This is a genomic window from Paenibacillus sp. NPDC058177 (assembly GCF_042883835.1).
Classification (GTDB): domain Bacteria; phylum Bacillota; class Bacilli; order Paenibacillales; family Paenibacillaceae; genus Paenibacillus_AQ; species Paenibacillus_AQ agri.
Map to the genome: position 1 here is coordinate 98,975 of NZ_JBHVVB010000004.1, position 57,671 is coordinate 156,645.

Consider the following 57,671-nt stretch of genomic DNA (forward strand, 5'->3'; position numbering starts at 1 on the left):
ATGCATCGTTTGAAGTCTATGATGCAGATGGAACAACCGTAGCGACGGCTTTGGCAACCGGCAAGAAGGTTATTGTTACTGCGCAGGATGGAACTACAAAGGTGACGTATACCTTAACGGTGATTTCGGCGTATACAGTGACGTATAACGGTAACGGCGCTATATCTGGTAACGCGCCGACCGACAGTGACTCCTACTCGCAAGGAGCTACCGTATCGGTTTATGGGAACACCGGAAATTTGGTGAAGACGGGCTATACATTCGCAGGCTGGAATACGGCAGTGGACGGGAACGAAACGAGCTACGCCGAAGGGTCTTCTTTCATCATAGGCACATCCAACGTGACGTTATACGCAAAGTGGACGATTAACACTTATACTGTCAGCTTCAACAGCAACGGCGGTCCGGAAGTGGGCAGCCAGCCTGTGAACTATAACAGTATGGCCACAAAACCAACGGATCCGACGAGAAGCGGGTACACGTTCGGCGGGTGGTACAGCGACGGAGGGTTGACAGTCCTGTTCAATTTCATCACTCCGATCACGGCAGATACGACCCTGTATGCAAAGTGGACGGCCAACAACACGGGCGGCTCTTCCAGCAATGGAGGCACTCCGTCCTCAACGTTCCCAAACCCTACAGTGATCTCGACAGACGGAAAGCTAACGCTTTCCATCGGCAAATCCGGTGAGGTTAGTCTGGGAGATGATGTAAAAATTATTATTCCCGCTGATGCTTCGGACAAAGAGTTGAAAATAACGATAGAAAAAGTGGCAGACACACAAAAGCTGCTTACAAGTAAGGGTGTTCTGGTCAGCTCGGTATTCGAAATTCTAAAAAACTTTCCGGAAAATTTCAGCAAGGAGATCACGCTGATCTTTACCTTCGATCCGAAAAAACTAAAGGGTGATCAAAAACCGGTTGTATCTTTCTACGACGAAATAAACAAGGCATGGGTGGAAATCGGCGGCGAGGTCAAAGGAAATACCATATCCGTCAAAGTTAATCACTTCACGAAGTATGCGGTATTCGCAGCAAGTCAAGGCGAAGACGCAGCACCAGGCACGAAGCAGCCGATTAACTTCAGCGATATTTCCGGACACTGGGCTGAGGCGAGCATCAAGCAAGCGGTAAGTTTCGGAATCGTCAATGGTTATCCAGACGGTACATTCAATCCGAACCGTACCGTAACGCGTGCGGAATTTGCGGTTATGCTGATGAATACTCTCAAGCCGCAAGGGGATGGAACCGAGCTGGCGTTTACCGATAAAGGAAAGATCGGAACATGGGCACAGAAATCGGTCGCGCAAGCGGTACAATCAGGCATCATTACAGGTTATGAAGACGGCACTTTCCGACCGGATTCCGAAATTACACGTCTGGAGATGGCGGTGTTGATCGCAAAAGCGCTGGGACAGTCCGTTAAGGCGACAACGGCAACAGGCTTCGAGGATGACAAAGACATTCCGGACTGGGCGAAGGGCGCAGTTGGGGCCATGAAAAAGCTGAGCATTATCGAAGGCAAAGGTGCAAATGCATTTGCTCCGGGCGATAAAGCGACAAGGGCAGAGTCGGTAACGGTGCTACTGAGAATGTTGGCGCAAAAGAACAAGTAAAGGGAAATCAAACAAGGCTGCTTTGAATTCAATTTCAAAGCAGTCTTGTTTTTGTGCTGTGCGCCCGGGACGGCCGAGCTTGCACATCAAAGCAAAGTCCAATACTGCTCGAATCCCAGGATGTAAATGTGACAGATAGATAACGCTAGGGAGTGGGGTGAGACTACATGAAGGTTGTTGTTATATTTCTGACAGCGATAGAATCCCCGATTAACGCCTGACTAAAGGGCTTTTTTCAAAGAGCGAATGACCTTGCACGGATTGCCTACAGCCAAACTATCTGGCGGAATGTCCTTCGTAACGACACTGCCGGCCCCAATCACGCTGTTCGCTCCGATCGTCACTCCTGGCAGGACTATAGCGCCTGCACAGATCCATACATTATCACCAATATTGACTGGGTGTGTGTATTCCAATCCCGCTAACCGTTGCTCTACATCCATGGCATGTTCTTCCGTTATAAGACAGACGTTGGGCGCAATAAATACGTTGTTACCAATTGTAATTTTCCCGCTGTCCATGAGCTTGCAATTAACATTGAGAAAAAAATTGTCTCCTACCGTGGTGTTGTACCCATAAGTGCAGAAAAGCGGCTGCTCCACAACGCAATTATCTCCCGTCTTTCCCAGCAGTCCGCGAATGGCAGTCCGTCGTGCTTCTTGGTCTAGCGGGTGTATATTGTTATATTCATATAACTTTTTCACGGTATCCGCACGGTCTGCGACAAGCTCAGGATCGCCAGGTTGGTATAACAGACCAGCATGCGATTTTTCTTTCTCGTTCATAACATCCACTCCTCTATTCAAAGTATTCTATTATAAGGGATGATATGGTTCAACTATAAGATTACGCCATTGGCATTATCGAGATTGTGAGACAGAGATGGCAGGGGGTAAATCAATTAAGCAAAAAAGGCACCCTAATCGGGTGCCTTTCGATTGTGCACTTTTGCCGAGACTCGCGGCGTGGATGAATGCCTTCATTGTTTTGACTGGCTTGGTGACTCTCTTAATGGAGTAGCTGTATAACTGAAATCACACTACCAGCTCGCCTTTAATCGCAATTTTATTAGTACCGTTGGTTTTGGCGAGATACATCGATTGATCCGCCTCGCGAATGAGATCAAGCTCCGTCATGCCCTCCACCCATAGCGTACAGCCGACACTAGTGGTCATAGGTAGTTGAAGCTCCTTAATCAGCATCGGTGATTCTAGTTGCCCGATCAAACGCTTAGCAACCTGCACCAATCCGTCGTAGTCGTTTTGCAGCCATGCTGCCACCAGGAATTCATCGCCGCCAACGCGTGCTAATAGATCGGTCTCCCGAACGGCTTGCTTAATTCGCTTCGCGAACTCTACAAGTACAAGATCACCGACTTCATGTCCGTAAGTATCGTTGCATTGCTTGAATTTATTCAAATCGAGGTAGAACACCCCAAATAAGCCTTCTTGGCAACTAGCCCGATTAATCCAGCCTTGGATGCGAGTGCTAAATCCTCTGCGATTCAACAAGCCCGTCAAAATGTCACGCTCTGTCAATTGAATAAGCTCGATCTCTAGTTCTTTACGTTTTTCGATCTCGGCTCTTAATTGAATCAATAATTGCTCATAATCGTTAAGAATACGAATTTTGTCGTCGTAGTTGATTTGTTTACCTAACTCTGAGCCTAGGGCGAGCGATAATAATTGTAGCGTTTCAATATCGCGGTCAGAGAAAGCATCGGAGCGACCGGAGATGACCTTCAACACGCCGACGGCAGTGCTGGAGTCAAACAGGGGTACGCAGACCATGCTCCGTGCGCCGACTTTCATAGTAGCTGCCTTGTCGACACGATCGTCCTGCTGTGTATCCGGCGAATACAAAATTTCTTTCTCAGTCACGCACAAACCCGACAAGCTGCCGTTCTTTTTTATTCGAATTCCAAGATGAGGCTGCAGGGTACCGCTGACAGCGGCATAAACCATTTCATCGTCCGCCAGCATTTCTATGGTAGAACCGTCGGCATCGGTTAATAGGCACATCCGATCGCAGATTGTTTGCATAAACAACTTCAAATCAAAGTTAGATAACAGCATCTGCTGTTGGACTTCCATTAAAACTTTTAGGCGATGGTTTTCAAGCATCTTCTTCCCAATTCCTCCATACTAAGCGTAGTAATTATTCGTCATGATTAGATAATATGCTAGCACGTTTAATACAGTTTGTCAGCCAAGCCTAAGCTTGACGGTAAGCTGGGATCGCTGCATCTTTCCGCGATGTTTAGTGAAGAAATCATGTGTTGAGGTCTTATCCCGCTCGTTACTGCGGATAACTCCGTTCATTTTGTGTCATATGACATTATGACACTGGCGGATTTGACATCAAGATCCTTAAAATACATCTACTACTTGGAAAGGATGTGGGCTCTTTGATGGCCAGAACCGTCGTTAGCTTTATTCAAAACGGCTATTTCCTGCTGCTTACTTTCGTCACAGGAATGTTTTACTTCAGCTTTTATCTGGTCGCTCTAACCTTGGGCTTGAGTCTTTCGTTTACTGTCGCGGGCGTTCCTCTCCTGACACACGTTTTGCGGACGACGACCGCCTTCCTGCAATTTGAACGAGTACAGACCAAGATCTATACGGACATTACCACCGAGCCTTGCGTTAAATCCGCGAGCCCGGATGTGTCGGGCTGGCTTCAAGCGAAAAAGGAGCTGCTGAACGTACGCAACTGGATCGCAATTGGCTGGCTGCTGTTGAAATTCCCGATAGGGATTTTAAGTCTGATCAGTGCGGTCTTGCTGTACGCAGCGCCACTTGTATTGATTGCGGCCCCATTCCTCTATCGGTTTATCAACCTTTCCTTTATGGGGGTAGATAGTATTACCAAAGCCGTGATGGTGTCGGCCATAGGAGTCGTATTGATGATGGTGAGCTACAGGCTTGCGGGCCGCTTGGCGTACTTGATAGGCGGCTACACGCGTCTGATGATCAAGCATGTGAACAGGTAGACGCTACGCCCGGATTTGCCTCGTAGGTCGCCGGGTGGTAGTTTACTCTATAGCGGTTTACTCAATACTAATTACGTAATGTCATACTGAAGGTCGTTAGGGGTTGATGGTTTTGTTCGATATGGTCAAGCGATGGTACTGGTACGACTGGCTCATGTTCATAATCCGTCTGATATGCAGCATTTCTCTCGTATTTACGACTATAGAGCTGAAAGAATATTTTACGCTGCCGATAGTGGCCCTTATGCTGTGGCAGCTGATTGCTTTTTCCGTCCCATGGCTTTGCTTGCAGCTCGATTATAAATACTACCTGTTTACCGAAATCGTGATCTCGGGCGGGTTGTGTTTGTATCTGGCTGCATTTTTTCCGCAAGCCTACTTCTCATTCCTGCTGTATGCCTTTTTAATTGCTGCCCACAGCGCGCAAAGGACTTATCTCTGGTCAGGGCCTGTCTCCATATTGCTCCTGCCCGCCATAATCAAGCTGTTTGCAGAGCAGAGTGAATACTGGGTCATGGCCGTTCACATCGGGATGGCATATGTCTTCGGATTCTCCTTCCATTTACTTGTGCTCAATTTTCGTCAAGGCGAAACTATCCGCGACCAAAATGCGGTGCTGGAGCAGTATCTGTCCCAAATCGAGCGCATCACGCTTGCCGAAGAGCGGAACAGGCTCTCCAAAGAGCTTCACGATACCGTCGGCCATGCCTACACTTCGCTCATTATGGGATTGGAAACGTTGCGTCCTGAGCTGACAACGGAGACAGGGACGGAAAGGCTCGAATCCCTATTGAACCTGGGCCGCCAAAATATGGAGGAAGTCAGAAATTACGTGCATCAAATTGAATCGCCGCATGAGGCGCTCCCGCTGCTTCAGTCTTTAAGGAAGCTGGCAGAGGAGTTTCAGGAGCATGCTAAGGTAACGGTTCGTTTTCATGCCTACGGGGAGGAATATCCCGTAACGAAGCAAGCGAAGACAGCACTCTATCGCTGCCTGCAAGAGTCGTTGACGAATGCTGTGCGTCATGGAAACTCGACAGAGATTAAGGTATCCGTGCAATTTGAACCCCAGCAGACGAGACTTGAAATTCAAGATAACGGCCGCGGGATGGAGCAGGGGAGGGAGGGCTTCGGCCTCAGTGCCATGAAGGAGCGGGCGATGAATTTACAAGGCCATGTGGCCGTCTATACGGAGCCGGGAGAAGGCACTCTGGTTACCTGTACGCTGCCCAGACAAACGGAGCTTAAGGATGAAGTCATTCGCCTGTTGGTTGTCGATGATCAGCCCTTTATCCGTGAAAGCCTGCGGACTCTGCTGGAGGAACAGCAGGATTTGCAGGTTGTTGGAACGGCAGAGGATGGGGAGCAAGCGATCGAGCTGTGCAGGCAGGTTCAGCCGCAGCTGGTGCTTATGGATCTGGAAATGCCGAATATGGATGGAATCGCCGCATCTCGTACGATAAAAGAATTGTGGCCCGACATCCGCATTCTGATTCTCACCACGTTCGAGGATACCAGACAGGCTCTCGAGGCGATGCGAAGTGGGGTGGACGGATACTTGTTGAAGTCCATGCAGCCGTTAGAGCTGGCCGAAACGATACGCACCGTCTACCGCAGGGGTACGCTGATCGATCAGGGCATGTCGCACAAATTGTTTGCCCAGCTGGAGGCGGACAATAGCGGGGATGATCCTTCGTTTGTCAAAGGAGCGTCATCGGCCTATGAATTAACGCCGCGGGAGCTTGAAATTTTACAGTTCGTCTCCAAAGGGCTGCGATATAAAAGCATTGCTTCCAAGTTGTATTTATCCGATGGTACGGTTCGAAACTATGCATCATCGGCTTATATGAAGCTGGGGGTCCGCAACCGGGAGGAAGCGGTGCAAAAAGCCAGGGAGGCCGGGCTTCTGGAATAACCCAAGTTATGTATTATGGTGGCGGATGCCGGCATACGGAGTGATTGTGCTTCGTATGTCGGCATCCGCCATTTAGATTTTGAACGCCGTTTTTTATTTATTCAGCATTAGGGTTTACGTTCATTACCGTTTGGCAATTGGCAATGTGTAGTAATCAAATGCCAGATCCAATAAGGCGCTCGCTTCCTGCCGCTTCAGTGGCTGCTTGGAACGGAAGTTGATGGAGCCGTCCTTATTGATCTGGGTATCCGGGTCCATGATGCCTTGGGATACAAGGGTTGTGATGGCTTTAACTGCCCAGGCATCCGTTTCGCCACGCAATGTAACCTTCTTGGTTCCAGGCTCAGCTTGTCTCAGGTTTTGGATCATAACTGCCGCCATCTCTCTAGTGATAGGAGAATTAGGTTTATAATTAGGCACTCCGGACAACATCTGCTTCTTGTTGGGTTCAATCGTATCAGGCATGCTTTCCCAGCCATGGGCGTGTAGCAGCAACGCTGAGAACTCACTCTGAGTTAACTTTCCATTCGGATCGAAGCGGGTAGCTGTCTTTCCGTTCATGATTTTTAAGGCACGGAGATTTTGAATATAAGACGCATACTTGCTGCCAGCAGGTACATCAGTGAATGGCAAATCTCTATTTAATTTTTGTGCATAACCCACGTAGTGCGGAAGTGCCATGTAATAGAAATAGGTGATTTTGCCGGCCCCATTTTTTTGAAAGGCTACTTTATTGCCGGCTTCATCTTCAAAGAGTAACGGGTGGATCATTTTCAGCGTACTCTTGCCCAGATCTCCTGTCTCCGTAAACAATTTTCCGTTTGAATAGGAAACGAGGGTCCGCATGGATCCAAGACGCGTGTTTTGGTACAATCCCACGTAGTCCTTGGCCTGCTGCTCACTGATTGCCGAATAGGATGGCTTTGGAGCCGCTTCTTTTTTCGGATAGTAATGATTCATAAATTCCTCATACACGTCGAGACTCATCATAGAGTCGTTATTGTAGGACATGTAGAATGCTGTGTTTTTCTCTGGAAGAAGAACAATCAAGGAAGAATGACCGGTCACATTTCCCCCTTTGATAACCACATGTTGACCATTCATCTTCTCTTTGAAGTAGCCTTCAAATCCGATGGTTGTGACAGGGTAGTCTTTATCAGGGAACACCTGGTAGGTGTGCATTTGCTCAATGCTCTTGGCACTTAAGATTTGTTTGCCTTCATACGTTCCTTTGTTCAGATGCATCATAAGGTACTTCACCATGTCATCTGCGTTGGATACCATGCCGCCGCTAGGACGATCGGTTGGTATGAATCCCTCCAAGGGGATTAGCTTGCCTTTAGGATCATAATGGGCAGCCATTCTGCTGAGCAGTTCGGGTTTAAACCGCACATTCGTCGAGTTCATGCCCAGCGGCTTGAAAATATTGTCCTCCATATACTGGGCGTATGACGTGCCCGCTACTTGCCCTACCGCATACCCCGCCAGTGTGAACCCAAAATTATCATAGGTGTACGCTTCCCCCGGAGGTCTGACAATCGTCGGCATATTCGCTTCAAGAGCCTCCTTCATCGGGTAGAATTGCTTCACATATTCCGGCTTCGATCCCGAGAGGATATCCGGTTTGTCAAAGCCGCTGGTATACGTAAGCAGATCGTACATTGTCAGTTTTTTGCCTGTTTTATTCGGTACCTTCATCCCTCCCAGGTATTCCTGGATATCGTGATGCAAATCAATTTTCCCCTTATCGACCAGCTGCATAGCTGCCAATGCCGTGAACTGCTTCGTCACAGAACCAATTTGGAAAACGGTGCTGCTGTCTACCGGAATTTTATTTTCCCTGTCGGCATAACCGTAACCCTTGCTTAACAGCACTTTACCATTCGAAACAACCGCGAAATTAGAACCAACCGTATTATACTTTTTCATCGCTTCCTTAAAAACGCCATCTGCAAAGGTCTCCAGTTCCTTGGAATCCCGCGGTCCCTCCAGTTGCTTGGCATCCTGCGGCGCCTTCAGGCTGGTAACCTCAGATGTAACTGGCGGGGGAGTCTGCCGGCTATTAGCTGCGTTCCCTACTTCCGTACAAGCGTTAATGACTGTACCCGTTAACACCAGAACAGTTAATAGTAGAACTGCGCGATTCTTGCGAACCCATTTCTTCGTGTTCTTCATATTCTTCGTATTCTTCATAAATGATATCTCCTTAACTATTAAATTTGCCTCTTAACCATCGGCTGAGCCCAGTATCGCAAAGGAGTTGTCACACCAACAAGTTGCATTTCGTCATCTATGACATCCTGCTACCTTGAAAGCGTCATGTGACAATTCGGCACTAGGTTCATTGACAAGGGAGGCATTAGGATACCTGAAAGGGCGATGAATCATCCAGGAGACGAGGACAGTCTTCCTTGCCCAAAGCCATTAGAACTGGAGTGTGGACATCATCGCTTTCTTACAAGATATCGTTATCCAGTACGGTTACATTGCCATCTTTCTATGCCTTGCGCTTGGTATTATTGGTTTGCCTGTGCCTGATGAAGTTCTCATGACGATTGTTGGCTATCTTTCTTCCATTGGGCTGCTTTATTTTCCGATATCCCTTGTGGTCAGCGTCCTTGGGGCTATGAGTGGCATGTTGTGCAGTTACGCCCTTGGGCGGAAGTTCGGCAAGCCGTTGCTGTGGAAGTATGGAAAATGGGTCAGGCTCACGACCAAAAGGTTAGAGAAAACAGAGAGCTGGTTTCAGCGCTACGGCCCCTGGGCGATATGCATCGGCTACTATATTCCAGGTTTCCGCTATCTGACTTGTTATTTGGCAGGGGTGAGCGCCATGAACCCGCGGAAATATATACTCTACTCGGGCCTCGGAGCCCTATGCTGGTGTGCGATTTTTATTTCAATTGGGTATTTTCTGGGGGGGACTTTTGATTTCTCGAAAGCTCATGGTTCTTTTTTGGGGTTGTTTTACTCCAGGCAATAGAGGGCACTCAAAAGAGCTAAATTCTTGGCAGAAAAAGATGTAGAAGATGTAGTCAGCTTTCCTTAAGAAAGGAAGGGCCATACGCTTGAATAAGCTGGATTTTCAGGACAAAATCGAACTGTTGCGCGGCGAGTTACACGATTTGGCGGATAGATCAGGAATTACTTCAGGAGTAGTTCTGTTGAAGTCTCAAGAGTTGGACAAGCTGCTGAATGAGTACTGCCTGATGTTAGGGAAGGAAGAGTAGGTGGGTAGTTTATGTGGACCTAACATATAGATACCCTATGAACAGGGCACTCTAATTCGAAGAGCGCTCTGTTCATAGGGTTTTAGCCCAATATACTATATTGCATAATAATGATTAACCTAGTTGTTGCACACCTCTGTACCATACGGCCCGGATAGACAAGGTATTCGAGATATTGGTTGTCGGATCGCCATCTACCAATACAAGGTCAGCGAGCGCACCTACGGCAATTCGGCCGCGATCGTTAAGATCGAAGCAACGGGCCGGTATTGAGGTAGCGGACCGGAGTGCTTCTATCGGAGTTAACCCGGCCATAACCAGCAATTGCATTTCATGATGAACGCTGGCGCCGTGAGCAAGCCCTCCGAGATTTGGAACGGGAACCGGTGAGACATCCGTACCGACCAAAATATCCACTCCGGCACGGTGAAGATCCATCACGTTTTTAAAGCTATTCTCCATATGGCCTTGCGGGAAAGTGTTGAAGCTAGAGTTCAAAATATCGATCCATTCCGGACTTAATTTGGAATTAACACGCGGATCATTCGCCAATTCCGATGCCGGATTCCCAAGAATGGAAGAGTTCAATACCAGACATGGTGTCACGAACGCGCCTGAATCGGCTATGGATTTCACCAATTTGGCTGTGTATTCGGGCCTGTCGATAAACAAGTGACCCAATCCGTCCACCCCCATATCAATAGCGCTCTGTGAGGAATCAGCAGTCAGGACGTGAGCTATGACGATTTTATCGAACTTATGGGCTTCTTCCACAGCTGCTTTGAGAATCTCATCGCTCAAAACAGGCAGGCCAGGAGCAGCCATAACCGTCCCTTCCTCGATCATAATTTTGATATAATCGGCTCCATTCTCCACTTGGGTATGCACATGTTTGATCGCTTCCTCCACACTCGTTACTTGGGGCACTTCTTCATGATCATGAGCGTAAGCGGCTAGCATAGCTTCCCTGTCTTCTTTCGATAACTTCTCCAGTTCCTTTAATATGAAATCAGGGATTTCATCCCCATCTGGAAGCAGTTCATCAGGATGACCGCCTGGAGCGGTGATTGCTGTACCGGCAGAACGGACATCGGCGACGTCATTTACATTTTTTAACTGGATTACTCGCCCTCTTTCCGTAAAATCGCCGTTCATTTCGAGTTCTGTCGTAACGCCGAATTTTAAGGCATCCCTTAGTCCTCCAATGGAAGTGTGAACATGCGCATCAATTAAGCCTGGCAATAATGTCGCGTTTTTCGCATCAATGATAGTTGCGTTTGCCGGAAGATCTCCACCCACCGTAATAATGGTTTCCCCTTTGATGACAACAGTTCCTGAATCGATAATTTTTTCCCCATCGAATATACGTGCATTTGTAATCGCCGTAATTTTTTCAGGAGAGCTTTGGGTTGCATTCTTCATTTCTTTATTCCTCCCTGGAGTTGTTCGGTAATCACTTCGTAATATAACTGTTAGATATCTAACTGTCAACAAACTAATATTCATTTGACATGTACGCTGGATATTTGTATAGTTTATTTACTTACAGTTAGATTACTAACTATTTGAGGGGGAACGATCATGAAGCCTCGCAAGGGTACGCCTTATCTGGATTTGTTTCAGATTATTGGCCTTAAGTTAAAGAAAAAAGCGAACGAGAGCATAAAAGAGTTGGGGTTAAACGCTCATCAAGGAAAAATCATTGGCTATATCTACGAGAACCAAGAAACTCAATTAATTCAGAGGGATCTTGCCGATCGGTTCCATCTGCGGGGGGCTAGTATTACGAGCATGCTTCAAGGTCTTGAACAAAGAGGATTCATCGAACGAAAAATTCCTGCCAATAATGAACGGCAAAAAAATATTTATGTTTTACCAAAGGCTGTTGAATTGATTGAAGACTTTAATGAATCTTTCCAAAGGGTGGAGGATGAAATCGTTCAAGTCCTTTCTGAAGAGGAGAACCAAATCTTAAAGGAATTATTGATAAAAATAAATGAACGCTTATAATGACAGCCAGGAAGGGGGCAGGCGCATGAACAAAACGGATCGTCTGTTAGCTATAGTGCTTGAGTTACAGCGCAACAAAGTGTTACGAGCCGAGGATTTAGCGGCTACATTTGAAACAAGCGTAAGAACCATCTATAGGGATATTCAGGCTTTGAGTGAAGCTGGCGTATCCGTGATCGGGGCGCCTGGGCAGGGGTATTCCTTAATGGACGGGTATTTTCTGCCTCCGGTCAGCTTCACGGTCGAGGAAGCTGTGACGTTACTCATCGGGACGGATTTTATTGAGCGTTGGTTTGATGCCCACTATGGCAATAAGTCACGAACTTCTAGGAAGAAAATCGAAGCTATCTTGCCGGAACCGATACTCAGTGAGGCAACACGGATTCGCAAGAGCTTCCGTCTACTTGCAACTGCTGAAGATGCAGCGCGAATACAAGAGAGGACATATATAGAGGTGATTCGCCGAGCAATATTGGAGGAAAGAAAAATAAGCTTCCACTATTCCAAAAGAATCGCCGAGGCCGATGGGAACCGTCAAAGTATTCGTACGGTTGCTCCTTATGGGCTTGTGCTTCTTCACGGGTCATGGGTACTTATCGCATGGTGTGAACTGCGTCAAGACATCCGTAATTTCCGTTTGTCCCGGATGTCGGAGCTTATGGGCCTGGAATCCAGATTTAAGCTGCCAGTGAATTTTGATTTAGATGCATACAAGCCTCCAGATGATCGCATCGTACTTGTACGGATCTTAGTCCAAGCTGATATTGCCGATAAGATAAGGGAATCCAATACCTTTTATTTCGAAAGTACAGAGGAGCATACGGATGGGGTACTGATGACCTTTCGTGTTCGACAGCCTGAGGAATTGCTGCACCTCGTGCTCGGCTGGGGAAGCGGAGTGGTTGTACTGGAGCCAGAATCCTTCCAATACCAGGTTAAAAACGAACTAAAAAAAGCATTTGAACGCTACTGACATAATGGTGTCAGTAGCGTTTTTGTATACTTGGACATATAGAAGAATGAAGGAGCGGGATATGATGACCACAACAAAGGAAGTATTACAACAATTTGAGGAGACGGCGACGCATTATATTCACGAACTGGATCAATTCAGTCTGGATCAGCTGAAGCATAAGGCAATTAACAACGAGTGGTCAATCGGACAGATGTTTCAACATCTCGTTAACTCGGCACTTTATATGCAGCTTCGTAATGTGGAGCAATGTCTGGTGCCAGGCCCAGACCTCCAGGTAACTTCAGAGGAAAAAACTGAGGCTGGTGCAGCTGTCTTTGCTCAAGGCAGTTTCCCTCCCATTCGTATACAGGTTCCGCCTTCTCCGCTGTATACGCCGGAGCAGCCGGAAAGTAAGGAGCAGCTAATTCAAGGATTACACACAATCATCCAGAGAATGAAGGAGGTTGAGCCTGCTCTTGAGAGGGCGTCCAAACAAAATACAGTGTCTCATCCCTCGTTCGGCGGACTGTGTGCGGAGGAGTGGTTTCGGCTTATTGAAATGCACTACCGTCACCATCTTCTACAGTTGGACCGCTTGAAACAATATACGTAATGAAAAGGAAAGGGAATTTAAGAGATGATTTTAAATGAAATAAGCCAACAAAGCCGTTTCTGGATTGGTGTCGTGTCTTTAAACCATGTGAAGCGTGCAGAGTTGGGGGGATTTGCTCAGCTTTGTCACGGTAAGTCAGCACCTTTACTTAAGATGCGGCAGGGTGATTGGTTGATTTACTATTCCCCGCGTACACAAATCAAGAAGGGCGCTCCACTTCAAGCATTTACCGCTATCGGGGAAGTAGCTGATGATCAAGTCTATGAATATCAGATGTCCCCATCATTTGTGCCATTACGCAGAAATATCAGCTATATTTCTTGCCGCGAAGTAAAGATTAGGGATTTATTAGAACAGCTTACCTTCACGCGTATGAACCGAAATTGGGGATACTCCTTCCGCTATGGTCATTTTGAGATCAGCCGTGAGGACTTTCTGAGGATTGCCGGTACAATGCTGAGCAATGAGCAACTGGAATGATGCAGACTTCTTAAATGGACAGTTGAAAAAGAGCAATATCTAGCCGCTCTTCCAGCGAGAAGCCCGGCACAGCTGAAACAACAAAACAGGCGAGGGGAAGCTAACACTCCCCCTCGCCTATATTCACACAGTTCTCCTAGTGTCCCGTCACTTCTAGCTGCCTAAGTAGCAACATGCCACTATTAAGGTCAAACCAATTTACTCCGGAGTCCCCTGCGTCACCCCATGAATATAAGTCAACGTCGGGCTATCCACCGCTCCTTGCCCAGGATTATAGGTGAAGAAGTACTCGACGGTATCCCCCTGTTGCAGGTTATTTACAGGGTAGGTATAGTTACCGTTCCCTGTCGCCGTCATGGCTACGTTCTGCTGCCCACCGTTATTGATCGTATAATGTAAGTCGGCAAAGGTTGCGCCATTCACATAGAAGGTCAGATCATTACCTGTTTTCTTCAGTCCTTTTACCGCATCACCAACGATGATTGTACCGGATGATGATGACGGCACAACAGTGATGGTGGAGGTAGCTGTTTTATTGCCATCCGCTGTTGTAGCTGTCACGGTTGTCGTGCCTGGAGCGAGGCCGGTCACGGTACCGTTTTGGCTCACGGAAGCGATGCTATTGCCTGATACGCTCCAAGTAACCTGTTTATTGGTTGCGTTGGACGGAGCTACACTGGCGTTCAGCTGTACATTCTTTCCGACCTCCACCTGTGCGGTGGTCTGGGTTAGCGTTACACCCGTAACAGGTACGTTGTTACCCGGATTCTCACTGTTTCCTTCTTTATACACACGTACATAATCGACCTGCATCGTTGCAGGGATGTCAGACGGATCTGGGGTATTTAAATTATCAAAGTATCCACCGATCGCCAGATTCATAATGAGGTAGAATGGCTTATCGAATGGGGCGTTTGGATTGTTCGGCGCAGCCGTGGAATACCATTGATCCCGGCTGACTTTGAAGAAGAAATTGCCGTCTACATACCACTTCATGTTATCTTCTTCCCAGACCATAGAGTACACATGATAGTCATTGGCGAAGGTCTGGCCTTCAGGGAAGTGATATTCGCCGGCAATATATCTGTTAACCGGCCATTGTCCGCCAAAGTGTATGGCACCGCTAGTAGTACCTGGCAAACGTCCCTTGGCTTCCATAATATCGATTTCACCGGATGCAGCCCAAGCACCATATACGGAATCTTCCGGGAGCATCCAGAGTGCTGGCCAGACACCATTCCCTGTAGGCAGCTTGGCACGAATATCTACTCTGCCGTACTGGAAGGACAGATGATCCTTGGTGTTGATTTTACCAGAGGAGTACTGTGCGAACCGGTTAGGGTCCTGTGGAAAGGATTTGGAGTCGTGTAAGACTCTGATGTTCAGCTTTCCATCTTCTACAAAAATATTTTGTGGACTGTCTGTGTAGTGCTGCAGCTCTGCATTTCCCCAACCCCAGCTATGAGGATCATTACTGATGTAATAGCCTTGTTCATAATTCCATTTGTTCATATCGAGCGATGTTCCGTTGAATTCATCCTGCCAAATAAGATTCATGCCAGCGATCGTCGGATCGGTAGGTGTTCCGATAACAATATCATCATGATCGGATACATCCGGACGTGGGGCATTTGGATTGCCAATAAAGGTATAGTAGACGAAATTATTGCCGACACTGCCACCCGCCTGGCCATTCAACGGATAACCGATACGGATCTGCATATCCTCCTGGATAGGTTGGAACCACAGACCGTAGATATAGTCAGCCCAGTATCCCCACTGATTGGCATCGGACATGTGGTTGTAGCCATTCGCGGCGTATACAAATCCGCTTTGACTGGAGTCACTCATAGCCACCCATTGTCCGTTGATGTTAATCTGGTAGACGTATTTTCCAAGCTCGGTGCCAATTGGCGCACCCCCATCAATCTTGGGAAGCGGTACACCTATGGTACCGTTCACATCCGCTGTATAGGTAGTTCCATCATAGGGAGTGAGCACATACGAATTTCTTACGGGTTCATTAAAAGTGATCGTATACACGACGCTAGCCGAGGAAGTTCTCGACTCTAATCTGACGTTCATAGACTCTGTTACGGTAAACCAGTAGCCACCGCCGCCTTCAGTGAATTGTCCGAAGTTGTTATCATAGATCCAGCCGCTGGCCGCATTATTTTCAATATCAATCCATGTACTGCTGTTTACAGGTTTTACGAACACCCTCAAATCATCAGCCACAGCTTGATAGGTTATGGATGGATCATTGTTGAAGGTAGGATAAGTAAAGCCTGCACTGCCTGTGAAACCTGCTGTAATCTGCGGCCCTTGTGTAGGTGCCATGGCAGTGATGGTTGTTTTGTTTATGTTTTGAAAAACAAGGGTGTAATCAAGGGTAACCCCAGTTGCCTTGGAGAACAGCTGAATCTCAGTTGTTGCGGAGAGAGTGAACCAATAGCCGTTCAAGCCCCCATCGCTCCAGTGCCCCCAGTTTTGGTTATAAGTGTAGCCACCGGCGCTATCAATATCAACCCAGTTTCCAGCTACTTTCACATTTACGCCTACGTCATCTGAAACAGTATTCCAGGTCGCAGAGCCTCCATTGAATATAGGCATGACAAAACCGAAGCTAGCTTGCCCAACCCCTGATTGGGAGATGACAGGTCCGTCTGCTGCTGAAAAGTAATCCATAGAGGTAACGGTCGTTCCTGCTGCCTGAACCTTCGAAGTTGGCAATAGGCCAACACCGGCCAGCAGCACTACTACTAAGAACAAACTCAATATCTTGTGCGTCCACCTGTGTTCCGTTTTGTAAATTCGTGTCATACGTATCCTCCTGTAATAAAATATTAGAATTCGAAACCGCTTTCATCCTCTGACATCTTTATTCTATCGAATGTAATAATGGGCTTAAAGGTACAATAATTTTTGTTATAACCCATTTTTTTGGCTTTTGATGATATTTGCTCGTTCAAGCAGGATACCGCCCGATTTATAGAGCTGTGTCCTGGTATTCTCCTTCGCTATCATATTTTCGACGCATCAGTTGCCGGTATTCTGTGGGTTGCATGTCCATGACTTCCCGAAAAGCCCGTGTAAAGCTCTTGTAGCTTTCATACCCGACCATGGTGGCTATCTCGACGATTTTATGATCGGTTTCGGCCAGTAGCCTCCGGGCTTTATCGAGGCGCACATCGCGCAGGTATTCTGCAAAGCCTTTACCGATATTCTTCTTGAACAGGTTTGAAAAATAGGCATAATTAAGCGACACGTGGTTGGATACCATCGCGAGGTCTAGCGGTTTATGATAGCTTTCGTGTATAAAACGTATGGCTTCATTCAAATCCTGCGTGTTGCGATAGCTACACTTGTACTCATAATAGAACTGGTTCAGCCGAAGCAGTTGTTGTTGCATGGCCTGAATATAATCACGAATGCCTGGGTAATCAAATAGATTACGCAAGCATTCGATGTCCAGCGTTTCTTCTCCCATATACGGGCGGATCACTCGCACATATTCCTCCAGCATCTGTACAATGGCGCGGGATAACTGCTGCGTGTAGCGGATGTGATAGCGTTGCAGCGTATCTTTGTGAAACACCTTGGAAATGCCTTGGGTGATTGTACCGCTGTTCTTGGTGCCGATTAGCTGGAAAAGGGCATACAGCTCCTCATAAGGAAGTTCCCATTGCTGCTCTAGCCGCTCAATATGAGTTGGCAGAATGCAGTTCCGATCTGGAAAAAGGTAACTGTGGTGATATAGCTCTAACGCTTGTGTATAGCTATTCGGCAGCTCTTTTAATCCTTGCTGCGGGCCGGTCATGGCAGTGATGGCATCCTTCTGCTCCGCCTTGAGGGCAGCAGGAAAGACTCCCGGATCTACGGCTGCATCCACCGCAAGGATCAGGTACGGACGGTGTTGCAGGCATACACATCCCTCTCTGCCATATACGCGGTAGGCAATGGATTCTATGCTGTGGCTGCTGTCGGCCCCTGGTTGATTAATCCATAGCTCCTCTCGCAGCAGACACAGGCGGTAATTCTGCCACAGCTCTGGATTCTGCCCCTGGGTCTGGAGCACCCATGCCTCATCGCTTACCGCGCCCTGCATATACATACTTAGCTCTTTGCGGTCTGTTTCTTGGGCACGGCGGGAGATATGCTCCATATTGCGCGAGAGCGCCTGTCGTGTTCTGATCTCCTGCTCTACATGCTCCACTGCGGTCTGCAGATCTTCGCGTTTCACAGGCTTGAGCAGGTAGCCCTTGGCTCCAAGCCCGATGGCCCTTTGCGCATAGGCAAAATCGCTATAGCCGCTAATAATCAGGTAATCGACCTCGATGTGCTCCTCTTTGGTCTGCGCCATCAGTGTCAGCCCATCCATATCGGGCATTCGGATATCAGTAATCACCAGCTGGATGACGTGCTGACGCAATATTTCCAGTGCCTCAATCCCGTTTACGGCACAGTAAATGTTATCAAGCTGCAGAGGAAATTGGCGCAGCATGGCCTGTAGCCCATCGCGAATGTGTTTTTGATCGTCCACAATCAGAATATTGATCATGCTCTACCATCCTCCAAGATTCACATTTTCCCATGGCAATCGTATGGTTACACAGGTATAGTCACCCTGCACGCTGTCAATCCAAAGTCCACAGCCCTGGCCGTAATGAAGCTGTAAACGCTTATGCACATTCTCCAGGCCCAGTCCGTTTTTGCTGGTAACGATTGGTTTATCTGATTCGCCCCGTAATACAGCCTGTAAGCTGGCTAGCATCTCAGGGTCAACACCTGCGCCGTCATCTCGTATTTTGATTAGCAGCAGGCTGTTATTTTCTACAGATACGGTAATTTGGATGTCTACACTGCCGCCCGAAGGCGCCGCGTGATGAACGGCATTTTCGACGATGGGCTGCATGCACATTTTAGGAATCGTATAGCGCAGTACCTCCTGAGGGAGATTCGCCGTCAATACGATGTTGCCGCCTTCCATAAAGTTTATGAAGCGGACATAGCTGTGTATGTTGGACAGCTCTTCGCTAAGGGCAACTGTATCGCTGCGCCACTGCATGCTGTATCGTAGTTGCGAGCCTAATGACACCAACGCGTCGGCGATTGCTGGTTGCCGCTGAACCTCTGCTAGCATACGGATGGATTCCAGCGCGTTATACAAAAAGTGAGAGTTGATCTGCGAATGCAGCGAGTGCAGCTGTGCGTTTTTGGCAATTAGCTGCTTATCTACCACCTGCGTCATCAGCTGTTTGATCTCGTCTAACATGCTATTGTAGCTGACGGCTACCTCGTCGATTTCATCGCCAGGTTCATTTTCACCGAGGCCAGTATTAATTTTTGCATCCAGTTGGCCTTGTCGCACCTTACGCATGGAAATCAACACCCTGTCTAACCGGCGGAAAATGCGCCGGGTGGTATGCGAAACGAGCAGCAGCAACAACAGCAGCACACATAATGTGATCGCTACTACGAGTAGATACCAGTTTCGCGGACCCTTCATCAGGTCTTGATGGGAGGCGATATCCACCACATAGGCGTTGAGTGGAGCGATGTAGCGATAGAGTGCGTAGTAAGTATGATCCCCTACACTGACCTTAATAGGGCTATTCTGCTGCAGTACATCCAGCCGCTGATGGATGCTGCCAAGAATCTCGTTTAGCTCGTTCCCAGCCGTTTGGGGAAACACATGCCGGGGATTATATACATTTCGAGCCGGATTACTTCCGTCCATCACCACAGAGAAGAAATCTCCACCGTTCTCCTCGAACAGGTCGCTGAAAAACACGCTATGCGGGGTGCGAACTTCCATAATGGTGGGGAGTTTCTGCTGTTGCCCCTGAAGGCGTACCAGCCGGTAATAGGACAGCGTATGCTCGCCATTTTTAAAAGCAAATAAGCGGTGTGCCGCGCCACCTTCTTCCCGAAGTGTCACCCAATAATTCTGCGGCCAGAACTTGTCATAATGATAGATTTCGGGCCAAATCTCAAACAGGTTTGGATTATCGACATAAAAGCTGAGCTCACTGATCATCTCATGGCTTTGAATAATATTATGCATTTGCTCAAATTGGTTTTGTCTGAATTTCACCAGACGCAGGCCGTCCCCGCGCATATTGGAGTGAATAAAATCTACAAAGGCCTTTTGATTCAGTGCAGTGGAGGAAGCGCTCTCAATAATGCCCAGTCTACTGCGCAGCTGTTCGTTAAGCCGTGAGACATGACTGCTGCCGGTGGCCATTGCATCCTTGTATAACTGGTTCTCCTGTGTGCGGATAAATAAAAGGGATACCAAAATCCCAGGGATTACAATCATCATGCTAAAGGCTAAAAATAATTTCTTAGATATGCGCGAATTGCGGTAAAGCTTCTTCACTTTAGTCAGCAGATACGTCATTCAAATAGCCTCCCTACTCTTGTAATATACCATATATTACAAACCGTCCGGTAGGTAAATAGGCTGTTGTGCCAAGTGATTAGAACCCCAGAAGAAGGGAATACCGGCCACCATCTCGGTGACCGGTAGTAATCTTAATACAAGCATGTTACTCTGCCATTTTGGCCTTTCGTGCATCCAGTTCCGTCTGACGGTGTTCCATCACCTTGTCAAAGCCATAACTGCTACGGCGGTCAAGGAAATTATCGAAAACTTTATCAAACTCAGCCTCATTCTTGGCCGTAATCAGCTCAGGCATCACTTCCTCCCAATTCTGAGCAATACGGGCCCAGGACACCGCTACATCAGAATCGCCTTGTGGATCCAGACCTTTGTAGATGCCGCTATCAATATCAGCCCGCTCATTGGCGAAGTCTTCCATTTGCTTAAGGACAGGGGCTTTCGCCGGTCTCCACTGATTAATGATTACAGGGTTACGCATCATCCAATAAGTATCCAGAATGCCATACTGCTTCTCCATTTTCTCAATATCGTTTTCCTGCAAATCAACCATTTCAGGCTTCAACTGCGGCTTGTCACCGACCATCTCCCATGTTTCGCCTTCTTTACCCAGGAATAAATCGCGCTGGCCTTCTTCGCTGGCCAGATAGGTCAAGAAGCGGATGGCCCGCTCAGGGTTTTTGGTAGATTTGCTAATCATCGTTACCATCCAGCCGTCCATGTTGCCGGGGAATAGCTTTGGAGCGTCACCCTTGCTGTTCTTAGGTCCATCGACAGCGATGTAGTAGGAGTCTGGATTGGCGCTTGCAGCCAGCATTGGATTGACCGCTGCCATTCCGTTCCACTCGCGGACCATCATGAAATAACGGGCGTTATTCGTTTTTTCCTCTACCTGAGTATCGGAATCCACCAGGAAATCTACATTAATCAGCCCGCGCTCGTAAGCTGTGCGGAAGGTTTTCAACCAAGCGATATAATCAGGGTCGGTCACGCGGTCATATACTTTCCCGTCCTGCTCATGCGGCACGGCCAACAGGTTCTGCAGAAATTCAGTCATCCCGTAAGGGACATTCCCTTGTGCGAAGAAGGGGCTGATAGGCTGGCCTTTATACTCCGGATATTTATCCTTCAGCAATTGCAGCGCGTTCAAAAAACCTTCCGGGGTACTCAGGTCCGGGCTGCCCATCTCCTCATATAGATCCTTCCGAACCAGGAAGGTCTGGTTAGCGGCTGTCATGCCGGTCTCATGCATCAGAGTGGGGCTGTAGGAATCATTCGGCACGCCATAAGTGTTGCCATTTTCTTGCCGGTACCACTTCAGTGATCCTTCACCAGCTACCTTAAAGAAGTAGGGATCATACTGATCAGCCAATTCATTCAGGGCATACACATGATCGCCCTCCCACAGCTTTTTGACAGCGTTTTCCCAAGAACCCATAGAGATTAAGTCTGGCAGCTTGCCGGAGGTCATCATTAAGGTAACATGCTCATTGGCTTCGCCGGAGGGGACTTCCAGCTTGATGTTGACGCCTGTCTTTTCCGTAACATATTTGGAGGCTAAGCTATCGCCCCAGGTTTGGCCGTACCAGTTAGCACCTACGAACCAGGTTAAATCTACGGGGCTGGTATCCAGCTTCCAGGCAGGCTCTTCGGGATTGAGCTTGACTTCGCTCGGCGGCTGCGTACTATCTGTGGGTTGTGGGGTCGGGCTACTTTCGCTCGATGAATTGCTACACGCGGCCATACCTAGCGCCAAGGATGTAGCCAGAACAAGGGTCAAGCCTGGCTTGAGAAGATTGCGTTTCATGACAGGATCATCCTTTCTTTGCTTCTGAATTTTTGTATTACACCTACCCTTTGATAGCTCCAATCATCACGCCTTTGACCAGATAACGTTGGATGAAAGGATAAACTACCAGAATAGGCAGTGTGGCCACCATCATGGATGCAAATTTGATAGAGTTGCCGGGCAGTCTAGCGCCGAATTGCGCCATCGCTTGCTGCTGCATGAAGGACATGGAGTTCTCTGCAATGATTTTGTACAGCATGGTCTGTAGCGGCAGTAGGTTCTGCGAGCGGATGTAAATGACACCCTGGTAATAATCGTTCCAATGATAGACGGCCGAAAATAGCGATATGGTCGCAATAACAGCCATGCTGTTGGGCAATACGATTCTGAATAGGACGCCATAGTCTGAAGCCCCGTCTACTTTCGCAGATTCCTCCAGGCTATCGGGAATGGTACGGAAGAAACTCATGAAAATGACCATATTAAAAAAAGTGTACATAGAAGGAATGATAAATACCCAGAAATTATCGTATAAGCCCAGCTTCGTCATGAGAATAAACGAGGGGATCAGCCCGCCTGAGAACAGCATCGTAATCAAGGCGATTTTCATATACGCCTTACGGCCAATCAAATTGGACTTGCTCAATCCGTAAGCGACAATGGCGGTGAACAGCACATGCGTCGCTGTACCGACCACCGTGCGCAGAGTAGTGATGTAAAAACCATTCATCATCGTCTTATCATTGAACACAACACTATAGCTGGCCAGCGATAATTCTTTGGGAAACCAATTGACGGTACCCAGCGATGCCTGCTGCGGCGAGTTGAGCGAGTTAACGAATACAAACCACATCGGGTACAGTGTTAAAAAGCAAACCGCCAGCATCAGCAGGGTATTGCAGACCTCAAATAATCCAATATGCCGAAACCTTCTGCGTCTTTCCATACCTCTGTCCTCCCCCTTTTAAAAAATGCTATCGCCGGTAAGTTTTTTAGCTGTGGAATTAGCCAAAAATAGCAAACCTAGCGCTACAATAGAGCGGGCGAACAGGACGGCTGTTGAGAAGGAATGACGCCCGGATACCAACCCCATGTTGTAGATGTACAAGTCCAGGCTTTCCGCCATTCGCATGTTCATGTTGTTCTTCAACATAAAGATCTGCTCAAAGTTACTACCGAGGATCCCGCTGACAGCGAGGATGAACAGAATAGCGATGGTGGGGCGTATGCTCTGAATGGTAATATGCCACATCCGCTGCCACCGATTTGCGCCATCCAGCTCGGCCGCTTCGTACAGCCCCGGATCAATACCGGATATTGCTGCTATGTAGATAATGGCGCTCCAGCCTGTTTCTTTCAGCGTATCGGTGAAAAAGGTAATCCACCAAAAGTACTTAGGCTCGCTGTTAAACAGGATTTCGCGTTCCTGGACTCCGATCGCCATCATCAGCTGATTGATCACACCACCCTCGCCCAGCCAGTTGAGCGCAATCCCGCCAAAGATCGTCCAGGCAATAAAGTGCGGCAGGTACGAAATGGTTTGAACCGTACGCTTAAATCGGAGACTCCGTATTTCATTAAGCAGTAAGGCAAACAAGATAGGAATGGGAAAGCCCAAGATCAGCTTGATGCTGCTCATCCCCAAGGTATTACGGATCGAACGCCAGAAGCGCTCATCCGACAAAAAATCCTGAAAGTGCTTCAGACCGACAAACGGTGAATCAAATAAGGGCTTGGCGATACTGTAATCCATAAATGCAATAATGAGCCAAAACATGGGGATATAACAAAAGATAAACATCCAGATGATTCCTGGAATGACCATGCTTTGCAATTGCCACTGCTTAAGAAGCGCTTTCATTTGTCCCGTTCTGTATTGGAACATGTTCCGTCCCCCTTTCTATTTCATCGTATGAAAATGCGCATAGGAAAAAAAGCCCATGATTATGGACCCTATCCCATTTTTTTAGATTTGGTTGATCAGGCACAGAAATTAAGTATGCTGTGATTAAATGAAGGGAGTGTGCAAAAGATGAACAAGCTTGTATGGGAGCAGAATTTCTTAAAGCAAAGTGCTGATTTGAAAGAGTGGAATATACGCATCGGGAATGACTTGCTTGATGACAATGGCAATCCTATAGATACGGGTTGGGGCAACAACGAGCAGCAGTTTTATAGTGATCATTCCAGCAATCTGTATTTCGATGAATATGGTTTGAACCTGTGCGCGCGCAGTGAAAGCATAGAACTAGCGGGACGGAAGTTTGCATATACCTCGGCCCGTTTGGATACAAAGGACCATTTTTCTTTCTGCTACGGTAAGCTAGTCGTACGTGCAAAGCTGCCTGTAGGGCAGGGGATATGGCCTGCCATCTGGCTGCTGCCCCAAGACCAGGCTTACGGACCTTGGCCCGCCTCCGGGGAGATTGATATTCTGGAAGCGAAAGGCCGCTTGCCCCAGCAAATCTTTGGCACGCTGCACTACGGTAAGGACTGGGAACATAAAGTCATTGAGGAGTTCTCCTACCAATTAGAAGACGGAACGATTAATCAATTTCGTGATTATGCGCTGGAATGGGACGCTGACAAGATGCGATGGCTGGTAGACGGGCATTGCTATGCCGAGCATCGTCTGGAGCCAGGCGTAACGCCTTTTGACGAGCCTTTTTATCTGCTACTTAACCTTGCGGTGGGTGGGTGGTATGACAATGTAGCCGTGGATGAATCTTCGCTGCCGGCGGTTATGACCGTTTCGGGGATCTGGCTGTACCAATAAGCTAGACCTTGATGATTGATTAGATTGAAAAGGCCAGGGCATACCCATGTTGGGGATGCCCTGTTTTTGCATAATGTTAATACAGTGAGCGGTAGCGATCATCCTCTCGATTTTATGTTGAAAGAATGACCACCTAATATTTACAATTAAGCTACGGCTGAGCAACCTTTTGCATTAGCCAAAAAGGAATTAGAGATCGGGGGATTCATTGTGATCAATGTTCAATGGAGTGAGCAAGAGCCATCTTTCGCTGAGTGGCTAAATCAAGGAATGGATATTACTTTCCGTGAAATAACAACTGGATTTGAAGCCGATATATTGTTATTGCAGAAGAAGGATGAACCTAAGTATGTGTTAAAGGTATGGAAACAACTTTTTAATTCACAAGCACATCAACAATATAAGTTCTTATTTAATGCACAAATTGCAGGATTACCTGTCCCAACGCCTGTTGGTTGGGGAAAAATAGATACGGGGACAGAAGTTCTAGCCACTGATTTTTCAGGCTATCCAGTCGATAAACCATCAAAGCGTCAAATTGAACAATTTGCAAGGGTTCTATATCAGATTCACCATACCCCAACCCATCATCTTGGATTGGATAGTGATACCGGGGGTGAAATCATTGATATAATTATAAATCAGTATTTTCCCGATATTGAACAGCATCAAGATATTATGATTATACTGGAAAGCTTGAGAGGAACCTATCCAGATCGAGAACGCAGGCTAATTCATGGTGATTTTAACTTAGGGAATATTCTTCTTAAAGATCATGAGATCACTATAATCGATTGGACTAATGTTCAAGTGGGAGATATCCGTTACGATGTAGCGTGGTCCGCTGTTCTGCTGTTAATATCTTTAGGTGAGAATGAATATAACTGGTTCAAGTCGGCCTATTTATCTCAGCAACCCTTTGAAGATATTGAACTGAATGTATTTGAAAGCATCGCCGCTTTAAGGTGGCTGCTGCTAAACAGGATCGTTTCATTTCCGAATGGAGAGGAAAAGAGCAAAGAGCTGCAATGTTTTTTGGAGAAACGACTTCCAATAAACTTTAAACTTCGTTAAAGGGCACCAGATCAGAAAATGCTTAATGGAGCTAATACTTGCTTCTAAGCCTGTTCTATCATTTGAAGTAAGCTTGACAATGCACTGGAGAAAACCGAATCCCGGCGATGCACAAACCATACCTGTAAATTTCGATACCCTTCAGGCAAACGGTGGGAAGCGATGGCTCCCGCCTCTTCCGCCTTGGTAATCGACGATTGGGGTAGCAAAGACACGCCGAGTCCGGCGGCAACCCCACTTAGAATTACTTCTAATGTTCCAAACTCCATAATCTGATAAGAACTTATCCCGCTCTCACTTAGGAAGCGTTCAGCTTTTGCCCGGTGTGTACATCCAACGTCGAAGAATAACATCGGCTTCGTAAGTAGTTCGTGCAAGTCGCTTTTATCCGGTTGTGAGATCAGCACCAACTCCTCGTCGAAAGCCGCAATATAATCTATATCAGGCTGGTCAATTGGCCCATACACAAAGGCTCCATCTAGCTCATAATCAAGCACCTTTTGTAAGAGACCATGTGTTTCGCCCGTTACTAGTGATAGATTGACATCGGGATATCGTAAATGATACTCGGTCAGAAGAGGGGTCAGGTGAATAACCGCTGTCGCTTCGATAGAACCCAAGCGGAGAAGGCCCGCAGGATGTTCCGAGTATTGTGTGGATTTTACAGCTTCGTCCATCAGCGTAAGTATTTTATCCGTATACTCCAGCAAGTTCTTACCTGCCGCTGTTAGTGTCATCCCCCGATTAGATCGACGAAAGAGAGGGAGCTTCAGCTCAGCCTCAAGGTGTTGTATTCGGCTCGTCACATTGGACTGGACGTAGTTCAAGGCTTGCGCAGCCTTGGTTATGGTACCCTCGCGTGCAACGGCTTGAAATATTCTCAAATCTCCACTTTCCATTTCCACGCCACCTGCCTGGTATGATTCTTTATGATAGTCGCCTTCATTTTTGATCATTTTACTGGATTGTGTCCTCTATGTACAATTCACTATATACGATGAACTTAAGATCCGAACGTAAAGCTCGGTCGTCACTACGGTGAATGTTTGGACTTCCGGTCGCTGTTGTCTCCAGATTTCTTCGATTAAACCGCTTCTAGCGGTTGAAATCAGCAGACAAAGGCGAACGCTACGCTCCTACAGTTCCAATCATTCCCCTCCATTCCTCCTCACTTTCTGTTAATCTCTTCTGTTCATCTTATATATATTCATTAACAACGATTAAAGGAGTAATCATAATGAAAGCAATTGTACATGCCGGAAAAAGTGGCCTGAAGGGCTTGGAATATAAAGATATGATAGACAAACAGCCGGGGGCTGGAGAAGTGAAAGTAAGGATAAAGGCGGCAGGGCTAAATCATAGGGACTTGTTCATCATGGCCGGTCGGACAGAACAGGATGACCCTCTGATTATGGGTTCTGATGGCGCGGGCAAGATTGAAGCAGTAGGTGAAGGTGTATCCAACCATACAGTGGGTGCCGATGTCATCATTAACCCGTGTCTCGGATGGGAATCTGTCGACAATGTTCCGCACATTCCAGCCATTGTGGGTGGCCCTTCAGAAGGTACATTCGCCGAGTCGATCATCATTCCTGCACAGAATGCCATCAGCAAGCCTGCGTACCTGTCTTGGGAAGAAGCGGGTGTGCTACCCCTGTCTGCCTTGACCGCCTATCGGGCTCTGTTCACGAGGGGCCGCTTACAGCAAGGGGAGCATGTTCTTATTCCTGGCATCGGCGGTGGTGTTGCGACCTATGCCATGATGATGGCGTTAGCGGCGGGAGCACGTGTTAGTGTAACGTCACGCAGTGAGGCGAAAAGACAAGCTGCCCTCGCATATGGGGCTAATTATGCATTTGACAGTAATGATGATTGGAAGGAAAGTATGAACGGGAACAGCGTGGATCTCATTCTCGACAGCATCGGACCTGCGACGTTCCCGCATTATTTTGACATTATTAGACCCAATGGCCGTATTGTCACGTTTGGCGCAAGCTCGGGAGATCGAATAGAGATCCCCGTTCGGTCTATATTTTTCCCGCAAATCAGTATCATCGGTACCTCTATGGGAAGCAGCGAAGAGTTTGCTGATATGCTTGAGTTCATGGAACGCCACGGTCTTCGTCCGATCATTGATCGGGTATATCCTATACAAGAAACAGTGGAGGCATTTCACAGAATGCAGCAGGGAGAGCAGTTCGGTAATATTGGAATAAGAATAGATTAAGCGGACACTCTTGCACATTTGGAGATTGATTTTTGAAGCATACGTTAGTTAAATTGTAATTTCATAATAATACTCCAGTTATTTTGTAATCTTGAGTATCAAGAGATGCATTGTTGGAACATTGGAGTTCAATGGTTTTATTTTTAGTAGAAATATTGTATTTGATCACATAGGGCGTTTCAACGTAAAACAAAGTGAGCACCAAGGTATCTTCGCCACACCAATATGCGTGAGTAGCTACTTCTTGATCGTGGAGCGCCAAATCTTTCGTGAATAAGCCTTGTCCATGAAAAAGAGTGCCGAACTCAAACAAATAGCCCTTATTTACTTTGTTGTCGTACATCATTTGGAACTCTAGCTGATTGTTTTGGAAAGAGAAACGGACTTCCTCTATACATTGAGGATTTTTGTGGATAGTATATCGGGCATCCTTGAAAACTAACTCTTTGTCTATTAAATCTTTAGATACTGGGATGGGGTAGGCTATGTTAGAAAGGTATTTTTGTAATGCAAGTTCATCTTTTAAATTAGAAGAAGTCTCATAATTAATTTGCCCAAGGATATATTCATATATCAGATCCAAAAGCGATTGTAGATGCTTCATACTAGGTAGGCATGAGGTTGCTGCGATCACTATCCTCTCCTTAGGAGCTACAAAGCAAAGCTGTCCGTATCTACCATTACCCATGAAACAATCGTTACGACATAGAAATAATTGATAACCGTAACCTTTTGAAAAATCAATTCTATCCTCGTCTCGCATCGTATCAGCATTTTTTGATGTGGCAAGGTTAATGTATTTCTCCGATACAATTCGTTTATTATTGAACATACCTTTCTCTAACAGCATTTGGCCAAATCTTGCAATGCCTTCGGTTGAAATACTTAACCCCATACCCCCCGCTGTAATCCCCTTTGGACAAGTCTCCCACGACGGTCTGGGAATCTCTAGAGGTTCGAACAATCGAGGCATCAAGAAATCGACTAAATTTTGACCGGTCACTTTTTCAACAATAGCAGATAGCATGTAAGTAGAGTGCGTACTATATCGATAGTAACTTCCTGGCACATGATGTACCTCTTGGGAGAGGAATGATGCTATCCAGTCAGTATGCTTTACCACTTCGCCATAAATATTATCTTGGTGACCAGCAGTCATTGATAAGAGATGATGTATTGTCATCTGTGACAAATTAGGCGATATATGATCAGGAAGTTTGTCTGGGAAGAACGAGATCACCTTATCGTGTAAGTCGAAGTATCCTTCATCCCAAGCTATTCCCACCGCAATAGATGTAAAGCTTTTACTAAGAGAGAATAATAATTGTGGTGTATCCTTTCGATAAGGCTTCCGATAGAATTGAGAAATAGCCTGCCCGTCTTTCATTAAAATAAAACTATTTATATCTAAATTAGACTCTTGGACTTTTTTAAAGAACGATAATAAATGTTTTGAAGTTAAACCGTGGTTGTCTGGAAGATCTTGAATAGTGGCTTTAATCAATATCGTGCCCCCTTAAGATTAGTTGTTATATTCACTATAGATTTATAATCCATATTAATCCAATTATATAATACATAGCATCACTGACAGCAGATGTCAGTGATGCTTTTTTATAATGGTGATAATCATTGATCACCGACGGATGGTTGGTATCAATGGATGAATTGTAAAATAAGGAGAGCTTGAGAATGAATCATACGGTATACCTCTATGTATTTGACACAATGGCAGACTGGGAAATAGGTTACTTAACGGCGGAATTGAATTCGGGAAGATATTATAAGAAAGGGCTCTCTCCATCAAAAATAGTTACCGTGGGTAATGAAAAAACACCAGTAACAACCATGGGCGGATTGAAAATACTGCCTGACATCAAGTTAGATGAGTGCAGCATTGAGGGCACAGATATCTTGATTTTACCCGGTGGAGAGACATGGACAGAAGCCATTCATGAACCAATCTTAGACATTGCCAAGAAGTGTTTGCTGGGAGATATTTTAGTTGCTGCGATTTGTGGGGCTACGATGGGCCTTGCCCAGGCAGGGCTACTGAATTCACGTGGGCATACAAGTAACGATCTGGATTTTCTTAAAATGATCTGCCCCACTTATACGGGCGAAGAGAATTACCAAATGGAGTCTGCTGTAACGGATGGAAACCTGATCACTGCATCTGGAACGGCCCCGTTGGAGTTTTCTGTTCATGTCTTGAAAGCTCTGGATGTGTTTTCTTCAAAAACATTAGCAGCCTGGTACAGTCTTAATAAGACTCATGAAGCTAAGTATTTCTATGAGTTGATGGAGTCATTAATAGAGTGAAAAAGTCGATTCATGTAGTTTTATTACCATTTTCAGAAGCTCACTGATATAATTAATATATTAGAAATTAAATTATGTGGTGAATTCATGAAAGAATTGTACAGTGCGGTGAATCGAAAAACATATTATATTGTAATGTTGATGATCATCGTCCTTATGGTTGCTGGATTAATACTTTCTACAACCGAGCTCGATAGGATTACTTTTGGGTACATTTTGCATGTTTTTTGTGTAATCTTTGTATCTGTTTCTTTGTTGATCTACCCTAAGCATGAAACGCATCTTCTCAGAAAGATCATCATTTTATTAGCATTTGCTTATTTCTATCTTCTTTTCTTTTTATATCCTCAGACTTGGTCCACCTATATTTTTATTTGCCTCATTCCTGCTCTTTCTATTCTATTTTATGATTTAAAGTTGTTTTATTTTTCTTTTATTGTAAATGGAATATTGATAGCCCTTACTTTTAGTTATATCTTCTTGATTGATATGAATAGAGGTAATTTATATGCATATTTACATCAAGATAGTATAGGTAATCTTATTAATATAATAGCTACTCAAGCCTTATTATTTCTTATTTTTTATCTTTCTTTTAGAAGAATGAGAAGTCAGCAACTTTATTATGAACAATTACAGCAGTCTGAACGGTTAAAGATGGTCGCACATTTAACAGCTGCTGTGGCACATGAAATCAGAAATCCGGTAACAGTGGTTAGAGGTTTTTTGCAGTTTTACAAAGAAGATGCTTCATTTAGTGATCCTATCAAAAACAAGTTCAAATTAATGATAGATGAATTGAACACAGTAGAACAAATTATCTCGCAATTTCTCACACTGTCCAAACCGAATGGAGACCAAACAACAGAGAAAGTCGATGTGAAGGAAGTTCTGGAGAGTGTGTCAGGTCTGCTCAATTCGTATGCAATGCTATCTGATAATGAGATTCATATAAATGTAGAGGAAGATTGCATTATTTCCATAAATAAAATTGAGTTTAAGCAGTTGCTCATTAATTTAATAAAAAATGCTTTAGAAGCTTCGGATGTTGGTAAATCCGTATCGATTACAGCAAAGAGAAATAATAATTTTGTCGAGATAAAAATCATCGATGAAGGCAGTGGAATGTCAGAAGCTGAGGTGAAGTTGTTAGGCACTCCTTTTTATTCAATAAAGAGTAATGGAACTGGTTTAGGGTTAATGATCTGTTTTAATATCGTAGCAAAATATGATGGAGAGATTCTTTATAAAAGCTCTAAAGGTAACGGAACAACAGTTAATATTCGCTTTTTAGCTAAGAACGACCAGTAATATTAGACTTCCGCACAATGAAAAAGGGGATTACCTCAGGCCTTGCAGCCGGATAGGTAATCCCTTTTTTGCAGATAAGTATGAATTTATTAAATTGTGACAAGGGTTATTTCAGAGGGATTTTGATTTCCAGCTGCTTGTTGTAGTTTTTAACTACCTCTCCCTTAGCATCCAATTTATATACCCCGGAGTTGCCGTTTTCGAACACTGCTTCATAAGGTCTGATGGTCAGGTATTGTGCGTCCGGGCGAATTTTCTCGAACAATAGATCTTCAGAAGTAGTATCCTTGGTAACTTTAGCAGATTCCCTCGCAATAAATTCTACTTTATTCCCCAGATTATCATAGATGTCATATGCCATAGCCTGTGCTTGCTCCGGTACTCCTGTAACCGTCAATCCAATGCGCACAGAAGCTTCTCCCACAGCGACTACATTTGTTTGGATTTTAAATTGTTTGTCTGCCTTTGGAGCAGGCGCTTGAATGTTACGCACCAGTCCTCCTTGTTTGAGCGAAAACTTCAATGTATAGGGGTCTTGGACTCCGTTCAGTTTCAAATTAACACTCAATTCAGAGGAAGCCAGGCTTGCCTTTTGTTTCTCATCTAACCATCCTGTTTGCAATACAACAACCGCCTTGTTGGCATCACCGTCACTGATCCAGCGTGGTGACTTTAACGGGGTCCCTTCAGACTTAGATATTGTTGCGTCAACCCCAATGAGTGTTCCTTCTGCCAGATAAGGCTCGCCTTTAGCATTTAAGGTTATTCCTGCGAGGTTTCCTGAATATAAGGTTCCCTCACGGCTCAAATTGATCTTGATGTAGTTACCGTCGAACTGTGCAACGCCTGTTAAAGTAAGCTTATCGTGTGAATCGGAGGCTTTCGCTGTATTAAGCACCGTGTTAGCGGCTGGTTGAACAGCGGCTGCATGGATTGCGGCCGGTATCCCCAGTCCTCCCAGACCTACGGTAGCAGCAAATAGAAATGCAGATAATTTCATTGTTTTTGTTCTCATAATGTTCATCTCCTAAGTTTATTATTGGACTGGCACGCTTAACTCCAGACCTTCGATATAATGCTTCACTGTGTTGCCGGAACTGTCTATTTTGAATGCTCCAGTCTTACTGTTCGGGTCCTCGAACTCATTAAGATAGGCACGAATGGTGAGTCTATTAGGGTACTTGTCGAACGGTTCAGTAAGCAAATCGACATGAAATGGCCCATTGGCAGACGGAAGGTTTTTTTGTGATATAAAATTCAGAACCTCTCCCTGATCATCTTTTACTTCGAAGGATATTCCATCCAGAGAAGATGGATCTCCATCAGGCCCATGCTCAAACATGAGCGATAGACGAGTTGTTAATGGACTGTATTCTAACTTTTGCAGCAGCATAGTCCACCCTTCTGCCTGTGCGCTTAGATCAGGTGTGGAAATTGTATTCGTTGTAACCTTCCGAGCAGGGATTTTAAGAATGAACGGCTCATCAATGTCTTGTAAGCCAATTGTTACAGTCAGTACAAATTGGTCCGGGAACGGTTTGGCGGAAAGACCCAAATTCGAAGAATCCACCAGCCGGAAAATAGCGGTATTGTCCTCCTTACCTCCCATCCAGGTTAGTACCGGCATAGCTTCCAAACGACCGTCTGAGTAATCCTCCAGGGGAGCCTCGTTGATCAATATTTCTGCCGAGATGATTATGCCTTTCTCTAGAAAAGGCTTCCCATCCGCCCCTACCGTCACTCCAGTTAGCTTGACGTCCGGTCCTTCACTCTCACCCTTCACGGCAAATGCTAAACGGTTACCGTCAAATACCGCCTCTTCGGCAGACAAGGTGATTCCATCATGCGTATCACTGCTGTTCGGGCGGGAGATCAGACCCAAACGCTGGGCGGCTTGCAACCCCAGATCATCTGCCCGTTCAAAAATGCCGCCTACCCATGGAAGTTGCTTCAGCGCATTGGCCAATGCTGGCGGATAGATTGCCGTTAGCATAACACTGAGCAATACAGCAGCAGCCACAGCTGCGATTTTAGGATATACCTTTCTTTTCTTTTTCCTCTCCGGAGGATCTTGGACAATGGTGGCCAGAGATGCATAAATTGAATCCTGCCGCGACCGTAGTATAGGAGGAAGTTCCGTTGTATTAGCTCTCCCTAGCTCCCTAAGCTGCTTTTCTAAATTATTATTATTCATTTGCAAGTCCCTCCTCCCGCACAGGATGTATCTGTTGGGATAACAATCGCCGTGCGCGGTGAAGTCGTGCCTTGACCGCTCCTTCGGAGATATCAAGCACATCCGCAATCTGCTTAATGGATAAATCCTCATAGTAGAAAAGCACGATAGCAAGCCGCAGGGATTCGTCCAGCTCGTTAATGAAGCTTTGCAGGTCCACAGTCCCTGAATTTTCAAAATGGGCGTAGGAAACGACCGTTTCTTCGGGAATCTCCGCTACAACCACCGTTCGCTCGCGTATGCGAAGTAACTGATTGCATTCGTTAATCAGGATGCGTATGACCCAGGTTTTAAAAAACTTGGGCTGTTTAAGGTTGGCCAACCCTTTGTATACCTTCAATGTCGTTTCCTGAAGCGCGTCCGCGCAATCTTCATCTTTCATCAGAATGGTCTTAGCTAATCTGTACAACTGTGATTCCAGTTGCCTAAAAAGACGGATAAACGCCTCATGGTCGCCTCTCTGCGCCTTTTTGATATCCAGTTCGTTTTCCAGCAAATCATTCTTCCTCCTTGAGGGCCCTCTATATGATTAGATGGAGAAGTCATACAAAAAGTTATTTTCATGGAAAAAAATCTGAAAATTGTTCAGTATCCATTTGGAAAGCGGAACTTTGGTCATACGAGACTGTAACATTGCTGATTCAATAGTACTAAAGGTATTTACAATAATTACCGATAAATATTGTAAATACTCCAATTAGTATTGTAAAATCAATAGGTTGTCTTAATTGGGTTATAAACCCTATATTGGGGTTTACAGAGACTGACGACGTTCAGTGAAATTCTTAGATTAGAAGGGGAGAAGATAATGTTATTACATGCAGTGCGCCGTAAAGTCAGTTTGATGATGGTGTTTGCCCTGCTGTTAAGCACGCTTATGCCATTCACAGCGTTTGGTGAGGCAACGCAGCTTAAAGACATCGCTGGTTCTTATGCGAAAAAGGAGATTCAATCATTAGTAGAAGCAGGAATAATTTCAGGATATGGAGATAACACCTTTCAGCCGAATAAGGCCATGACGCGCGCCGAATTGGCGAAAATTATCGTTTTATCTCTCGGTCTGAAAGAAAATGGAGATAAAGCGGCACCGTTCAAAGACGTTAACCGGAACAGTTGGTACCGGGGTTATGTAGGGGCATTGGTAGATAGCGGGATCACAGAAGGAACATCTGCTACTACTTTTAGTCCTAACTCCAAGGTCACCCGTGAAGAGTTGGTCGTATTCTTCATTCGAGCTTTCCAATTAGAAGATGCGGCGAAGAAACTCCCGGTTGATGCCAAGCTGTCCGATCTATCGAAGGTATCCGAATGGGCAAAAGCGCATGTATCTTTGGCCTTCAAGAATGGCTTCATCAACGGGATTCAAGGCAGTGACGGGACACTGAATTTCAAACCGAAAGACCAAGCTGAGCGGCAGGCTCTGGCTCGTCTAGCTTATGAATTCAAAACCAATAAGTCGGTATATGTTGAGAGATCGAAGGAGTTCCTTGCTGAAGAGGTTAACAAGGGTGAAGCCCCTGTGGCAACCCCAACTACAACCCCGGCTGCGACTTCGGTGATAACCGACCGCGGGAACTCTTCGTCAGTTCCAGCACCTGAATCGACCCCGCCAGCACCGACGGCACCTGTACCATCGGCACCTGCACCGGCGACACCTGCACCAACAGAGCCACCAGCAACTCCTGCACCGACCCCTCCAACTTCTGCACCAACAAACGGGCTCCAAGTTGTGGTGAAAGGGGAGGGCACCGACTCCATTTATGCCGATGAGCCAACAGAAGTCATATTCCGTGTATCGCTCAATGAGGAAGAAACGGTAACTGCGAGTGTGTATAAGGTAGATGCAAGCGGTAATGTGATTTCCAAAATCACATCGCTCTATGATGATGGTCTGGCAAATCATGGAGACAGTCTCAAAGCAGACGGGATCTACAGTGGAAAAGTTACACTGACTGAAAGTACGGAAGGTTACATAAATTTGCAGGCTTATACGGGGGATGCCCCAAGCAGTTCAGTTTTTAAATTATCTGTAGTAAAGCATCTTACAGAAGAGCAGCTAGCACAAACGGAAATGATTCAAAACAATACGCAGGACAAACTTGATCAGTTAGTCGCTCAATACGGCGATTTGCAAAAAGCGAAGGAAGAAACCGTGGCATGGCTGCAAACGCAAGACGAAGTACAGTATGCAGGTATCTCCGGTAATGGCGGCAGTATATGGTACGCGCTGGACACAGGGATTCTCGGGGGGATTTCAGCAGCTCCAGAGAATACGAAGGGGTTAAGCGGTACAGATGAAGATGCTACTTCCAGTGATGTATTCACAGCGAATACGCTAACGCAAAGTGTGGAGCAAACTGCTGCATCAATAGGCAGCAAGCGGGTTGCTGTAATTTCTCCATTCTCTACCAAGCTGACGTCTTCGACTGTTTATGACGCTGTGTATGATGAGTTTGTTCAGTCCAATTCGTTCCTTGTGGACAGAGTAAAAGATAGCGCAGCTGATGTTAACTTCTTTAAAGGACTAACTAACTATGGAGTCGTGGTTTTAGATACACACGGTGATACGTTCTATGATGATAATGTACTCCAGATGCTCCATAAAAAGTATGGCATTGATTTCAAATATGCTGGTCCGCAGGTCATGTTCTTGACAGGGGAAAAGGCAACGGCAGAGAGTAAAAAAGCATATGAGTTAGACTTGAAAAAAGGAAGACTGGCTATTATCTCCGGTTATTATGCTATAACACCTTCTTTTGTTACACGTTATAACGATATGCTGCCTAATACAATCGTATTTAATGGCAGCTGCCGGAGCATGTACAATCATTCTATGGCAGATGCGTTCATTAACAATGGTGCTGGCACTTATTATGGATACACAGATTATGTAAAGCTTGCGTATGATCAAGCGATTGTCCAATCGGTGTTCAAAGCTTTGATCGATGGGAACCAGACGACCGAAGAAGCATTCAAGGCAGCAGTGGATGCAAATGGCGCAAGCGACGGTTTGGCGGCTTTCGCGATGAAGGGAAGCAACATTGGTACCAAGACAGAAGGGCTTATCAACGGAACATTTGAGACCGGTAATTGGATCGGCTGGAATGGAAATGGGGATGTTCGGGTGATCTCCAAGCTGGGACCACTCAAACCGACAGAGGGCAACTACATGGCTATTATCAGCACCGGCCTTGGATATGAAAACAACGATTTTGGAGGCGTCGATTACAATTCGGATAGTTACATCGAGCAGAGTTTTAGGATTCCGGCTGGAGTAACGACGCTTTCTTTCGACTATAACTTCATTTCTGAGGAGCCAACGGAATTCGTTGGATCGGTATATAACGATACTTTTAAAGCAACGGTAACTTCCAGTGTATATATCAATGCAGCTAATGTCGTTACTTCTCATCTGTATGGGGGAGATACTGTAACAACGAGTGTCTTCGGTAACGAGTCCGTCACCATTGGAACCGAATCAATTAATGAGTCCACGGCGTACTGGATTGATGAGAACAAAGTGGCGATTGATTTCTACGGTGGGGATGAAACGACATACATGACCAATTGGAAGCACGTGCAGTACGACGTTAGCCAATTTGCCGGCAAGGCTTCAATTGTCCTTCGCTTCCACGTTTGGGATCAAGGAGACAGTATTTATGACTCTGCCGTGCTGATTGATAATATTGTATTAAAATAAAAAAGTGGTTCGGATAAGGCACTTACCCGAAAGGGACTAAAGAAAAAAACGATTGGATCAGGGGTACCTAATCCAATCGTTTTTTATATATCAAAAGCATTATCTAAGATCAAGTATGTAATGGTACAATTTGGGTGTTACATAAAAACTTATATTTATGGACAATGACATGAAACGAGAGTGTAATTATGAAAATTGAAAAAATTAAGAATAGAAATGTTATGTTTACAACTCGAACTACTTCAGGGTGGGATCTGAACGTTCAACTGATTTTGGGGGATAAGTACAACTATATTATTGATACAGGGCTTGGCTCTCTAACCGTTGCAGCGATTAAAGAATACATAGGGCATGACACCAAACCAATAATTGTTATAAATACACATTATCATTGGGATCATATTTGGGGAAATAGTTCACTTCACGATTGTATGATCATATCTCATAAGCTATGTAGAGAAATGATAGAGCAGAATTGGGAGACTACGTTTCAGAAGTATAACAAGTATCTGGAGGGTGAAGCGGAAATGCATCTGCCAAATCTCACATTTGAACAAGAACTGTATTTTCCTGAAGATAAAATAAGGCTCATATACACCCCTGGTCATACCGTGGATTCTATAAGTATAATTGATGAAGTAGAAAAGGTAATCAATGTAGGTGATAATATCGGCGACTCCGTGGATGAAATTGTTCCAAGCCTCTATGGTGAAAAAGAAGATTATATCAGCACACTATTAAAGTATCGAGAGATGGACTTTGACACTTGTATATCCGGCCATAATATAGTTTTGGACAAGCCAGTCATTGATAGAATACTAAGCATCGTTTCTTGAGGAAGAGTTGCAAAAAGGAAGCCCCACGAAAATTCCCAGCTTTTAAATAACAAATCCCTGTCATATAATAGTAACTAACTTAATCTATAAAATTAAAAGTGATATACTAGGTGCAGGTTATAATTGAGAAGATAATACTAACGTGTAAGGGCGGTAAACATGAGCAGCAGACAAACCGAAACAGACGTTATTTTAATTGGTGCCGGAATCATGAGTGCGACGTTGGGGACATTGTTGAAAGAATTAGTACCGGATTGGAAAATTACAGTGTTTGAAAAGCTGGCTAGCGCAGGAGAGGAAAGCTCCAACGAATGGAATAATGCGGGAACGGGGCATGCTGCACTGTGCGAGCTTAACTACACTACGGAAAAACCGGACGGAACTATAGATATCAGCAAAGCTGTTATCGTGAATGAACACTTTCAAGATTCGATGCAGTTTTGGTCTTATCTTGTGAACCGTGATCTGATTCGTAATCCGCAAGACTTTATCATGCCATTGCCACACATGAGTATGGTGCTCGGAGAGAAGAATGTAGCGTTCCTGAAGCAACGTTTTAAAGCGCTCTCAAACCACCCGTTATTTCAAGGTATGGAATTCTCCGAAGATCCGAAACAATTGCAGCAATGGATACCGCTTATTATGAAGGACCGGCCATTGAATGAGCCGATCGCAGCCACTAAAATCGACACTGGTACGGATGTTAACTTTGGCGCTTTAACGCGCATGCTGTTCAAACATTTAAAGAGTAAGAATGTCGATATTCACTACAAGCATGGTGTCGAAGATATTAGACGAACCAGCGAAGGCTTGTGGGAACTGAAGGTACGGAATGATAGGGGTCAAGTTGAACGCCGTACGGCAAAATTTGTCTTTATCGGCGGCGGGGGAGGCAGTCTTCCTTTGCTGCAAAAATCCGGTATCCCTGAAAGCAAGCATATCGGGGGATTCCCGATCAGCGGGCTGTTCATGGTGTGTAATAATCCAGAAGTTGTAGCCCAGCATCATGCCAAAGTATACGGTAAAGCGAAGGTCGGTGCACCGCCAATGTCTGTTCCGCATCTAGACACCAGATTTATCGATAATAAAAAATCGTTACTTTTCGGACCGTTTGCCGGTTTCTCACCCAAGTTCTTGAAGACTGGTTCGATGTTTGATTTGCTCGGTTCTGTAAAACCCAATAATGTGCTAACGATGTTAGCGGCAGGTGCCAAAAATCTGTCCCTGACGAAATACCTAATCCAGCAAGTGATGCTTTCGAAAGAACAACGCATGGAAGAGCTGCGGGAGTTTATCCCTAATGCTAAAAACGAGGACTGGGATCTATTAGTGTCAGGTCAGCGTGTGCAGGTCATCAAAGATACCGCGGCCGGTAAAGGAACACTCCAATTTGGCACGGAAGTGGTGTGTGCCGGTGATGGATCGATTGCTGCATTGCTTGGCGCTTCTCCGGGTGCTTCTACTGCCGTTTCCGTCATGCTTGAGGTGATCGAGAAATGCTTCCCGCAACATCTAAAAGACTGGGAACCAAAAATAAAAGAAATGATTCCTTCTTATGGTGTGCCACTAGTGGACAATCCTGATCTCATCCAGAAAATTCATACTTCTACAGCTAAGACGCTGGGTTTAAGCAGTGAGCGGCAACCCGTCAGGTAGACTGTGTAAAAAAATAAGCAGAATAGCCCTCGTTCCTGGATTTCATGGAATGAGGGCTATTTGTTTTTCTGAAAATTACCCGGTGACCGAGTAGAAAGGGACTTGTATCAGATTTTCTGAATGAAAACTAGAAAAACTCTATTGGACGCGGGGAGGTAAGGATGCTACAGTCTTTATAATTCATACTAAAACAACCGGATTATAATGTTTTAGTGAAATCATATGAAGGAGGGATAGCACATGAAATTCGCTCTATTTAGTCTGATGCTTAATCTTCCGAATGCTCTTACGGGTGAGACCTTCACCACACAACAAAAATTTCAGAACGTGCTAAAGCAGGCAGAGCTTGCTGAGAAGCTAGGCTTTGATGCTTACGGCGTAGGCGAACGACACGGAGCGCCGTTCTTATCCTCGTCTCCACCGGTTGTTCTAACTGCAATTGCGGCCAGAACGAGTCGCATTCGATTGCTTACGACGGTGACCGTGCTGAGCGTACTGGATCCTGTGCGGGTGGCTGAGGATTATGCTACGCTCGATCATTTGTCTGGCGGACGGCTTGAACTAATCATCGGCAAAGGCAATGATCCACGCCATTATCCGCTGTTCGGAATTAAGGAAGAGGAGCAGTGGGAATCCCTTGCCGAGCGTTATGACCTGCTCAAGCGGCTGTGGAACGAAGAAAATGTCACCTGGCAGGGACAGTACCGGACGCCGCTGGATAAGGTGACGACACAACCCCGGCCGTACCAGAAATCGATTCCGGTGTGGCATGGCAGTGCCTCTAGCCCGTTATCTACTGAGCTTGCGGCGAAGTACGGGGAGCCGATCTTCTCGTCAAATGGCTTTCATCCGATGGCCAAGTACAAGGCACTGATCGACCATTATCGTGAACGCTGGGAGTACTACGGACACGATCCGAAGGATGCAATCGTCGGAGCGGGTGGTGGCAGTCTATATTTGGCTGATACGAAGGAGGAAGCAATCCGTAGATATAAGCCTTATTATGAGGCATTTAGCTCCACGGATTCGGCGAAGCATAATCAATCGCCATTTAAGAGCCTTGAAGATACGGTAGAGAACGGTCCTACACTGGTTGGCAGTCCGGAGAGTGTAATCGAAAAGGTGCTGACTTACCACCGTGCATATGGGCATCAGGTGCTTAGCATCGGTGCGGACGGCTTGAGCGAATCTGAGCAGCTGGAGCAAATAGAGCGGTTCGCTAAGGACGTTATGCCCGTTCTACGGCGAGAAATTCCCAGCACGGTGTGGGACGGAAAGGAACTGACTTTGCAGCAGGTGTGAGTGTAGCGCATAGTCTACTAAAACGTTTAAGAGAAAAGGGGAGCTGAGTATGAAGAGACAACGGTTTATCAAATGGGCGACTTATGTATCGTTAACAACGGCATTGACACTGGTCTTGGCTGGCTGCGCGGCCAAAGGCGGAGAAGCGACAAGCTCTACCGATTCTTCTGCAGCGGCTCCAGCGGTTGCCAAGCCAGTGGAGGGTGGGGAGCTGACTTACGCGCTGGCGACATCTCCTGACACGCTCGACCCAGGAGCAAGCGGCTTTGCAGTATCTCACCGGGTGTTCCGAAATATCACGGATAGTCTCGTCGTTCAGCTTCAGGATGGAAGCTTCCAGCCTTGGCTGGCAACGGAGTGGACGAAATCAGAAGACGGCAAGACGTATACGTTCAAGCTACGTCAAGATGTCAAGTTTCAAGATGGAACGCCATTTAATGCTGCTGCTGTCAAAGCGAATTTTGACCATATTACGACGTCGGCTAGAGGTCAGGCCAAATCCCTGATTGGTCCTTTTGAATCGGCGGAGGTGGTGGATGATTATACCATCAAGTTTATCCTATCCCAGCCGTTCGAGCCGTTTCTTAGCGGGCTGAGCTCAGCGTTCCTCGGCATCTCTTCACCACAGGCCATACAGCAGTATGGTGATCAATATGGCAAGCATCCTGTAGGCACAGGGCCGTTCAAATTTGTCAGCTGGACGGAGAACGACGAAATCGCTCTGGAAAAGAACCCGGATTACAACTGGGGGCCACCAACTGCGGATAACAGAGGACCTTCGCATCTGGATAAGCTGACGTTCAAGATTGTACCGGAAGAGGCGACACGGATCGGTAGTGTACAAAGCGGGCAGCTGCTGGCTGCAGAAGCGGTTCCACCACAGAATATTGCCGCACTTAAAAATGATCCTCAGTTCCAGGTGGATCAGGCGATCACGAACGGAACAGCCTTCTCTCTCTATTTCAATTTGAAGAGTGACATTTGGAGTGATATCAAGGCGCGCCAAGCGGTGCAGCTTGCGGTCGACGTCGATACCATTGTCAAAACTCTATACCTCGGAACCTACGACCGGGCTTGGTCGTCCATTACACCAGGGCTACTCGGATATGATGCATCGCTTGAGAACAAGATCAAACCCGATCTTGATAAGGCAAACCAGCTGCTGGATGAAGCAGGCTGGAAGAAAGGTGCGGACGGCATCCGTGAGAAGGATGGCAAGAAGCTGATTCTCCGTTATCTTGATGGTTCGCCGAACCGTGAGAAGCGTAACGACATTGCGGCGATCGTTCAGCAGCAATTGAAAGCGATCGGCGTCAATGTGACACTCAACATTACAAAGGATACTAGTACACCACTGAAAGAAGGCAACTTCGATCTGTTTGGCAATTCCCAGGTGAAAGCTGATCCTGACGTGATGCGGAGCATTTTCCAGTCCGGCAAGGAATACGCCAACGGCGGCACGAACTGGTCGAATCTGTCCGATCCTGAAATCGATAAGCTGCTTGATCTCGGCTCAGAGGAGTCTGATCTGGAGAAACGCAAAGAAGCCTACACCCAAATCCAGCAATATCTGATTGATCATGCTGTTATCCTCCCAATCTATGTATTCCCATATACGGTAGCCCATCCCAAGACGGTCGAAGGTCTGAAATTTGATTTGCTCGGGTACCCGCAATTTTACGATGTAAGTATCCACAAATAACCGGGGAGGAGGCTAATGAAATGGCCGGAACCATTGTAACGCGATTACTCACTTCCCTGCTCGTCGTGGCCGGTTCATCGATGCTGGTCTTCCTCATCATGTATGTACTGCCTGGTGATCCGGTGCTGCAGATGCTGGATGGCAATGCGACATCGCCTGAGGCAATTGCCGATTTACGCCATCAACTCGGATTGGATCAGCCGTTCTATGAGCAATTTTCCCGCTATTTCATCCATTTGCTGCAAGGGGATTTCGGCCATTCGCGGATTACACAAGATCCGGTTCTGCCTAAAATCCTCGAGCAAGTTCCGGCTACGCTTGCGCTTACTTTCGTCAGCGCCGCTGTCTCCATCGTGGTTGGTATCCTTCTCGGCGTCTTGTCTGCGATCCACCGGAACGGCATTATCGACGTGCTGGCACGATTTGTTGGCCTATTCGGCATATCGATGCCGTCGTTCTGGACGGGGATTTTGCTGCTGCTGCTGTTCTCCATTAAGCTGGGCTGGTTTCCGGCGATGGGCTCTGGAAGCTGGAAAACACTCGTGCTGCCCGGTATTGCGCTTGGGCTCGTAGGTGCAGGCTTTATCGTCCGGATGGTCCGCAATACGATGCTTGAGATCTTGAGTGAGCCGTTCATCCTGACCCTACGCGCTAAAGGGCTTGCGGAACGAGCGGTCATGTACCGTCACGCGCTGCGCAATTCTTTGATTCCTGCGCTGACGATGATTGGGGTCATGATCGGCGAGCTGCTAAGCGGAACGGTCGTGATCGAGACGGTGTTCGCGCGGCAAGGGATCGGCCGGATTCTCGCTGACGCAATCATGGCAAAGGATATACCGGTGGTGCAGGGCGTTGTTTTTTTTACCGCAATCATCTATGTATCCGTGAACGTGCTGGTAGACATTTCGTATTCGTTAGTTGATCCGCGCATCCGGCGGTCGACCTAAGAAGTCGCATAGAAGGAGGGAGAAACCAGAATGAAAGATGCAACTGCGCTTAAGCCACTGTGGAAAAGCGAACGAAAACGACCTGCAAAGTCATGGCATCTCGGCGCATCTGATTTGTTTCTATACGCGGCAGAATTGGTTGTGCTGTTTCTGATCGTTTGTGCGATTGTGCCGGGGTGGGTCGCGCCCTATTCCCCCACGATGATGGATGCGGCTCAGTTGCTGCAACCGCCCAGCGTTAAGCACTTACTTGGAACCGATTATTTCGGAAGAGATGTGTTCAGTCTGATCGTCTACGGCAGCCGGGATTCACTGCTCATCGGTCTGGCTTCCGTCATTGTGGGTGGCTTGACCGGTGGTATTCTCGGGGCCTTCTCCGGCTATGTCGGAGGATGGGTCGATCAGGTAATCATGCGTATTATCGAGGTTCTGATGACGATACCGGGGATTCTGCTGGCGTTGGCGATTGCCGCAGCCATCGGTCCCAGCCTAATCAACGTCGTACTGGCGATAGCCGCAGGTACGATTCCGCGCTATGCAAGGGTGATGCGGAGCCAGGTGCTTAGCGTCAAGAACCGGGCGTTCGTCACAGCCTCCCGTTCTATCGGCAGTACGGGGTTTCGCATTTTCCGCAAGCATGTGCTGCCCAACTCGCTGGCACCGTTTCTTGTTATGGCGACAATAGGCATTGGCACCTCCATTCTGACTGGATCCGGGCTTAGCTTTCTGGGGCTTGGGGTCATCAAGGAAATTCCGGACTGGGGCACTGTGCTGGCACAGGGACGCGGGTATTTGACGGTAGCCTGGTGGATTTGTACGTTCCCGGGTCTTGCTATCGCGCTATTTGTACTGGCTATCAACATCATTGGAGACCGGCTGCGGGATAAGCTGGATCCGAGAAAAAGCGGCGCCTGACTGGCGGAAGGAGGCAGTATATGACCCGACCCTTGCTGGAAATCGAAAGCTTGAAGGTTGAATTCCAGGCATCCGGCGGCACGCTTGTGCCGATCGCGGATGTCTCCTTTGATATCGGCCGAGGTGAGACGGTATGTCTGGTCGGTGAATCCGGCAGCGGCAAGACGATTACGTCCAAAGCCATCATGCGCTTGACCGATTTCGACCGGGGGCGCATCGCGGCGGGCAGTGTGAAGCTGGACGGTCAAGAGTTAACGACGCTCCCCCAGAACTTGCTGCGGGCTATTCGCGGCAAAAAAATCGCGATGATCTTCCAGGAGCCGATGGCGGCGTTCGATCCCGTCTTTACGATTGGTGCCCAGCTTGTGGAGACGATTCGTCGTCACGACAAACGCAGCGTGAAGGAAGCCCGGGCGCATGCGGAGGAGTTGCTTCGCCGCGTCGGATTCCCGGAGCCGAAGCTGCGCCTCGGTCAATACCCAAATGAGCTGTCTGGAGGAATGCTCCAGCGGGCAATGATTGCTATGGCGCTCGCCTGCGGGCCGGAGCTTCTAATCGCGGATGAGCCGACAACAGCGCTCGATGTCACGATTCAGGCGCAGATTCTAAAGCTATTGAACGAACTAAAGGCGGAATATGGAATGTCCATTCTGCTGATTACCCACGATCTCGGGATTGCAGCCGAGATGGCTGATCGGATGATCGTCATGTATGCCGGACGGATCGTAGAGCAGGCACCGGCAGCCCGCCTGTTCGAGCAACCGCATCACCCTTACACTGCGGGGCTGCTGCGTTCCATTACGACGATGGACAGCGACCGCAGCGCGGCGCTATATACCATTGAAGGAACGCCGCCCAATGTGGCGGAATTCCCTTCCGGCTGCCGGTTTCATCCCCGTTGCCCGCTGGCTACTGACCAATGCCGTACCGAGGTGCCGGCGCTGGCCGGAGAAGACGGCCATGAAGCAGCTTGCTGGCATACGGATAAACTTTTGAACGGTCAGGACATTGATCAGGCAGCGGACCGCCGGACAGTACTACTGGGTGCGTCGGGAACGATAACTTCGTCCCATAAAACGTCGTTTCCAAGCGTCGCAGCTGAAGCGCTAGCGAAGGCGCCACCGTTATTTGAGGTTTCCGGATTAACGAAGCATTATCCGGTCAAAGGACCCTTCGGCTTGACCAAGGCTGTCGTTCATGCTGTAGATGACGTTTCCTTCACGATTCACAAAGGGGAGACTTTTGGGCTTGTCGGTGAATCCGGCAGCGGCAAATCTACGCTCGGGCGTGTCCTGATTCAGCTGGAGCAGGCCAGTGCTGGCCGCGTCTTATTCAGCGGCGAAGACCTGACGGATATGAACGCCGCGAGGCGCCGTGATGTCCGCCGGGATATGCAGATGATTTTCCAGGACCCCTATGGCTCGGTCAATCCAAGGTGGACGATTGGTGAGACCATTGCTGAACCGTTAGTCGTGCATGAATCACTTCCTGCCGCCGAGCGCAAGAAACGTGTGGAAGAGCTGCTGCAGTTAGTAGGGCTGAATCCGGCTTGGGCTGACCGCTACCCTCATGAATTTTCAGGCGGACAGCGCCAGCGGATCGGGATTGCCCGCGCAATTGCGCTGCAACCGAAGTTCGTGCTGGCAGACGAAGCTGTATCTGCACTAGACGTGTCGGTACAGGCCCAGATCGTCAACTTAATGCAGAACCTCCAGAGCACCCTCGGTTTAACCTATGTATTTATCGCGCATGGTCTTAACATCGTCCGGCATGTGTCGTCGCGGATCGGGGTTATGTATCTTGGCAAGCTGGTCGAGGTCGCGCCGGCAGATGAATTGTTCCAGCATCCAGCCCACCCCTATACAGCTGCGCTGCTTGCTTCCATTCCTTGGCCGGATCCCAGCCGCAAAAGGGAATTCGTCTCCATTCAAGGAGAAATCCCCTCGCCGATGTCTCCGCCCTCCGGCTGCAGATTTCATACGCGCTGCCCAGTGGCTATGGCAAGATGCCGGGAAGAGGAGCCGAAGCTTGCGGACATCGGCAGTGGTCATGCGGCAGCCTGTCATTATCCGCTCTAATCCATTCTCATCTTCATTATAAGGAGGCCATCTGACATGAAATTCGCATTGATGAGCTTGCTGCTCAATACGCCCAACGCCCTGACAGGAGAATCGTTCACGACACAGGAGAAATTCCAGAACGTGCTGAAACAAGCTGTGTTGGCTGAGGAGCTGGGCTTCGACGCCTATGGCGTAGGTGAACGACATAGCGCACCATTCATCGCTTCATCCCCGCCGGTTATCCTTACTGCTATCGCCGCGAGAACCTCTCGTATCCGGCTGCTGACGACCGTGACGGTGCTTAGCGTACTTGACCCAGTGCGGGTGGCGGAGGATTATGCGACACTCGATCATCTTTCGGGCGGACGGATCGAGCTGATCATCGGCAAAGGCAACGACGCGAGCCATTATCCGCTCTTCGGCATTTCTGAGGAGGAACAGTGGGAATCACTTGCGGAACGGTATGCACTATTAAAAAGGCTGTGGAGCGAGGAAAATGTCAGCTGGCAGGGGCGCTATCGCACTCCGCTAGAGAATGTCACGACACAGCCGCGGCCGTTCCAGCAGCCGATTCCGATCTGGCACGGAAGCGCCTCAAGCACGCATTCGACGGAGCTGGCCGCTAAATATGGCGAGCCGTTGTTCTCCTCTAATACGATCCACCGCCAGTCCAAGTATACAGCCCTGATCGAGCATTACCGTGAGCGGTTGGCTTTTTACGGTCATGATCCCGCGAAGGCGGTCATTGGTTCAGGCGCGGGCGGCGCTATTTTTATAGCCAATACGACCGAAGAGGCGATCAAGAAATTCCGGCCTTATTATGATGCGTTCCACGGCAGACTGAAAGCTCCGCACGATCTGTCCCCCTTCCGGGATCTTGAAGACAATATCGAGAATGGTCCGATTCTGGTTGGTAGTGCCGAGCATGTGATTGAGAAAATCCTGCGCTATAACAAGGCGTTCGGTAACCAGGTGCTCAGTATCAGTGTGGACGGCCTGACAGAGTCGGAGCAGCGCGAGCAGGCGGCACGCTTCGCCGAAGAGGTTGCTCCTACCCTGCGGCGCGAGATCAAGAGCTCGGTATGGAATGATGTGAACCCAGCAGTGGAAACAGAAGCCGTGCAAGAGCCTGTTGTATAGGCGAGATATTGATGAAAGGCCTTTAGCAGAACGAGATAAATCATGGATAGAGAGGGTTTTCTGCACATTTTATAGAATTGTACTTTTATAAAATGTGTAGAAAGCAGGTCCTGAATTTGATTACTTTAGAAGCTGTTAGCGAACCACTGTCGTCAGAGAATATTGAAATTCAAACATCTATGATGAACTCTCAGCCGTCTTATAATCTTGTGGTTATAGGTAAAGCGTTATTAACATCTGAAGAGATATTGGAAGAGAATACGAATAATTTCGAATCTGGTGAAAAGATGTTTTACATCAGAAAGCATGATGAGAACATCGGGATAGTCACATACCTCCTGAGAAATCCACATGATAATCATACGTGGATTGGTTTACTGATAATACATAAGGATCATGAAGGCCATGGAATTGGAAGAGAAGCAGTGGAATTGATAGAGGGTAAATTGCGTCAGGAAAACGTAGACAAGGTAAGGCTCTGTGTTCAAAAGGAAAATGAAAGCGGGGCTCTATTCTGGGGCAAGAATGAATTTATTATCGTTAATAGCAGCACGGACCACCGTGGTAATTCAATAGATATATATGAAAAGAAACTCTAAAGATAAATGGATAGCCCCATTGAGCAGCCGGATTTGGAATGTCCGGACAAAGCCATGGGGCTATTTTTCTCTTTTATAGTATTTGCTCGAATTCAGCAAGCGGGCGTAACAGATTCTGCTTCACGATGCGGGCAGCAGCGTCTGAATCATGTTCTTCCAAAGCCTGAATAATTTGCTCATGTTCTTCAGCTGCGGCCAGCGTTTGGCCTAGAGGCTGCTTCAGGAAAAAGTATTTAAAGCGGCGAATATGAATTTGCAAGGAAGAACAGAAGGAAACAATGTAAGGGTTATCGCCAATCTCCATGATTAAGTTATGGAATTCTTCATCATATTCCAGTGCCTGATATAGATCTTTATCCTTGATACTCTGTGTGAACAAACGATTCAGCTCACGCAGCTGTTGGATTTGTTCAGGCTCGATCCGCTGGGCAGCCGTTTCGACAGCCAGGGCATGCAGTACCCCAAGGGGAGCGTATAGCTTACTGATATGATCTTTATCAATAGTGGTTACGCGTGTATCTTTGCCCGGAAACATCTGAACGAGCCCTTGAGCCTCAAGCAATTGCAGTGCTTCCCGGACGGGTGTTCTGCTCACACCAATTGCCGCGGCGAGTGCAGCGTCGTTAAGCTTCTCATCCGGCTGCAGTGTACCTTCTATAATCCACTTCTTCAACTGGGATAATGCCAGGTCTTTGGCCGTGGAGCGGGTTGGTTTTGGATAATCGGAAGGAATAGGCATCATATTTCATCCTCTTTGTTGTAATGACAGATGTATGCCAAGCAGCATCTCTGTCGGTTGGTTTTTAATATATCGCATACTGCTAGCGAAATCAATTCAAGGATAGCTCTAGCGCTGAGCAACTCCCCTAGGCTATTTTTACTATTGAAATGATAAATTTAAAAAAGAGACGTTATTCAATAGCGAATCTTCCATCTCATTAAGATAGCGGATTTCCTCCTCTGTTAATTGATCTTTGTCTAAATGTACTGAATGATATGTGAAGGAATAGAGATGTCTGTAATCAATGAAATACGCAATTTCTTTAAAGAAGGGTGTATTGGGGTTCGCACGGGTATATCCACTCATAAATGAGCTAAAGAAGTTTTTAGCGAATCCATCTCTTTCAGATTTTGGAACCGTGAGAGCTGCATGATAGATAACAATGGCGATATCGTAAGCAAACCAATGGTATTCACTATCGCCAAAATCGATAAGAGTGAGTTCAGGTCCTGTCTTTAATAAATTTCCATGATGCAGGTCACCGTGAATCAGTCCGAAGGAGTCACTCGAGATAGGTAGCGCATGCAACTCTTTTATGTACTGTTTCCATTTTTGAATAAGCTCAGGGTTGAGAGGAAGTGTCTCCACATTTAGTAGTAAATGGTTTTGATCCCAATGAGGACGAGCGTGAACGGCTGAATATCCTTTGGAAAAGAGGTGTACCCTGCCCAATAATTCGCCCCACTTTTCAAATAAAGCCTCCCCCCAAGCCTCTTGCTGCTCTGGTGCAATGTGGACACCGTTTATCTTTTCAAAAGCTACATAGTAGTACTCTTCATTAACGGGTTGAATGTATTCATTCCCTACAGTACGTAGAGGCCGAACGACATGGACCCCTTGCGTATGTAAGTATTCCAGCCACTCCAACTCCGATAACGTGTCCCTTTCGGAATGATTTGTTTTCTCCACTATTTTCACAATAAAAGGATCTTTCGCACCGGCCTCGAAGACATTGTCATTATATCCCCCAAGAAGCTTAACTTCTGCCGGGCTTATGCCTAGTTGAGAGATCATTTCACTTACGATTGTTTGATGGATCATGCACTCACTCCTTTACAGATTCTGTATTTCAAATATAATCCATTATATGTAATAAAAGCGAATCTGAGAGAATGACCCTCCGCATTGTTTTCTCCCCAATAATCACGCGACCGGACCAGGATTGTTTTCACCCTCATTTGGCAACAATGACTGGCAGGAGGGATGGGTAATATGCATGCTTATTGGGACATTTTATTTCGGGCCGCACTTTCGATTTTAGCGCTTTTACTGGTAGCCAAGCTGCTGGGGAAGCAGACAATCTCTAATATGACGTTTCACGATTTTGTGACTAGTATAACGCTGGGCTCCATTGCGGGAAATCTGGCGTTTAATGAATCGTTAAAAACATCCTATTTCATACTGGCGCTTATTGTAGTCACGGCTGTGTCATTTTTGCTATCCTACATAGCTTTGAAGAACCGTAAATTAAGAAACTGGATCTCTGGTTCTCCTACGGTACTGATCGAGAATGGGGAAATTCTTGAGCACAACATGAAGAAACTAAGGTACACACTCGATACTTTGGCTCAGGTATTACGCGGCATGGGGATTTTCAATATGGAAGAGGTGGCTTATGCGGTGTTGGAGGATAACGGGACAGTCTCAGTATTGAAGAAAGAGGAGTACCAATTCGTCACGAAAAAGGATATGAAGCTTCCTGTGAAGACACAGCATTTTCCGGTGGAGTTCGTCATGGATGGGGTCATCATGGAGAAGAACCTGGAGAGTCATGGGTTGACTACAGAATGGCTAGAAAAGCAAGTAAAGCGCAAGGGGAAGCAGCTGTCCGATGTGTTCTACGCCGTAAGAGGCACGCAGCATCAGCTCTTTTTTGATTTCTATGAGGACGGTATCCAAAAGCCGGTGGATAGGGAATAACGCACAATGGACGACCGGAAGAGCCCTCGCTCCACTTTAACATAGTAGTATTAATACCCGTATAAACAGGCAACTGTCAGCGGTGGATTCTACCTTGTATGATGTCTGTAGTTCGAATTAGAAAGGTGGAGAAAGCTTTGAAAAAAAGAACGCTTGGAAACAGCAAACTGGAGGTATCCGCTCTAGGTCTTGGTTGTATGGGCATGTCCGACTTCTATGCCGGGCGGGATGAAGCGGAATCCATCCGCACCATTCACCGGGCATTGGAGCTTGGCGTTACGCTGCTCGACACTGCAGATGTCTATGGTTTAGGCGAAAATGAAGAACTGCTCGGACGGGCTCTGAAGGGCCGCAGAGATGGGGTTATCTTAGCAACCAAGTTCGCCGCAGTAGTTGGCGAGAATGGTGCCGTTAGCGTCAACGGCCGCCCTGAATATGTAAAGGCTGCATGTGATGCCAGTCTGAAACGTCTCGGTGTCGATCATATAGATCTCTACTATCAACATCGCGTTGATCCGGATACACCAATTGAAGAAACTGTAGGCGCGATGGCCGATCTTGTCAAAGCAGGCAAGGTTCGTTATCTTGGTCTGTCGGAAGCCTCCCCCGAGCTTATTCGCCGTGGACATGCCGTGCATCCTATCACAGCATTGCAGACGGAATATTCGCTGTGGGATCGCGATGTCGAGGAGTCCATTCTGCCGACATGCCGCGAGCTAGGCATCGGCTTCGTGCCTTATAGCCCGCTCGGCCGCGGTTTCTTGACCGGACAGATCCAGCGCTATGAGGATCTCGAACCAGACGATTACCGTCGTACTTCTCCAAGATTCCAAGGCGAGAACTTCCAGAAGAATCTCGACCTTGTGACCAAAATTAAGGAGCTCGCAACTGAGAAGGACTGCAAGCCATCTCAGCTAGCCTTGGCTTGGCTACTTGCTCAGGGAGAGAATATCGTGCCGATTCCGGGTACAAAACGCACGGTTTATCTTGAAGAGAACCTTGGTGCGCTGGACGTCGAGCTGACACAAGATGACCTTGCCCAGATCGAAGCGATTGCTCCGCAAGGCATTGTCTTCGGTTCCCGCTACTAAGATTAGGTTCAAATAAAAAGGAGCTGTCTCATCGCATCTTTGTCTGCGGTGGGGCAGCTCCTTTTGCTGTTCACACAGAGCGCTGGCTTTATAGCTGGCGTTCTTAAGTTTGCGCTGGTCTGTTCAACTCCACGTTTTTTGCATTTGAAAAATCATTCGTATATACTACTACCATTCTTAACTTGAATATTACGTACTGAAAGGCTGGTGGGCTTTGAATGAATCATACAAAGCAGCGTCATCACGAGCTTGGGGACTTTCTCAAAACCCGCCGGGCAAAGATTTCCCCCGAGCAAGTAGGGCTGCCCGCAGGAATACGCCGTCGTACGCCGGGGCTGCGCCGTGAAGAGGTCGCTTCTCTGGCAGGAATCGGCGTAACCTGGTACACCTGGCTTGAACAGGGACGTCCGATTCAGGTGTCCATACAAATATTGGAGAGCTTGTCCAGAGTGCTGATGCTCAACCGTCAGGAGATTGTGCACCTGTATGCTCTTGCTCAACATGTTCCGCCTTCCTATTATCCCAGCCCTGAAGAGGTCAAGCCGATGCATCAGCATGTATTGGATAATCTAATGGAATCCCCGGCCATGATCGTGGACAATCGCTGGAATGTTATTGCCTGGAATCGGGCTGCGGCGCTTGTATTCTGCGATTTCAGCCGATTAGAGTGCAGCAAGCGCAACCTGATGCGAATCATGTTCACTGATAAACATTTTGCCGGACTGTTCCCTGATTGGGAGATCAGTGCCCAGACGATGCTGGGCAAGTTCCGGGCGGATTGCAGCCAATATATTGAAGATCCATGGATTACGCAATTTGTTGATGAGCTTAGATCGATAAGCAAGGAATTTGATCAATGGTGGCCTATGCACCGGATCGACAAAGACCGAGATATGTACAAATTGCTGAATCATCGCCTGGCAGGACAGCTTAATTTTGAGATTACAAGCTTTCTTATATCGGAAAATACAAACCTGAAGATGTATGTCAATACGCCGAAGAATGGTACGGATACAAGACAAAAGCTGAAGCAATTGCTGGAAGCAGACGTTAGTGAGCAAGTCCTTGTGCATCCATAAGTGTAACCCCGGCAATAGTGGTAAATAGATGAATATGTAAATAGCCAAGGCGCTCTCAGGGGTGCCCTGGCTATTTGTGCTTGGCGGGCCAAGCGTATGTTACATCCGATCCAAGCCATATAATGATAGGGCAGACTCCGCAAGTCTGTCCGCGCTGGAGAGTGCTGTGCTGGAAATGGTATACTTCTAATAGATACTGGAGTTTCTCACGGGAGGGCATGAAAGATGAGCGATGAGTTGTTGGAACAACTGGAAACATGGCATGAGGAAGATGAATTTCAAGAAATCGTAGATGCGATTATGGAAATTCCTGAAGAAGATCGGGATTATGAGTTAACCAGTCATTTGGGCAGAGCGTTGAACAATTTGGGTGAATACGAAGAGGCGCTTCAGCAGTTTGAGAAGATCAGTGAGGAAGGACTGGAGGATGCGCTCTGGCATTACCGGGTTGGAGTATCTCATTATTATCTCAAGCAATATGACGAAGCCCGGCAAGCTTTTGAAGCAGCCGATAAGCTGGACCCCGAAGATGAGGATACCTTGGAGTTCCTGGAATGGATTCGGGAAAAGACCGCGAAGAAGCAGGCCAAAACACCTGCGAAGAGTTCGTATAAGCCGGTTGATGCCTCGAATTTCTGGGATGACAGCGAGGCTGCCCTGCAAGAGTATGTATCTGAGCCGCCGACAGACGACCTGATCGATTCCGTGGAAGAACAATTGGTCTTCAAGCTGCCTCCATCCTATGTTGCTTTGATGAAATTACATAACGGCGGTATTCCTAATCATACGAGTTACCCCACAACAGAAGGGAAATTCATTACGATCGCTGGTATTCGTGGAATTGGACGGGACAAGCCTACTTCACTGTGTGGAGCTGCCGGCAGCCGGTTTGTAATTGAAACTGAGGGTTATCCGGAGATTGGCGTCGTCATTGGCGACAGTCTTGCTCCCACAGAAGGTGTGATTATGCTGGACTATCGTTCATCCGGCAATGTCGGCGAACCGGAAGTTGTCCATGTCAGCCAAGAGAAGGGTCATAAGATTACAGAGTTAGCGCCTAACTTCGAGACCTTTATCCGCGGACTGGTGAGCCAAGAGGCAGGCGTGACCGAGTAAGATAATTGTTCTAAAAAAACGAGCCGCTAGAGAAATTCTAGGGCTCGTTTCTTTTATATTATCAGGACATTAACCGGCTGCCCAGACATCCAATTCAATTTTTAGTTCAGGCAGACCTAAGCCTTGTATATATGCAACCGTCATGGACGGCGATGTAGGTCCGAATACAGCGTTCCATTTTTCATAGAAATGATCCCAATCGATCTCTTCAGTCGCCCAGATGTTTATTTTAATGACGTGATCTGGCGTCAGTTGTTGAGAAGACAAGATGGCGACGATATTGTTCATGGTATTGGTGACTTGCTCATTAAAATCGGCGGGAATATGATTGTCCTGATCGATGCCAATTTGGCCGGAGAAGACGTATAGCTCTGCATTTCGGTCTATTTTGGTGACATGACTGTAGTTTCCAACAGGCTTCGCGATCATTTCAGGGTTATATCGTTGAACTGGAATTTGTTTAAGATTCATTGTGTGCAGGTCTCCTTATAAATGGAAAATATATATTGGTTTACGATTATATATTTTCACCGTTTTTTTATAGAATGCTAGCGATTTAGACAGACGTATCCCGTCAATCTCGATTCTAGAAAAAAACAGCCGTAGAATACCCGATACCAGAGGCTAAGGATTTAATCGATCTCTTTTTCATCAGGTACTCCTCCTTCATGTTTATAAGTGACTTACCGTTCAATATTAACATAAGCGAATAAGAAGTACAAAAATGACAGCAGTTAGCGCGGTGCTGCTTGTTGAAAAACTTTACTGTGAGAATCATTATCAATATAATGTAGGGAAACCGCAGTAATGCGGCTGAGGGGATGATGCACTGCGATGAACTTGAATGAGCATATTATGCTGTGGAACCATACTTCGGTGAAAATAATGGATGTACGGTATATACTGCTGGAGCAGGGGGAAACGTCGGTGGAGTACTCTCTTCCGGCTAGTACTTTTGTGTATGTGGTTAGCGGCCGTGCAACAATTTGGCTGGATAATTCAATGTATAGCGTGAATCGGTTCCACGTCCTGCATGGAGGGAAAGGCTCGCGTCTTGACATCGCAGTTGAAGACCAGCTTGAGTATTATTTGGTATTATACAAAGCTGGACTGACATGGCCAGCGGCTCAGGAACAATCACGGCTGATGGGGCCAAACAAACCGTTTCAGCTTCAATATTCATTCGTACCGTTATATCCGCTCTCACTGCTCGGCCAGGTGGAGCTTATGTTTCAAGAGTGGATGAAGTCTGCGCCGTTGGAAAAGTTACATGCAAGAACGCTGTTCTATCAATTCGTATACGAACTGTTAAGCCAGATGCAGCAGCAGGGTATTGAACCTATGCGGCCTGATCTGGTGGCACAGGCACTCCGATTCATGAATGACCGCTATATGGAGCCTATAACACTTGAGGTGATGGCGGACCTGTTAGATTGCAGTACGAGATATTTGACTAAGCTGTTCAAAAGCAGAATGAAGGAAAGCCCGATTCGCCTTCTCACACAAATTCGTATGAACAAGGCCGCGCAGCTATTAATAGATTCAGAAGGTACCTTGCAAGAGATTGCTCAGCGTGTAGGCTACCCTGATGCACATTCACTGAGCCGCAGCTTCAAGAAGCATTATGGTGTGGCGCCTGCATTGTTCAGAACGAAGGGACGCATTGAACATTTAGTTCCCAAATTGCCCTTTAATGCTTCCCGATCTGCCATTGTGCCTGGCATTCCGATTCGATATATTGATAATGAATGTGAGAATAATTATCAATTGTATGGAAAAGGGGATATACATATGTACAAACAATACAAATCAGCCTCTATGGCAACAGCAACATTGCTGTTATGTATGATGTTGTTGCTTAGTGCCTGTTCAAGTGGTAGTACGAGTACAGGAAACAGCGCTTCTGGCACAGGAGGTACTGCAGTATCAGGTCAGAGTTCTAATGATGCATCTCCAGCACAGTCGTCTCAAGCGGCTTTAACCAAAAACTATACGGACAGTCAAGGAACTGTGGTCATTCCGGCGAATCCACAGCGAATAGTAGATCTGACGGGTAGTTTTACCGGTAATTTACTTGCACTAGGCGTCAAACCGGTGGGGGCACAAAGTGATGCTCTAAAGAATCCGTTCCTGAAAGGCTTGGTGGATGGAGTAGAAGCTGTTGGTGACACATTCTCGCCAGAGAAAATCTTAAGCCTGCAGCCTGATCTTATTATTGTAGTCGCTGCTGATGTGATGGAGCCAACCTACAAAGAGTTGGACAAAATCGCCCCGGTCGTTCGTATAGAATATGGAAAGTATTCTTATAAAGATCTGATGCTCGAATACGGGAAGCTTGCAGGCAAGGAGCAGGCCGCAGAGGACTGGGTCAAAGAGTGGGACCGGAAAATCAATGAATATAAACCGCAAATACAGGAGGTCGTAGGTGACAGAACAGTTTCCATCCTCCAGCCGTATGCGAAGGGAATTTATGCATTTGGCGATTTTTATGCCAGGGGCGGTGAAATTCTGTACGGAGAGCTTGGCTTGAAGGCCCCTAAGATTATTCAGGAGGAGGTCCTGGACAAACACGAAGGATTTGCTGACTTATCTTTGGAGCAGCTGCCGGAATACGCTGGTGATTATATCTTTACGAGCAACTGGGGATGGGACGATGGTGACCCGGATGTGGTGTATGGTAGTCCCTTATGGAAGAGCCTTCCTGCTGTAAAAGAGAACCGGGTGTTTTTTATGAATGCCAAAGGTTCTTATTATAATGATGCTGTATCTATGGAAGCTCATCTGGACTTTATTATTAAGAGCTTCCTTGGAAAATAATATCTGCACTTCTTACGCTTGAATAAGGGCGCCCCATGGGGCGCCCTTATTCTTCGTAGGACCA

Annotated in this window: 47 protein-coding genes; 29 read left to right on the forward strand and 18 right to left on the reverse strand. The window is 46.9% G+C overall.

From position 1 onward, the window contains the following. Window positions 1–1,616 (forward strand): S-layer homology domain-containing protein (locus tag ACFVU8_RS17675; RefSeq protein ID WP_387428912.1); only part of this gene is annotated, 1,616 nt, incomplete at its 5' end. 221 nt (window positions 1,617–1,837) lie between these two features. On the opposite strand, the gene ACFVU8_RS17680 is transcribed toward ACFVU8_RS17675, so the two are convergent. Both ACFVU8_RS17680 and ACFVU8_RS17685 read right to left on the reverse strand, forming a co-directional pair. Further along, window positions 1,838–2,401: a sugar O-acetyltransferase gene (locus ACFVU8_RS17680; RefSeq protein ID WP_379466655.1), complete on the reverse strand. Its 564-nt coding sequence runs from the start codon at window positions 2,399–2,401 to the stop codon at window positions 1,838–1,840. A gap of 249 nt (window positions 2,402–2,650) precedes the next feature. Beyond that, window positions 2,651–3,739 carry a sensor domain-containing diguanylate cyclase gene (locus tag ACFVU8_RS17685; RefSeq protein WP_387428913.1) on the reverse strand — a complete coding sequence of 363 codons (1,089 nt, stop codon included), beginning with the start codon at window positions 3,737–3,739 and terminating at the stop codon, window positions 2,651–2,653. Window positions 3,740–4,026: 287 nt separating this feature from the next. Between ACFVU8_RS17685 and ACFVU8_RS17690 the strand changes: the two genes are divergently transcribed. Both ACFVU8_RS17690 and ACFVU8_RS17695 read left to right on the forward strand, forming a co-directional pair. Beyond that, window positions 4,027–4,608 carry a sensor domain-containing protein gene (locus ACFVU8_RS17690; RefSeq protein WP_387429468.1) on the forward strand — a complete coding sequence of 194 codons (582 nt, stop codon included), beginning with the start codon at window positions 4,027–4,029 and terminating at the stop codon, window positions 4,606–4,608. 112 nt (window positions 4,609–4,720) lie between these two features. Beyond that, window positions 4,721–6,523 carry a response regulator gene (locus ACFVU8_RS17695; protein ID WP_387428916.1) on the forward strand — a complete coding sequence of 601 codons (1,803 nt, stop codon included), beginning with the start codon at window positions 4,721–4,723 and terminating at the stop codon, window positions 6,521–6,523. A 123-nt stretch (window positions 6,524–6,646) separates the two neighbouring features. Here ACFVU8_RS17695 and ACFVU8_RS17700 read toward each other — a convergent pair whose 3' ends face one another. Further along, window positions 6,647–8,698, reverse strand: coding sequence for a serine hydrolase domain-containing protein (locus tag ACFVU8_RS17700; RefSeq protein WP_387429470.1), 2,052 nt, complete (start codon window positions 8,696–8,698; stop codon window positions 6,647–6,649). A 271-nt stretch (window positions 8,699–8,969) separates the two neighbouring features. Here ACFVU8_RS17700 and ACFVU8_RS17705 point away from each other — a divergent pair, with 271 nt between their 5' ends. Continuing rightward, a complete protein-coding gene (locus tag ACFVU8_RS17705; RefSeq protein ID WP_387429471.1) occupies window positions 8,970–9,506 on the forward strand; it encodes a DedA family protein in 537 nt (178 codons plus the stop codon). 85 nt (window positions 9,507–9,591) lie between these two features. Continuing rightward, on the forward strand, window positions 9,592–9,753 hold the full coding sequence (locus ACFVU8_RS17710) for a Spo0E family sporulation regulatory protein-aspartic acid phosphatase (RefSeq protein WP_387428918.1): 162 nt from the start codon (window positions 9,592–9,594) through the stop codon (window positions 9,751–9,753). A gap of 114 nt (window positions 9,754–9,867) precedes the next feature. Here ACFVU8_RS17710 and ACFVU8_RS17715 read toward each other — a convergent pair whose 3' ends face one another. Next, window positions 9,868–11,175, reverse strand: coding sequence for an amidohydrolase family protein (locus tag ACFVU8_RS17715; RefSeq protein WP_387428921.1), 1,308 nt, complete (start codon window positions 11,173–11,175; stop codon window positions 9,868–9,870). 159 nt (window positions 11,176–11,334) lie between these two features. Between ACFVU8_RS17715 and ACFVU8_RS17720 the strand changes: the two genes are divergently transcribed. The 4 genes from ACFVU8_RS17720 to ACFVU8_RS17735 all read left to right on the forward strand — a co-directional run bounded on the left by ACFVU8_RS17720 (window position 11,335) and on the right by ACFVU8_RS17735 (window position 13,811). Next, window positions 11,335–11,763, forward strand: a complete 429-nt coding sequence (locus ACFVU8_RS17720) for a MarR family winged helix-turn-helix transcriptional regulator (protein ID WP_387428924.1) — start codon at window positions 11,335–11,337, stop codon at window positions 11,761–11,763. A 25-nt stretch (window positions 11,764–11,788) separates the two neighbouring features. After that, window positions 11,789–12,736, forward strand: coding sequence for a helix-turn-helix transcriptional regulator (locus ACFVU8_RS17725; protein ID WP_387428926.1), 948 nt, complete (start codon window positions 11,789–11,791; stop codon window positions 12,734–12,736). A 64-nt stretch (window positions 12,737–12,800) separates the two neighbouring features. Next, window positions 12,801–13,331 carry a DinB family protein gene (locus ACFVU8_RS17730; protein WP_387429472.1) on the forward strand — a complete coding sequence of 177 codons (531 nt, stop codon included), beginning with the start codon at window positions 12,801–12,803 and terminating at the stop codon, window positions 13,329–13,331. A gap of 24 nt (window positions 13,332–13,355) precedes the next feature. Continuing rightward, the gene (locus ACFVU8_RS17735) at window positions 13,356–13,811 is read left to right on the forward strand and encodes an EVE domain-containing protein (RefSeq protein WP_387428927.1); all 456 of its coding nucleotides are present in this window, start codon (window positions 13,356–13,358) and stop codon (window positions 13,809–13,811) included. 198 nt (window positions 13,812–14,009) lie between these two features. Here ACFVU8_RS17735 and ACFVU8_RS17740 read toward each other — a convergent pair whose 3' ends face one another. The 6 genes from ACFVU8_RS17740 to ACFVU8_RS17765 form a co-directional block, all read right to left on the reverse strand. Next, a complete protein-coding gene (locus ACFVU8_RS17740; protein ID WP_387428929.1) occupies window positions 14,010–16,634 on the reverse strand; it encodes a family 16 glycosylhydrolase in 2,625 nt (874 codons plus the stop codon). A gap of 166 nt (window positions 16,635–16,800) precedes the next feature. Continuing rightward, a complete protein-coding gene (locus tag ACFVU8_RS17745) occupies window positions 16,801–18,372 on the reverse strand; it encodes a response regulator (RefSeq protein ID WP_387428932.1) in 1,572 nt (523 codons plus the stop codon). A 3-nt stretch (window positions 18,373–18,375) separates the two neighbouring features. Beyond that, complete coding sequence (locus tag ACFVU8_RS17750) at window positions 18,376–20,214, reverse strand: sensor histidine kinase (RefSeq protein ID WP_387428934.1); 1,839 nt, start codon at window positions 20,212–20,214, stop codon at window positions 18,376–18,378. A 148-nt stretch (window positions 20,215–20,362) separates the two neighbouring features. Next, window positions 20,363–22,021, reverse strand: a complete 1,659-nt coding sequence (locus ACFVU8_RS17755; RefSeq protein WP_175373457.1) for an extracellular solute-binding protein — start codon at window positions 22,019–22,021, stop codon at window positions 20,363–20,365. Window positions 22,022–22,064: 43 nt separating this feature from the next. Continuing rightward, the gene (locus ACFVU8_RS17760; RefSeq protein WP_175373456.1) at window positions 22,065–22,949 is read right to left on the reverse strand and encodes a carbohydrate ABC transporter permease; all 885 of its coding nucleotides are present in this window, start codon (window positions 22,947–22,949) and stop codon (window positions 22,065–22,067) included. Between the two features lie 18 nt (window positions 22,950–22,967). Beyond that, window positions 22,968–23,888 carry an ABC transporter permease gene (locus tag ACFVU8_RS17765; RefSeq protein ID WP_066377994.1) on the reverse strand — a complete coding sequence of 307 codons (921 nt, stop codon included), beginning with the start codon at window positions 23,886–23,888 and terminating at the stop codon, window positions 22,968–22,970. Between the two features lie 147 nt (window positions 23,889–24,035). On the opposite strand from ACFVU8_RS17765, the gene ACFVU8_RS17770 reads away from it, so the two are divergent. Together ACFVU8_RS17770 and ACFVU8_RS17775 are read left to right on the forward strand one after the other, a co-directional pair. Beyond that, window positions 24,036–24,779 (forward strand): glycoside hydrolase family 16 protein, encoded by a 744-nt coding sequence (locus tag ACFVU8_RS17770; protein ID WP_387428937.1) that lies wholly within the window; start codon window positions 24,036–24,038, stop codon window positions 24,777–24,779. 210 nt (window positions 24,780–24,989) lie between these two features. Next, entirely contained in the window at window positions 24,990–25,853 is an 864-nt protein-coding gene (locus tag ACFVU8_RS17775; protein ID WP_387428940.1) for a phosphotransferase family protein, read from the forward strand. Window positions 25,854–25,897: 44 nt separating this feature from the next. On the opposite strand, the gene ACFVU8_RS17780 is transcribed toward ACFVU8_RS17775, so the two are convergent. Next, complete coding sequence (locus ACFVU8_RS17780; RefSeq protein ID WP_387428943.1) at window positions 25,898–26,752, reverse strand: LysR family transcriptional regulator; 855 nt, start codon at window positions 26,750–26,752, stop codon at window positions 25,898–25,900. 338 nt (window positions 26,753–27,090) lie between these two features. Here ACFVU8_RS17780 and ACFVU8_RS17785 point away from each other — a divergent pair, with 338 nt between their 5' ends. Further along, complete coding sequence (locus tag ACFVU8_RS17785) at window positions 27,091–28,080, forward strand: zinc-binding dehydrogenase (protein WP_387428944.1); 990 nt, start codon at window positions 27,091–27,093, stop codon at window positions 28,078–28,080. Between the two features lie 61 nt (window positions 28,081–28,141). Here the strand turns inward: ACFVU8_RS17785 and ACFVU8_RS17790 are convergent, their stop codons facing one another. Beyond that, window positions 28,142–29,584 (reverse strand): serine hydrolase domain-containing protein, encoded by a 1,443-nt coding sequence (locus tag ACFVU8_RS17790; RefSeq protein ID WP_387428947.1) that lies wholly within the window; start codon window positions 29,582–29,584, stop codon window positions 28,142–28,144. Between the two features lie 188 nt (window positions 29,585–29,772). Between ACFVU8_RS17790 and ACFVU8_RS17795 the strand changes: the two genes are divergently transcribed. Together ACFVU8_RS17795 and ACFVU8_RS17800 are read left to right on the forward strand one after the other, a co-directional pair. Continuing rightward, window positions 29,773–30,402, forward strand: a complete 630-nt coding sequence (locus tag ACFVU8_RS17795) for a type 1 glutamine amidotransferase family protein (protein WP_387428950.1) — start codon at window positions 29,773–29,775, stop codon at window positions 30,400–30,402. A gap of 87 nt (window positions 30,403–30,489) precedes the next feature. Then, entirely contained in the window at window positions 30,490–31,713 is a 1,224-nt protein-coding gene (locus ACFVU8_RS17800; RefSeq protein ID WP_387428952.1) for an ATP-binding protein, read from the forward strand. Between the two features lie 106 nt (window positions 31,714–31,819). Here the strand turns inward: ACFVU8_RS17800 and ACFVU8_RS17805 are convergent, their stop codons facing one another. From ACFVU8_RS17805 to ACFVU8_RS17815, 3 genes are read right to left on the reverse strand one after another with little or no spacing between them, the layout of a single operon-like run. After that, a complete protein-coding gene (locus ACFVU8_RS17805) occupies window positions 31,820–32,728 on the reverse strand; it encodes a DUF5643 domain-containing protein (RefSeq protein ID WP_387428955.1) in 909 nt (302 codons plus the stop codon). Window positions 32,729–32,749: 21 nt separating this feature from the next. Further along, on the reverse strand, window positions 32,750–33,907 hold the full coding sequence (locus ACFVU8_RS17810) for a DUF4179 domain-containing protein (protein WP_387428957.1): 1,158 nt from the start codon (window positions 33,905–33,907) through the stop codon (window positions 32,750–32,752). Next, window positions 33,900–34,442 (reverse strand): sigma-70 family RNA polymerase sigma factor, encoded by a 543-nt coding sequence (locus ACFVU8_RS17815; RefSeq protein ID WP_379466636.1) that lies wholly within the window; start codon window positions 34,440–34,442, stop codon window positions 33,900–33,902. Before ACFVU8_RS17815 ends, ACFVU8_RS17810 begins: the two co-directional genes overlap by 8 nt. Window positions 34,443–34,754: 312 nt before the next feature. Here ACFVU8_RS17815 and ACFVU8_RS17820 point away from each other — a divergent pair, with 312 nt between their 5' ends. From ACFVU8_RS17820 to ACFVU8_RS17865, 10 genes are all read left to right on the forward strand, one after another. Next, window positions 34,755–37,646: an S-layer homology domain-containing protein gene (locus tag ACFVU8_RS17820; protein WP_387428959.1), complete on the forward strand. Its 2,892-nt coding sequence runs from the start codon at window positions 34,755–34,757 to the stop codon at window positions 37,644–37,646. 188 nt (window positions 37,647–37,834) lie between these two features. Beyond that, complete coding sequence (locus ACFVU8_RS17825) at window positions 37,835–38,482, forward strand: MBL fold metallo-hydrolase (protein WP_387428961.1); 648 nt, start codon at window positions 37,835–37,837, stop codon at window positions 38,480–38,482. Between the two features lie 159 nt (window positions 38,483–38,641). After that, window positions 38,642–40,138 carry a malate dehydrogenase (quinone) gene (gene mqo, locus ACFVU8_RS17830; protein ID WP_387428963.1) on the forward strand — a complete coding sequence of 499 codons (1,497 nt, stop codon included), beginning with the start codon at window positions 38,642–38,644 and terminating at the stop codon, window positions 40,136–40,138. A 240-nt stretch (window positions 40,139–40,378) separates the two neighbouring features. Further along, complete coding sequence (locus ACFVU8_RS17835; RefSeq protein WP_387428966.1) at window positions 40,379–41,440, forward strand: LLM class flavin-dependent oxidoreductase; 1,062 nt, start codon at window positions 40,379–40,381, stop codon at window positions 41,438–41,440. Window positions 41,441–41,489: 49 nt separating this feature from the next. Next, window positions 41,490–43,142 (forward strand): ABC transporter substrate-binding protein, encoded by a 1,653-nt coding sequence (locus tag ACFVU8_RS17840; RefSeq protein WP_387428968.1) that lies wholly within the window; start codon window positions 41,490–41,492, stop codon window positions 43,140–43,142. A 20-nt stretch (window positions 43,143–43,162) separates the two neighbouring features. Next, window positions 43,163–44,089 carry an ABC transporter permease gene (locus tag ACFVU8_RS17845; RefSeq protein ID WP_387428971.1) on the forward strand — a complete coding sequence of 309 codons (927 nt, stop codon included), beginning with the start codon at window positions 43,163–43,165 and terminating at the stop codon, window positions 44,087–44,089. A gap of 30 nt (window positions 44,090–44,119) precedes the next feature. Beyond that, on the forward strand, window positions 44,120–45,004 hold the full coding sequence (locus tag ACFVU8_RS17850) for an ABC transporter permease (RefSeq protein WP_387428973.1): 885 nt from the start codon (window positions 44,120–44,122) through the stop codon (window positions 45,002–45,004). A gap of 20 nt (window positions 45,005–45,024) precedes the next feature. Further along, window positions 45,025–47,082 carry an ABC transporter ATP-binding protein gene (locus ACFVU8_RS17855; RefSeq protein ID WP_387428976.1) on the forward strand — a complete coding sequence of 686 codons (2,058 nt, stop codon included), beginning with the start codon at window positions 45,025–45,027 and terminating at the stop codon, window positions 47,080–47,082. Window positions 47,083–47,118: 36 nt separating this feature from the next. Beyond that, the gene (locus ACFVU8_RS17860) at window positions 47,119–48,204 is read left to right on the forward strand and encodes an LLM class flavin-dependent oxidoreductase (protein ID WP_387428979.1); all 1,086 of its coding nucleotides are present in this window, start codon (window positions 47,119–47,121) and stop codon (window positions 48,202–48,204) included. Window positions 48,205–48,320: 116 nt separating this feature from the next. Continuing rightward, entirely contained in the window at window positions 48,321–48,803 is a 483-nt protein-coding gene (locus tag ACFVU8_RS17865) for a GNAT family N-acetyltransferase (RefSeq protein WP_387428981.1), read from the forward strand. Window positions 48,804–48,876: 73 nt separating this feature from the next. Here the strand turns inward: ACFVU8_RS17865 and ACFVU8_RS17870 are convergent, their stop codons facing one another. After that, window positions 48,877–49,545, reverse strand: coding sequence for a GntR family transcriptional regulator (locus ACFVU8_RS17870; RefSeq protein WP_387428984.1), 669 nt, complete (start codon window positions 49,543–49,545; stop codon window positions 48,877–48,879). Between the two features lie 138 nt (window positions 49,546–49,683). Further along, the gene (locus ACFVU8_RS17875) at window positions 49,684–50,625 is read right to left on the reverse strand and encodes a phosphotransferase enzyme family protein (protein ID WP_387428986.1); all 942 of its coding nucleotides are present in this window, start codon (window positions 50,623–50,625) and stop codon (window positions 49,684–49,686) included. A 171-nt stretch (window positions 50,626–50,796) separates the two neighbouring features. On the opposite strand from ACFVU8_RS17875, the gene ACFVU8_RS17880 reads away from it, so the two are divergent. The 4 genes from ACFVU8_RS17880 to ACFVU8_RS17895 all read left to right on the forward strand — a co-directional run bounded on the left by ACFVU8_RS17880 (window position 50,797) and on the right by ACFVU8_RS17895 (window position 54,790). Further along, window positions 50,797–51,504: a DUF421 domain-containing protein gene (locus ACFVU8_RS17880; protein ID WP_387428989.1), complete on the forward strand. Its 708-nt coding sequence runs from the start codon at window positions 50,797–50,799 to the stop codon at window positions 51,502–51,504. 137 nt (window positions 51,505–51,641) lie between these two features. Next, window positions 51,642–52,595 (forward strand): aldo/keto reductase, encoded by a 954-nt coding sequence (locus tag ACFVU8_RS17885; RefSeq protein WP_217622483.1) that lies wholly within the window; start codon window positions 51,642–51,644, stop codon window positions 52,593–52,595. A gap of 218 nt (window positions 52,596–52,813) precedes the next feature. Then, on the forward strand, window positions 52,814–53,674 hold the full coding sequence (locus ACFVU8_RS17890) for a helix-turn-helix transcriptional regulator (RefSeq protein WP_387428991.1): 861 nt from the start codon (window positions 52,814–52,816) through the stop codon (window positions 53,672–53,674). 225 nt (window positions 53,675–53,899) lie between these two features. Beyond that, the gene (locus ACFVU8_RS17895) at window positions 53,900–54,790 is read left to right on the forward strand and encodes an SMI1/KNR4 family protein (protein ID WP_387428994.1); all 891 of its coding nucleotides are present in this window, start codon (window positions 53,900–53,902) and stop codon (window positions 54,788–54,790) included. Window positions 54,791–54,859: 69 nt separating this feature from the next. Here the strand turns inward: ACFVU8_RS17895 and ACFVU8_RS17900 are convergent, their stop codons facing one another. Next, window positions 54,860–55,261 carry a RidA family protein gene (locus ACFVU8_RS17900; RefSeq protein WP_175373435.1) on the reverse strand — a complete coding sequence of 134 codons (402 nt, stop codon included), beginning with the start codon at window positions 55,259–55,261 and terminating at the stop codon, window positions 54,860–54,862. A 363-nt stretch (window positions 55,262–55,624) separates the two neighbouring features. Here ACFVU8_RS17900 and ACFVU8_RS17905 point away from each other — a divergent pair, with 363 nt between their 5' ends. Then, window positions 55,625–57,607: an ABC transporter substrate-binding protein gene (locus tag ACFVU8_RS17905; protein WP_379466620.1), complete on the forward strand. Its 1,983-nt coding sequence runs from the start codon at window positions 55,625–55,627 to the stop codon at window positions 57,605–57,607. The last annotated feature ends 64 nt before the right edge of the window (window positions 57,608–57,671 follow it).

Excerpts from the sequence above, each read along its gene's own strand:
- ACFVU8_RS17680 (WP_379466655.1), bottom strand. The coding sequence starts at position 2,401 with ATGAACGAGAAAGAAAAATCGCATGCTGGTCTGTTATACCAACCTGGC.
- ACFVU8_RS17685 (WP_387428913.1), bottom strand. The coding sequence starts at position 3,739 with ATGCTTGAAAACCATCGCCTAAAAGTTTTAATGGAAGTCCAACAGCAG.
- ACFVU8_RS17690 (WP_387429468.1), top strand. The coding sequence starts at position 4,027 with ATGGCCAGAACCGTCGTTAGCTTTATTCAAAACGGCTATTTCCTGCTG.
- ACFVU8_RS17700 (WP_387429470.1), bottom strand. The coding sequence starts at position 8,698 with ATGAAGAACACGAAGAAATGGGTTCGCAAGAATCGCGCAGTTCTACTA.
- ACFVU8_RS17715 (WP_387428921.1), bottom strand. The coding sequence starts at position 11,175 with ATGAAGAATGCAACCCAAAGCTCTCCTGAAAAAATTACGGCGATTACA.
- ACFVU8_RS17720 (WP_387428924.1), top strand. The coding sequence starts at position 11,335 with ATGAAGCCTCGCAAGGGTACGCCTTATCTGGATTTGTTTCAGATTATT.
- ACFVU8_RS17725 (WP_387428926.1), top strand. The coding sequence starts at position 11,789 with ATGAACAAAACGGATCGTCTGTTAGCTATAGTGCTTGAGTTACAGCGC.
- ACFVU8_RS17730 (WP_387429472.1), top strand. The coding sequence starts at position 12,801 with ATGACCACAACAAAGGAAGTATTACAACAATTTGAGGAGACGGCGACG.
- ACFVU8_RS17735 (WP_387428927.1), top strand. The coding sequence starts at position 13,356 with ATGATTTTAAATGAAATAAGCCAACAAAGCCGTTTCTGGATTGGTGTC.
- ACFVU8_RS17740 (WP_387428929.1), bottom strand. The coding sequence starts at position 16,634 with ATGACACGAATTTACAAAACGGAACACAGGTGGACGCACAAGATATTG.
- ACFVU8_RS17745 (WP_387428932.1), bottom strand. The coding sequence starts at position 18,372 with ATGATCAATATTCTGATTGTGGACGATCAAAAACACATTCGCGATGGG.
- ACFVU8_RS17750 (WP_387428934.1), bottom strand. The coding sequence starts at position 20,214 with ATGACGTATCTGCTGACTAAAGTGAAGAAGCTTTACCGCAATTCGCGC.
- ACFVU8_RS17755 (WP_175373457.1), bottom strand. The coding sequence starts at position 22,021 with ATGAAACGCAATCTTCTCAAGCCAGGCTTGACCCTTGTTCTGGCTACA.
- ACFVU8_RS17760 (WP_175373456.1), bottom strand. The coding sequence starts at position 22,949 with ATGGAAAGACGCAGAAGGTTTCGGCATATTGGATTATTTGAGGTCTGC.
- ACFVU8_RS17765 (WP_066377994.1), bottom strand. The coding sequence starts at position 23,888 with ATGTTCCAATACAGAACGGGACAAATGAAAGCGCTTCTTAAGCAGTGG.
- ACFVU8_RS17770 (WP_387428937.1), top strand. The coding sequence starts at position 24,036 with ATGAACAAGCTTGTATGGGAGCAGAATTTCTTAAAGCAAAGTGCTGAT.
- ACFVU8_RS17780 (WP_387428943.1), bottom strand. The coding sequence starts at position 26,752 with ATGGAAAGTGGAGATTTGAGAATATTTCAAGCCGTTGCACGCGAGGGT.
- ACFVU8_RS17785 (WP_387428944.1), top strand. The coding sequence starts at position 27,091 with ATGAAAGCAATTGTACATGCCGGAAAAAGTGGCCTGAAGGGCTTGGAA.
- ACFVU8_RS17795 (WP_387428950.1), top strand. The coding sequence starts at position 29,773 with ATGAATCATACGGTATACCTCTATGTATTTGACACAATGGCAGACTGG.
- ACFVU8_RS17800 (WP_387428952.1), top strand. The coding sequence starts at position 30,490 with ATGAAAGAATTGTACAGTGCGGTGAATCGAAAAACATATTATATTGTA.
- ACFVU8_RS17805 (WP_387428955.1), bottom strand. The coding sequence starts at position 32,728 with ATGAGAACAAAAACAATGAAATTATCTGCATTTCTATTTGCTGCTACC.
- ACFVU8_RS17810 (WP_387428957.1), bottom strand. The coding sequence starts at position 33,907 with ATGAATAATAATAATTTAGAAAAGCAGCTTAGGGAGCTAGGGAGAGCT.
- ACFVU8_RS17820 (WP_387428959.1), top strand. The coding sequence starts at position 34,755 with ATGTTATTACATGCAGTGCGCCGTAAAGTCAGTTTGATGATGGTGTTT.
- ACFVU8_RS17825 (WP_387428961.1), top strand. The coding sequence starts at position 37,835 with ATGAAAATTGAAAAAATTAAGAATAGAAATGTTATGTTTACAACTCGA.
- mqo (WP_387428963.1), top strand. The coding sequence starts at position 38,642 with ATGAGCAGCAGACAAACCGAAACAGACGTTATTTTAATTGGTGCCGGA.
- ACFVU8_RS17835 (WP_387428966.1), top strand. The coding sequence starts at position 40,379 with ATGAAATTCGCTCTATTTAGTCTGATGCTTAATCTTCCGAATGCTCTT.
- ACFVU8_RS17840 (WP_387428968.1), top strand. The coding sequence starts at position 41,490 with ATGAAGAGACAACGGTTTATCAAATGGGCGACTTATGTATCGTTAACA.
- ACFVU8_RS17845 (WP_387428971.1), top strand. The coding sequence starts at position 43,163 with ATGGCCGGAACCATTGTAACGCGATTACTCACTTCCCTGCTCGTCGTG.
- ACFVU8_RS17850 (WP_387428973.1), top strand. The coding sequence starts at position 44,120 with ATGAAAGATGCAACTGCGCTTAAGCCACTGTGGAAAAGCGAACGAAAA.
- ACFVU8_RS17855 (WP_387428976.1), top strand. The coding sequence starts at position 45,025 with ATGACCCGACCCTTGCTGGAAATCGAAAGCTTGAAGGTTGAATTCCAG.
- ACFVU8_RS17860 (WP_387428979.1), top strand. The coding sequence starts at position 47,119 with ATGAAATTCGCATTGATGAGCTTGCTGCTCAATACGCCCAACGCCCTG.
- ACFVU8_RS17870 (WP_387428984.1), bottom strand. The coding sequence starts at position 49,545 with ATGATGCCTATTCCTTCCGATTATCCAAAACCAACCCGCTCCACGGCC.
- ACFVU8_RS17875 (WP_387428986.1), bottom strand. The coding sequence starts at position 50,625 with ATGATCCATCAAACAATCGTAAGTGAAATGATCTCTCAACTAGGCATA.
- ACFVU8_RS17880 (WP_387428989.1), top strand. The coding sequence starts at position 50,797 with ATGCATGCTTATTGGGACATTTTATTTCGGGCCGCACTTTCGATTTTA.
- ACFVU8_RS17890 (WP_387428991.1), top strand. The coding sequence starts at position 52,814 with ATGAATCATACAAAGCAGCGTCATCACGAGCTTGGGGACTTTCTCAAA.
- ACFVU8_RS17895 (WP_387428994.1), top strand. The coding sequence starts at position 53,900 with ATGAGCGATGAGTTGTTGGAACAACTGGAAACATGGCATGAGGAAGAT.
- ACFVU8_RS17900 (WP_175373435.1), bottom strand. The coding sequence starts at position 55,261 with ATGAATCTTAAACAAATTCCAGTTCAACGATATAACCCTGAAATGATC.
- ACFVU8_RS17905 (WP_379466620.1), top strand. The coding sequence starts at position 55,625 with ATGAACTTGAATGAGCATATTATGCTGTGGAACCATACTTCGGTGAAA.